General features: G+C 47.0%; 54 protein-coding genes (1 of these 54 running past the window's edge). 15 read left to right on the forward strand and 39 right to left on the reverse strand.

Going from position 1 to position 57,671, the window contains the following annotated elements:
• Positions 1 to 85 precede the first annotated feature (85 nt).
• From LI241_RS08485 to LI241_RS08520, 8 genes are all read left to right on the forward strand, one after another.
• Positions 86 to 1,048, forward strand: coding sequence for a hypothetical protein (locus LI241_RS08485; RefSeq protein ID WP_017144590.1), 963 nt, complete (start codon positions 86 to 88; stop codon positions 1,046 to 1,048).
• Positions 1,049 to 1,059: 11 nt separating this feature from the next.
• Positions 1,060 to 2,367: a nickel-dependent lactate racemase gene (gene larA / locus LI241_RS08490; protein ID WP_008689449.1), complete on the forward strand. Its 1,308-nt coding sequence runs from the start codon at positions 1,060 to 1,062 to the stop codon at positions 2,365 to 2,367.
• A gap of 14 nt (positions 2,368 to 2,381) precedes the next feature.
• Positions 2,382 to 3,725 carry a 6-phospho-alpha-glucosidase gene (locus LI241_RS08495; RefSeq protein ID WP_008689447.1) on the forward strand — a complete coding sequence of 448 codons (1,344 nt, stop codon included), beginning with the start codon at positions 2,382 to 2,384 and terminating at the stop codon, positions 3,723 to 3,725.
• A 54-nt stretch (positions 3,726 to 3,779) separates the two neighbouring features.
• Entirely contained in the window at positions 3,780 to 4,283 is a 504-nt protein-coding gene (locus LI241_RS08500; protein WP_008689444.1) for an ATP:cob(I)alamin adenosyltransferase, read from the forward strand.
• On the forward strand, positions 4,264 to 4,767 hold the full coding sequence (locus LI241_RS08505) for a hypothetical protein (protein WP_008689441.1): 504 nt from the start codon (positions 4,264 to 4,266) through the stop codon (positions 4,765 to 4,767). Before LI241_RS08500 ends, LI241_RS08505 begins: the two co-directional genes overlap by 20 nt.
• The gene (locus LI241_RS08510) at positions 4,760 to 5,191 is read left to right on the forward strand and encodes a DUF4430 domain-containing protein (protein ID WP_008689439.1); all 432 of its coding nucleotides are present in this window, start codon (positions 4,760 to 4,762) and stop codon (positions 5,189 to 5,191) included. Before LI241_RS08505 ends, LI241_RS08510 begins: the two co-directional genes overlap by 8 nt.
• Positions 5,192 to 5,224: 33 nt before the next feature.
• The gene (locus tag LI241_RS08515) at positions 5,225 to 6,370 is read left to right on the forward strand and encodes a glycerate kinase (RefSeq protein ID WP_227151142.1); all 1,146 of its coding nucleotides are present in this window, start codon (positions 5,225 to 5,227) and stop codon (positions 6,368 to 6,370) included.
• 250 nt (positions 6,371 to 6,620) lie between these two features.
• On the forward strand, positions 6,621 to 8,612 hold the full coding sequence (locus LI241_RS08520) for a S9 family peptidase (protein WP_008689434.1): 1,992 nt from the start codon (positions 6,621 to 6,623) through the stop codon (positions 8,610 to 8,612).
• 346 nt (positions 8,613 to 8,958) lie between these two features.
• Here LI241_RS08520 and LI241_RS08525 read toward each other — a convergent pair whose 3' ends face one another.
• Entirely contained in the window at positions 8,959 to 10,377 is a 1,419-nt protein-coding gene (locus LI241_RS08525; RefSeq protein WP_008689433.1) for a glutamate synthase-related protein, read from the reverse strand.
• Between the two features lie 326 nt (positions 10,378 to 10,703).
• Here LI241_RS08525 and LI241_RS08535 point away from each other — a divergent pair, with 326 nt between their 5' ends.
• Together LI241_RS08535 and LI241_RS08540 are read left to right on the forward strand one after the other, a co-directional pair.
• A complete protein-coding gene (locus LI241_RS08535) occupies positions 10,704 to 11,873 on the forward strand; it encodes an aminotransferase class I/II-fold pyridoxal phosphate-dependent enzyme (RefSeq protein ID WP_008689429.1) in 1,170 nt (389 codons plus the stop codon).
• The gene (locus LI241_RS08540; protein WP_008689427.1) at positions 11,870 to 12,469 is read left to right on the forward strand and encodes a Type 1 glutamine amidotransferase-like domain-containing protein; all 600 of its coding nucleotides are present in this window, start codon (positions 11,870 to 11,872) and stop codon (positions 12,467 to 12,469) included. Before LI241_RS08535 ends, LI241_RS08540 begins: the two co-directional genes overlap by 4 nt.
• Before the next feature lie 484 nt (positions 12,470 to 12,953).
• Here LI241_RS08540 and LI241_RS08545 read toward each other — a convergent pair whose 3' ends face one another.
• Positions 12,954 to 14,075 carry a MerR family transcriptional regulator gene (locus tag LI241_RS08545; RefSeq protein ID WP_008689426.1) on the reverse strand — a complete coding sequence of 374 codons (1,122 nt, stop codon included), beginning with the start codon at positions 14,073 to 14,075 and terminating at the stop codon, positions 12,954 to 12,956.
• A gap of 230 nt (positions 14,076 to 14,305) precedes the next feature.
• On the opposite strand from LI241_RS08545, the gene LI241_RS08550 reads away from it, so the two are divergent.
• On the forward strand, positions 14,306 to 15,637 hold the full coding sequence (locus LI241_RS08550; RefSeq protein WP_008689425.1) for an NCS2 family permease: 1,332 nt from the start codon (positions 14,306 to 14,308) through the stop codon (positions 15,635 to 15,637).
• A 294-nt stretch (positions 15,638 to 15,931) separates the two neighbouring features.
• Positions 15,932 to 17,473 carry a glutamine-hydrolyzing GMP synthase gene (gene guaA / locus LI241_RS08555; RefSeq protein ID WP_008689424.1) on the forward strand — a complete coding sequence of 514 codons (1,542 nt, stop codon included), beginning with the start codon at positions 15,932 to 15,934 and terminating at the stop codon, positions 17,471 to 17,473.
• A 292-nt stretch (positions 17,474 to 17,765) separates the two neighbouring features.
• On the opposite strand, the gene LI241_RS08560 is transcribed toward guaA, so the two are convergent.
• Positions 17,766 to 18,296 carry a helix-turn-helix domain-containing protein gene (locus tag LI241_RS08560; RefSeq protein ID WP_009247529.1) on the reverse strand — a complete coding sequence of 177 codons (531 nt, stop codon included), beginning with the start codon at positions 18,294 to 18,296 and terminating at the stop codon, positions 17,766 to 17,768.
• 448 nt (positions 18,297 to 18,744) lie between these two features.
• On the opposite strand from LI241_RS08560, the gene LI241_RS08565 reads away from it, so the two are divergent.
• Positions 18,745 to 18,933, forward strand: a complete 189-nt coding sequence (locus tag LI241_RS08565; protein WP_009247528.1) for a transcriptional regulator — start codon at positions 18,745 to 18,747, stop codon at positions 18,931 to 18,933.
• On the forward strand, positions 18,934 to 19,995 hold the full coding sequence (locus LI241_RS08570) for a site-specific integrase (RefSeq protein ID WP_227151146.1): 1,062 nt from the start codon (positions 18,934 to 18,936) through the stop codon (positions 19,993 to 19,995).
• Here the strand turns inward: LI241_RS08570 and LI241_RS08575 are convergent.
• The 28 genes from LI241_RS08575 to LI241_RS08710 form a co-directional block, all read right to left on the reverse strand.
• A complete protein-coding gene (locus tag LI241_RS08575) occupies positions 19,949 to 21,490 on the reverse strand; it encodes a recombinase family protein (RefSeq protein ID WP_009250005.1) in 1,542 nt (513 codons plus the stop codon). The two genes, LI241_RS08570 and LI241_RS08575, sit on opposite strands and share 47 nt — an antisense overlap.
• Entirely contained in the window at positions 21,475 to 23,127 is a 1,653-nt protein-coding gene (locus tag LI241_RS08580) for a recombinase family protein (protein WP_227151148.1), read from the reverse strand. Before LI241_RS08580 ends, LI241_RS08575 begins: the two co-directional genes overlap by 16 nt.
• Complete coding sequence (locus tag LI241_RS08585; protein WP_009250003.1) at positions 23,128 to 24,756, reverse strand: recombinase family protein; 1,629 nt, start codon at positions 24,754 to 24,756, stop codon at positions 23,128 to 23,130.
• A 139-nt stretch (positions 24,757 to 24,895) separates the two neighbouring features.
• The gene (locus LI241_RS08590; protein WP_009250002.1) at positions 24,896 to 25,108 is read right to left on the reverse strand and encodes a DUF6870 family protein; all 213 of its coding nucleotides are present in this window, start codon (positions 25,106 to 25,108) and stop codon (positions 24,896 to 24,898) included.
• A 596-nt stretch (positions 25,109 to 25,704) separates the two neighbouring features.
• Positions 25,705 to 26,127 (reverse strand): sigma factor-like helix-turn-helix DNA-binding protein, encoded by a 423-nt coding sequence (locus LI241_RS08595; protein ID WP_009250001.1) that lies wholly within the window; start codon positions 26,125 to 26,127, stop codon positions 25,705 to 25,707.
• Positions 26,128 to 26,588: 461 nt separating this feature from the next.
• Positions 26,589 to 27,011: a winged helix-turn-helix domain-containing protein gene (locus LI241_RS08600; RefSeq protein WP_016359801.1), complete on the reverse strand. Its 423-nt coding sequence runs from the start codon at positions 27,009 to 27,011 to the stop codon at positions 26,589 to 26,591.
• 80 nt (positions 27,012 to 27,091) lie between these two features.
• Positions 27,092 to 27,475, reverse strand: coding sequence for a metal-dependent transcriptional regulator (locus tag LI241_RS08605; RefSeq protein WP_009249999.1), 384 nt, complete (start codon positions 27,473 to 27,475; stop codon positions 27,092 to 27,094).
• 11 nt (positions 27,476 to 27,486) lie between these two features.
• Positions 27,487 to 29,235, reverse strand: coding sequence for an ABC transporter ATP-binding protein (locus LI241_RS08610; protein ID WP_009249998.1), 1,749 nt, complete (start codon positions 29,233 to 29,235; stop codon positions 27,487 to 27,489).
• On the reverse strand, positions 29,236 to 31,020 hold the full coding sequence (locus LI241_RS08615) for an ABC transporter ATP-binding protein (protein WP_009249997.1): 1,785 nt from the start codon (positions 31,018 to 31,020) through the stop codon (positions 29,236 to 29,238).
• A gap of 126 nt (positions 31,021 to 31,146) precedes the next feature.
• Positions 31,147 to 32,613, reverse strand: coding sequence for an ABC transporter ATP-binding protein (locus tag LI241_RS08620; protein ID WP_009249996.1), 1,467 nt, complete (start codon positions 32,611 to 32,613; stop codon positions 31,147 to 31,149).
• The gene (locus LI241_RS08625) at positions 32,610 to 33,362 is read right to left on the reverse strand and encodes an energy-coupling factor transporter transmembrane component T (RefSeq protein WP_009249995.1); all 753 of its coding nucleotides are present in this window, start codon (positions 33,360 to 33,362) and stop codon (positions 32,610 to 32,612) included. Before LI241_RS08625 ends, LI241_RS08620 begins: the two co-directional genes overlap by 4 nt.
• Positions 33,362 to 33,961: an MptD family putative ECF transporter S component gene (locus tag LI241_RS08630; RefSeq protein ID WP_009249994.1), complete on the reverse strand. Its 600-nt coding sequence runs from the start codon at positions 33,959 to 33,961 to the stop codon at positions 33,362 to 33,364. Before LI241_RS08630 ends, LI241_RS08625 begins: the two co-directional genes overlap by 1 nt.
• Positions 33,962 to 34,107: 146 nt before the next feature.
• Positions 34,108 to 35,073 (reverse strand): AraC family transcriptional regulator, encoded by a 966-nt coding sequence (locus tag LI241_RS08635; RefSeq protein WP_009249993.1) that lies wholly within the window; start codon positions 35,071 to 35,073, stop codon positions 34,108 to 34,110.
• A gap of 299 nt (positions 35,074 to 35,372) precedes the next feature.
• The gene (locus tag LI241_RS08640) at positions 35,373 to 36,782 is read right to left on the reverse strand and encodes a relaxase/mobilization nuclease domain-containing protein (RefSeq protein WP_044983844.1); all 1,410 of its coding nucleotides are present in this window, start codon (positions 36,780 to 36,782) and stop codon (positions 35,373 to 35,375) included.
• A gap of 84 nt (positions 36,783 to 36,866) precedes the next feature.
• Complete coding sequence (locus LI241_RS08645; protein ID WP_009249991.1) at positions 36,867 to 37,823, reverse strand: nucleotidyl transferase AbiEii/AbiGii toxin family protein; 957 nt, start codon at positions 37,821 to 37,823, stop codon at positions 36,867 to 36,869.
• Positions 37,810 to 38,574, reverse strand: coding sequence for a type IV toxin-antitoxin system AbiEi family antitoxin (locus LI241_RS08650; RefSeq protein ID WP_009249990.1), 765 nt, complete (start codon positions 38,572 to 38,574; stop codon positions 37,810 to 37,812). The genes LI241_RS08645 and LI241_RS08650 overlap by 14 nt, the downstream gene beginning before the upstream one ends.
• A 141-nt stretch (positions 38,575 to 38,715) precedes the next feature.
• Positions 38,716 to 39,225, reverse strand: a complete 510-nt coding sequence (locus LI241_RS08655; RefSeq protein ID WP_009249989.1) for a DUF3849 domain-containing protein — start codon at positions 39,223 to 39,225, stop codon at positions 38,716 to 38,718.
• 91 nt (positions 39,226 to 39,316) lie between these two features.
• Entirely contained in the window at positions 39,317 to 39,607 is a 291-nt protein-coding gene (locus LI241_RS08660) for a CD1845 family protein (protein ID WP_009249988.1), read from the reverse strand.
• A gap of 91 nt (positions 39,608 to 39,698) precedes the next feature.
• Complete coding sequence (gene mobC, locus LI241_RS08665; RefSeq protein ID WP_009249987.1) at positions 39,699 to 40,043, reverse strand: plasmid mobilization relaxosome protein MobC; 345 nt, start codon at positions 40,041 to 40,043, stop codon at positions 39,699 to 39,701.
• Positions 40,040 to 40,738 carry a hypothetical protein gene (locus LI241_RS08670; protein WP_009249986.1) on the reverse strand — a complete coding sequence of 233 codons (699 nt, stop codon included), beginning with the start codon at positions 40,736 to 40,738 and terminating at the stop codon, positions 40,040 to 40,042. The genes mobC and LI241_RS08670 overlap by 4 nt, the downstream gene beginning before the upstream one ends.
• A 2-nt stretch (positions 40,739 to 40,740) precedes the next feature.
• Entirely contained in the window at positions 40,741 to 41,673 is a 933-nt protein-coding gene (locus LI241_RS08675; protein ID WP_009249985.1) for a DUF4316 domain-containing protein, read from the reverse strand.
• A 12-nt stretch (positions 41,674 to 41,685) separates the two neighbouring features.
• Positions 41,686 to 42,318, reverse strand: coding sequence for a hypothetical protein (locus LI241_RS08680; protein WP_009249984.1), 633 nt, complete (start codon positions 42,316 to 42,318; stop codon positions 41,686 to 41,688).
• 11 nt (positions 42,319 to 42,329) lie between these two features.
• Entirely contained in the window at positions 42,330 to 42,854 is a 525-nt protein-coding gene (locus tag LI241_RS08685; RefSeq protein WP_009249983.1) for a hypothetical protein, read from the reverse strand.
• A gap of 158 nt (positions 42,855 to 43,012) precedes the next feature.
• Positions 43,013 to 43,390: a cysteine-rich VLP protein gene (locus LI241_RS08690; RefSeq protein WP_009249982.1), complete on the reverse strand. Its 378-nt coding sequence runs from the start codon at positions 43,388 to 43,390 to the stop codon at positions 43,013 to 43,015.
• Positions 43,387 to 45,495 (reverse strand): DNA topoisomerase 3, encoded by a 2,109-nt coding sequence (locus tag LI241_RS08695; protein WP_009249981.1) that lies wholly within the window; start codon positions 45,493 to 45,495, stop codon positions 43,387 to 43,389. Before LI241_RS08695 ends, LI241_RS08690 begins: the two co-directional genes overlap by 4 nt.
• Before the next feature lie 51 nt (positions 45,496 to 45,546).
• Positions 45,547 to 46,572 (reverse strand): DUF5688 family protein, encoded by a 1,026-nt coding sequence (locus LI241_RS08700; protein ID WP_009249980.1) that lies wholly within the window; start codon positions 46,570 to 46,572, stop codon positions 45,547 to 45,549.
• Positions 46,569 to 46,703: a DUF3789 domain-containing protein gene (locus tag LI241_RS08705; protein ID WP_009249979.1), complete on the reverse strand. Its 135-nt coding sequence runs from the start codon at positions 46,701 to 46,703 to the stop codon at positions 46,569 to 46,571. Before LI241_RS08705 ends, LI241_RS08700 begins: the two co-directional genes overlap by 4 nt.
• Before the next feature lie 75 nt (positions 46,704 to 46,778).
• Complete coding sequence (locus LI241_RS08710; RefSeq protein ID WP_330621745.1) at positions 46,779 to 47,327, reverse strand: SLOG family protein; 549 nt, start codon at positions 47,325 to 47,327, stop codon at positions 46,779 to 46,781.
• 90 nt (positions 47,328 to 47,417) lie between these two features.
• On the opposite strand from LI241_RS08710, the gene LI241_RS08715 reads away from it, so the two are divergent.
• Positions 47,418 to 47,732 carry a helix-turn-helix domain-containing protein gene (locus LI241_RS08715; protein WP_009249977.1) on the forward strand — a complete coding sequence of 105 codons (315 nt, stop codon included), beginning with the start codon at positions 47,418 to 47,420 and terminating at the stop codon, positions 47,730 to 47,732.
• Positions 47,733 to 47,877: 145 nt separating this feature from the next.
• Here LI241_RS08715 and LI241_RS08720 read toward each other — a convergent pair whose 3' ends face one another.
• The 8 genes in view from LI241_RS08720 to LI241_RS08755 are tightly spaced (at most 57 nt apart) and all read right to left on the reverse strand, a layout consistent with a single transcriptional unit that may run on beyond the window.
• On the reverse strand, positions 47,878 to 48,291 hold the full coding sequence (locus tag LI241_RS08720; protein WP_009249976.1) for a dUTP diphosphatase: 414 nt from the start codon (positions 48,289 to 48,291) through the stop codon (positions 47,878 to 47,880).
• Entirely contained in the window at positions 48,281 to 49,030 is a 750-nt protein-coding gene (locus LI241_RS08725; RefSeq protein ID WP_227151154.1) for an FAD-dependent thymidylate synthase, read from the reverse strand. The genes LI241_RS08720 and LI241_RS08725 overlap by 11 nt, the downstream gene beginning before the upstream one ends.
• A gap of 10 nt (positions 49,031 to 49,040) precedes the next feature.
• On the reverse strand, positions 49,041 to 49,466 hold the full coding sequence (locus LI241_RS08730; protein ID WP_009249974.1) for a hypothetical protein: 426 nt from the start codon (positions 49,464 to 49,466) through the stop codon (positions 49,041 to 49,043).
• A complete protein-coding gene (locus tag LI241_RS08735; RefSeq protein ID WP_009249973.1) occupies positions 49,427 to 49,909 on the reverse strand; it encodes a hypothetical protein in 483 nt (160 codons plus the stop codon). Before LI241_RS08735 ends, LI241_RS08730 begins: the two co-directional genes overlap by 40 nt.
• Before the next feature lie 57 nt (positions 49,910 to 49,966).
• Complete coding sequence (srtB, locus tag LI241_RS08740) at positions 49,967 to 54,883, reverse strand: class B sortase (protein WP_044983842.1); 4,917 nt, start codon at positions 54,881 to 54,883, stop codon at positions 49,967 to 49,969.
• Positions 54,884 to 54,932: 49 nt separating this feature from the next.
• Positions 54,933 to 56,102 carry a DUF4366 domain-containing protein gene (locus LI241_RS08745; protein WP_009249971.1) on the reverse strand — a complete coding sequence of 390 codons (1,170 nt, stop codon included), beginning with the start codon at positions 56,100 to 56,102 and terminating at the stop codon, positions 54,933 to 54,935.
• Positions 56,092 to 56,337 (reverse strand): DUF4315 family protein, encoded by a 246-nt coding sequence (locus tag LI241_RS08750; RefSeq protein ID WP_009249970.1) that lies wholly within the window; start codon positions 56,335 to 56,337, stop codon positions 56,092 to 56,094. The genes LI241_RS08745 and LI241_RS08750 overlap by 11 nt, the downstream gene beginning before the upstream one ends.
• An 18-nt stretch (positions 56,338 to 56,355) precedes the next feature.
• Positions 56,356 to 57,671, reverse strand: the end of a protein-coding gene (locus tag LI241_RS08755) for a CD1108 family mobile element protein (RefSeq protein ID WP_009249969.1). Its footprint extends 1,465 nt past the window's final position; the window shows 1,316 of its 2,781 coding nt (coding positions 1,466–2,781); the start codon falls outside the window, past its right edge — the gene reads right to left on this strand; it ends in the stop codon at positions 56,356 to 56,358.

Here is a 57,671-nt window from a genome sequence, read left to right on the forward strand (position 1 = left end):
GTTTTGAATGAAAAAGAAGCGTTGGAACTTTTATCCATAACGAATTTATCTACATTACATTCAAAGATATGGGAGGTGCGTGAGAATGATTCGACAAATACTGAAAAAAGCAACAAACAATGAGGTTTTGAATGAAAAAGAAGCGTTGGAACTTTTATCCATAACGAATTTATCTACATCTTATTTTGAACTTTTATCAACAGCACATGCAATTTCGAAAGCACATTATCAAAGCAAGGGATATGTATTTCTGCAAATTGGTTTGAATGCTGCACCTTGTTCCGGAAATTGTAAATTTTGTTCAATGCGGATGGATGGATTTCATGATGACATGCAAATGGAACTATCAAAAGAAGAAGTCATTGAAAAGGTAGTATCCTTACCTTTTCATAAACTTGATTCTTTATTTTTAATGACAACGGCAGACTATCCTTTTCAGCGTTTTCTTGATATCGGAAAAGCTGTGAAGTGTTTGCTGCCATCACATATCAAATTGATAGCGAATATCAAAGATTTTACTTTAACACAGGCTCAAGCATTAAAGGATGCAGGATTTTACGGTGCTTATCATATAGTCAGACTTCGTGAAGGAATTGATACGGCAATACCAGTGAAAAAACGAATTCAAACATTGGATGCAATCAAATCCGTCGGTTTAGAATTATATTATTGTATTGAACCAATAGGACCGGAACACACCTATGAGGAAATAGTAAAAGAAATGTTACGTGCCAGAGAATATGATGTCAAGGTGATGGCGGTAATGGCGCGTGTGAACACTTCAGATTGTGCGTTGAAGAAGTATGGAGAAATTGATGATTTTGAGCTTGCTAAAATTGCGGCAGTTACCAGATTGGTATGTAATCCATCAATTTCCATGAATATGCATGAACCAAGATCTCTCGGAATTCTTGCCGGTGTTAATCAATTGTATGCAGAGTGTGGAAGTAATCCAAGAGATGAGTGCAATGAAACAGAATATCACAGAGGCTGGAATATTGATCAAGCATGTAATCTTTTATTGCAAGGAGGCTATCACCTTAATTGAAAGGAGCACCTATGAAATTATCATTGCCTTATGGAAAAGGATATAAAAAACTCAATATCGAAAATGCATGTGTTAAGCAGATACTATCTGCCCAAATGAGGGTGAAACCTACAATGACAGAAGCGGCTATAGTGGAAACAGCTTTACAAAATCCAATCGGTTCCAGCAGATTGGATAAGTTGGCGGAGCATAAAGAAAAGATTGTGATCATAGCATCGGATCATACACGACCAGTGCCAAGCCGCATCTTGATGCCACTCATACTTAAAAAGATACGAAAAGGCAATCCACATGCGCAAATCACGATATTAATTGCGACTGGTTTACATAGAGAAACAAAACGTGAAGAATTGATTGCGAAGTTTGGTGAAGAAATTGTTGAGAAAGAAACAATCATCATACATGACTGTGATGATCAAAAACACATGCGTTTTCTTGGTATATTACCATCAAAAGGTGAGCTATGGATCAATGCGATAGCCGCAGATGCGGATTTATTGCTCGCGGAAGGCTTTATTGAGCCGCATTTCTTTGCCGGTTTTTCAGGAGGAAGGAAAAGTGTATTGCCTGGGGTAGCTTCAAGGGCAAGTGTTATGTATAATCATAATTCTTTCTTCATTTCCAGCGAGTATGCCAGATGTGGCATTTTAAAAGACAACCCTCTTCATAAAGATATGTTATATGCTGCACGTAAGGCACGTTTGGCATTTATCGTGAATGTTGTTCTAGATGAGCAGAAAAAGATTATTCATGCGGTTGCCGGCGATGTGCAGAAAGCACATGCAAACGGTGTGGCATTTGTAAGGAAGTATAATCAGGTATATGCACAGCCAACAGATCTTGTCATTGTAACAAATGGCGGTTATCCACTCGATCAAAATCTTTATCAGGCAGTCAAAGGACTAAGTGCTGCCGAAAGAGCCGTGAAAGAAGGTGGGGTAATCCTTTTATTAGCAGAAGCCATTGATGGGCATGGGGGCGAAATGTTTTATCACATGTTTGAAGAAGAACGTGATTTAGCGACCTTAATGGAGAAAATCTTGGCGATAAAGGCGGAAGATACTGTACCTGATCAATGGCAAGTTCAGGTGTTGGTGCGTGTATTATTAAAAGCTCGTGTAATATTAGTATCCTCGTTAGACGATAAAACCGTACGCAATTTTCATATGGTACCGGCACATAGCTTAGATGAGGCAATGAATCTGGCAAAAGCAATGTTACCGAACGAAACGTTTAGCATTAACGTCATTCCTGATGGCGTTTCCGTGATCATATCACCAAAAGAAATTGTTAATAGCAGAACAAAAGTTTCTGCGTAAGGAGGAAGATAAAAATGAAACAATCATCAGCAATTTGTATAGCAGGAGGGGGCAGTACGTATACGCCCGGTATTGTATTAATGTTATTAGATAATTTAGATCGCTTTCCGATTTCACGCATAACGCTATATGATAATAATGAAGAACGGCAAGCGAAACTTGCGCAAGCATGTGCGATCATGATGAAAGAGAAAGCACCTGATATCGTATTTAATTGGACAAGTGATCCCCAAACCGCTTTTACCGGAATTGATTTCGTAATGGCCCATATTCGGGTAGGTCTATATGAAATGCGGGAAAAGGATGAAAAAATTCCTTTGAAATACGGCGTAGTCGGTCAAGAGACATGTGGTCCCGGAGGAATTGCTTATGGCATGCGTTCGATTGGACCAGTCATTGAAATAGCAGATTACATGGAAAAGTATTCACCAAATGCCTGGCTCTTGAATTACTCAAATCCGGCATCCATTGTCGCTGAAGCTACAAGACGTTTACGTCCGGGAAAACATATTATCAATATATGTGATATGCCGGTTGCTTTAGAGACGATGATGGCTGCTGCACTTAGTGAACGTACAGGAAAAACATATACCAGAAAAGATTTTGAAGTTCGCTATTATGGTTTAAATCATTTTGGATGGTGGACAGATATCCATACAAAAGATGGAAAAGATGTGATGCCGATTTTGAAAGACTACATCAAAGAAAACGGTTTTGCGACAAATGCGAAGGATTTTCAGCATAAAGATGCTAGCTGGAAAGAAACATATCAGAAAGCAAAAGATATTTATGCCTTAGATCCTACCACGATTCCATCGACATATTTAAAATATTATCTGTTCCCGGATGAAGTTGTTGCACATAGCAATCCAGCTTATACAAGAGCAAATGAAGTCATGGAAGGAAGAGAAAAGGAAGTTTTCGGAATCGCAGAGCGCATTATAGCTAAGGGAACAGCCAAAGAGGATACGTTTGCCGTTGGTGTTCATGCAAGCTTTATTGTCGATTTAGCTTGTGCCATTCGTTATAACACCAAAGAACGAATGCTGCTAATTGTTGAAAATAATGGTGCGATAGCGAATCTGGATGATACGGCAATGGTTGAAATACCGTGCTTAGTTGGATCTTCAGGAGCGGAAGCATTAACGGTAGGTAAAATTCCATCCTTTCAATTAGGGTTGATCAATGAACAATTATATGTGGAAAAACTTGTTGTAGAAGCTTGGATCGAGGGTAGCTATGGAAAATTGTGGCAGGCGCTTACACTTAGTAAAACGGTGCCAAGTGCATCTGTAGCAAAGAAAATTCTTGATGAGTTAATGGAGGCGAACAAAGAGTATTGGCCAACATTATCCTAAACCAGAGTATTGTTTCAAACAATTACAAGAAGTACATCAAGAGGAGGAATGTGCATGCAGATGAAATATTGCGCATACAGCTATTTAGATGAATCATCATCATTATGTGATTATGAAGTAGCGACCGATAAGTTGGCATCTTTAACAGCGCTATGTGCCCATTATGTCAAAGTAATTGATAGCGATGATCTTCAACTGCTGACATCTATGATCTATCACGCGAATGGATCTATTCGCGGAAATTGTGCAATTACGCAAGAAGATATGCAACAATTGGAGAGATTATATGAAAAGTACTATGTTGAAATGAAGTGCTTTGTATTGCCCGGCGGAAGTCTTCAAGCATGCTGGCTGCATACCCTTCGAACAGAAACAAAGGTCGTCATACGCTGTTTAAATGCTGTTAAACAAGAAGGAATCCCGGTAAATCCTATCTTATGGGACTTTATGAATTTTTTATCAAATATCATTTTTATGATGTGTTTATATGAGAATCAGCAAGCGGATACGGAAGAAATAGTATTTGAAAGTAAATCTTATGCATGCACGAAATCTTAGTTGTATAGCGGTTATGGCTGCATTGGAACTGCTGATTTTTACTTCCTTTTCCTACATCCTATATTTAGAATGTATCACGTTTACACTTGTTGTATTTGCCTTGATCTTCCCACGTAAACAAGCGGTATTGGCAGCATTTGTATTTACGACACTAAACATGATGATACAGGGAGTGACTCCTTGGTCATTCATGTATCTGTTGTTATATCCATTATACAGCTTAGTGATCAGTGTATTTGCTAAGTGTTTAAAGAGGCATTTTCTGCTTGCGGCATTCTTATGCGGACTATTTTCTTTTCTCACTGGACAATTTCTGCAATTGCCATTTATGTTATTTTCGAAGCATCTTGCGCTTGCTTATTTCATCGTTGGACTCAAGGCTTCAACAATCCAGTTCATTTTATCTTTTTGTTTATATTTGGTGTGTGCCAGACCGGTTTTATCGGTATTAGAGCGAATCGAAAGGAGGTTTTTATATGAATAAGATGTGGAAAGTATTCCTTATTATTTGTTTCCTATGCGTAAGCGGATGTATGAAAAAAGATGAAAAGATTGTGAAATCTGATCAAAAAGAACGAGAAATCACTCTGCATATTCAAGTCATTCATGAAGTGGAAAAGAAAGAATTAATGAACAAAGATATCACGGTAAAGGGCAATATTCATACATTAGAGGATTTTTTACAACATGCGGATGAATTAGCTGTAGAAACAACAAAAGGACAGTATGGTACAACCTTAATGGGAATGCTGGGAGTAAGAACAGAAGATTTTAAAAAGGGTCCTTGGTGGCTATATGATTCAGATAATAATACCTCTTGCAAGGAAAAGGGGCAGTGTGATGCAATTGACATTTTACAAGTGAATGATCAAGATCAATTTACGTTCCACTTCACTTCTTCCTTTTAAGATCATTAGAAAAAGGTCGGGTGATGATTAACAATGAAGATTGTAATAGCAATAGATTCTTTTAAAGGCGCTACATCTTCTATCCAGGCAGGAACTGCCATAGAAAAAGGTATTAAGAAATATCATGCCGATAACACAGTGGTGATTCCGGTAGGAGATGGAGGGGAGAATAGTTTACAGGCGTTAGCTCATGCACTTTCAGATTATGAATGGATTTGGTATTCATGTAAAAATGCTTTTTTTGAAGATAGTAAAGTAACAGTATTGAGTTTTTATGACAATGGTAAAAAAACTTGTGCAATTGAAACAGCGGCCATTTTCGGATTGCATGATAAAAAGGTATCACGTGATACAGTGAAGCAAACATCTACATTTGGATTAGGCACTTTATTAAAGCAGCTGCAAATGGATGATTATAAAAAAATTATAATTTTTATAGGTGGCACAATTACAACCGATGGTGGTTTAGGAATGCTTCAGGGATTAGGTGTCCAGTTGCATGATAAGGATCATCGCGAACTTGGTTTAAACGAAAATCCCTTGCTAAAGATTAAAACGCTTGATCAAAACAGTCTGGATACTGTTTTAAAACAATTTGCGGATGTAGAAATAGCAGTAGGATGCGATGTGGATGCTCCTTTATATGGCGAAAAAGGTGCGGCTGTTATGTTCGCAAGACAAAAGGGAGCACAAGATGATCAGATTGTTTTCTTAGATAATCAATTACAATTGGTTGCGAAATTACTAAAACGTGATCTGAAACAGCCTTATTATGGTGCTGGTGGAGGTATTGCAGCAGCTTTATCACTATTTGCGACAAGCGTAAGTTCTGGATTCACGCTTTTGAATACTTATTTACATATTGAAGACAGCATGAAAGATATGGACTTAGTAATTACCGGAGAAGGTCGAATGGATGAGCAAAGCTTACAAGGAAAACTGCCGGTCTGTATAGCGTCCATCGCAAAGCAGATGCAGGTACCGGTAATTGCAGTCTGTGGACAGAAAAAAGGAGAAGTCTCATCTTTTGATACATATTTTAACGGTGTTTTCTCTATTCAACCCGGCGTAGTTACGCTTCCTGACGCAATAACGAATACCGAAAAAAATTTAGAAGAATTCAGTTATCAATTGATGCGTAGCCTGCATGCAATACATCCCTTGCGGTTATTAAAATAAAGCTTAAAAAGCTTCTAGTAAAAGATTGTGTTTTACGAGAAGCTTTTTTTAGGTTGAGGAGCTTTGATGGCTTACGTAAGAAGGGTAGGATGAAAAAAATGTTACCATAAAAACACCTTCTTTTTCCTACTTACAAATACGTCTGGGAAAGATAACTTCGTTAGCTTTTCACTGTATTATCAAGGCATCTTCTGATTGTCTTCCTGGAATTAAAAGCTTATAATGATACTATGTAACAGGAGGAGCTTGTATGAAAGAAACATTACAGTTAAGGGATTTTTTGAAGTATCGATTTGTATCCAATGTAACCTATGCACAAGATGGTGAACATGCGGCTTATGTCATAGCAACTTGTGATGAAAAACATAATACGTATCAACAACGTTTGTATGTATGGGATGGAAAAACACACAAACAGCTTACCAATGGTGGTAAGGAAAGCATGTATCTTTGGGAAGATAAAGATACCCTGTTGTTTTCCTCTTTGCGTGATAAACAAGATCAAGAAGCTGTGGAAAATGGAGAAGAACGTACGGTCTTTTATCGTATTTCTTTACATGGAGGAGAAGCAATTAAAGCATTTACAATACCGCTAGTTGTAACCGGCATCCAGAAAGTAAGTGATGGCTGTTATGCCTGTACGGTAGATTACGATCTGAATTACTCATATTGCTATTCATTGGGTGAGGAAGAAAAAGTCAAGGCATTAAAAGAAAAGAAAGACATGGAGGATTATGAGATCTTAGATGAGCTTCCTTTTTATGGGAATGGTTTAGGTTATACTAATAAAAAACGAAATAGCTTATTTCTATATGAAGAAAATAGTGACACATTGACACGCATCAGCACGGATATCATGGATGTAATGGATGTGAAATGGGATAAGGAAAAGCAGCTGCTATATTATACTGGTGAAGTCAACATCCAGCACAAACAGACAGGTCGTCAAGGTATTTATGTTTATGATAGGAAGGCCGGCACATCAAAGTGTATCCTTGAACAAGGGGAATATATGATTTCCGGCATTGAACCATGGGGAGAAGAGCTATTGGTGATTGCCAGTGATGGCAGACGTTATGGCATCAATGAAAACGCACAATTCTATTTCTTAAAGAAGCGTAAGCTGGAATTGTTTGCGGCAAATGAAGATTCCTTATGGGGAAGTGTTGGCAGTGACTGTCGCCTCGGTGGTGGCAAGAATTCTTGTTTATATCAAGATAAGTATTACTTTATTACGACCAGAAGGCATGAAGCACATATCTATGCACTGGATAAGCAGGGTGATATCCAAGCGGTTTTAGAACTTAGCGGCAGTGTGGATGCTTTTGATATCAGTGATAAAGGTCTTATCTTTATCGGTATGCAAGAGGACTTACTGCAAGAGTTATACCAAATGGATATAACGAATAAAACCTACCAACGCATTTCTGATTACAATATGTGGGTGCATGAAACAAAGACTATTTGTCCATTAGAAGAATGTAACTTCACATCGGATGATATCACCTTGTATGGATGGGTAATGAAACCTGTAGGCTATGAAGAGGGAAAACAGTATCCGGCAATCTTGGATATTCATGGTGGACCAAGAACGGTTTATGGTACCGTGTTCTATCATGAGATGCAGGTGTGGGCAAATCAAGGCTACTTTGTATTCTTTATAAATCCACGTGGCAGTGATGGCAGAGGCAATGGCTTTGCGGATATCAATGGGAAATATGGAACGATTGATTATGAAGATCTCATGAAGTTTACGGATGTTGTCTTAGAACGTTATCCGGCAATCGATCAACAACGTGTTGGGGTAACCGGTGGCAGCTATGGTGGTTTCATGACCAATTGGATCATTGGCCATACCAATCGCTTTAAGGCAGCAGCAAGTCAGCGTTCGATTGCGAATTGGATCAGCTTTGCGCATACCTCTGATATCGGGGAATTTTTCACCAAAGATCAGCAGCAAGCAGATACTTGGGAAAGCGTAGAAGAGTTGTGGTGGCATTCTCCTTTGAAGTATGCCAATCAGGTGACAACACCAACACTGTTTATTCATAGCAATGAGGATTATCGCTGCCCATACAGTGAAGGTTTGCAAATGTATAGTGCGCTTGTGGAGCATGGCGTAGAAGCCAGACTTTGTATGTTTAAAGGAGAGAATCATGAGCTAAGCCGCAGTGGAAAACCAAGACATCGTGTGAAACGTTTAGAAGAAATTACCAATTGGATGCAACAGCATCTTAAATAAAAAAGTTGCATAAAAATCCTATACGAATGGATAGGATGAAGCTGCCTTTCATTGCTTGTAAACAAAGCATGAATGCCTTAGTAAAGAAACTTTAAAAGTTGACTAGGATATGTATGAACATAAGATGGTTAATGTGGTGAATAGAGCAAATGGGCACTATGTTTTATGGATCATCGATATGAGATATAAAAGCAAGATAATGTAATGTGAAGAAAAAGATGATAGGGTACGAAAAAAAGGTTCTTGCTTCATCATGGTTTGCGGATGATGAAGAAGGACCTTAAAAGGATGTCTATCATTTTTTTTGAATCTCACAGTGAGGCAATTCTTATGCTGATGTCAATGGTTATTCATGAAAACCGCAATGGGCAATGCCGGTATAGCGTGCAATCTCTTCACTGGTTGTACAAAGATCAGCTAGGGTTACATCGTGAATATTATCATGACCACTGACACGGGCAAAGGATTTTAATTCTTCTTTCAATGTATCCAGATAACAAGCTAAGCGCTTTGCGCCTTTTTCTATATCAAAACGTTTGCGCAATGCGGGATCTTGCGTGGCAATACCCATCGGACACTTACCGTTATGACAGATACGATATTGTTGGCAGCCAATCGCCATCATCGCTGCACTGGCAATTGCTATGGCATCGGCTCCCATCGCTAAAGCCTTCATCATTTCTCCGGATGTACGAAAGCCTCCGGTCATGATCAATTCCTGTGGCATGTCATGCGCATCCATATAGGCTCTTGCTCTTGCCAGGGCATAGACAGTTGGTACGGTAGCATTGTCTTTTAAATACTTAGGAGATGCACCGGTTGCTCCACCTCTTCCATCAATCGTAATAAAATCTGGCGCCGCATACTGAATCCAAGACAAATCATCTTCAATACGTCCAGCGGCAATCTTAATGCCAATCGGTCTGCCTTCACTACGGCTGCGTAACTCATCTACTAATGCTTTGAGAGCTTGTTTTGAGGTAATTTCTTCAAAACGAGAAGGAGAGATAATATCGTGTCCTAATGGTTTTTGGCGAATTGTAGCGATTTCTTCTGTTACCTTTTCTTTAGGCAAATGGCCACCCATACCCGGCTTGCTGCCTTGCCCGATCTTAATTTCAATCGCATCCGCAGCCTTTAGGTTTTCATCCGTTACACTGTATTTATTAGGCACATATTCAAAGATATATTTATACGCATGGTCAAGTTCTTGCGGAAGAATGCCGCCTTCTCCTGAACATTGTGCGGTTTGCACAGCAGCACTTCCCATAGCTAAGGCTGTTTTGGCTTCTTTTGATAAAGCCCCAAAGCTCATATGAGAAACTAAGACAGCATGTTCTAAAACCATAGGTTTCTTTGCATTTTTACCTAGGATGGTCGTTGTGCTGACTTCAGCTTTATCAGGCAGAGGAGGATGAGCCAATTGTCCACCTAGCAGCAAGATATCATCAAAACCTACCACGTATTTTCTTGTCCGCATGGCCTCAATGCGACTGCCTTTTCCTTGTGCCATTTCATGAATCAGTTCCATGTTGCTTTCTAAATCATCACGTGTTCTGGCATGTTCTTGAATAGCGAGCGAGCCACCTTCATCACCAGTCACTTTATCTTCATCATTTGCTGCATCATCCTCTACTTTCTTAAAACAGCCGTAGGGTGCTGTACATAAGGGGCATGCCCAATCAGCGGGAAGCTTGCTCCAAGGAGTTCCTTCTTTTGCTTCATCATAGACATAGCCGCAAATCTCACAAATATATTTACTCATAGTATATTTCCTTTCTGTAAACGCTTACTTTATATGCTTATTGTACTCTTTAACTTATGAAAGCGCAAATGATATCCTCTATATCTATTTTCTCTTGCAGAAAATAAAATCGTTTCCATAGTCCATGTTGTTTTTAACTATGCAAGATAGCGATATCAATGAAAAGGATGTGTTGAAACTTTGGGTGATAGATGCATCCTGCATACAAAAAGCAGAAGCGTAAACTTAATGGCAGAAGATGCGTAATTCTTTTTCCATAAGCGAAATAGTTATTGCCGTTATGCATATTTTCCTCTATAATGAGGGCAAATGAAAGAAGGGATCACATGCAGTTTTCAAAACGAATGGAGCGCTTAGAAACATCAGTGTTTTCCACATTAGATGAAGAAAAACAGCGTTATCTGAAACAAGGGAAAGAAGTATATGACTTTACGATCGGCAGCCCTAATATAGCGCCATCAAAGGAAATCATTCAGGCTTTGATCGATGCCGCCAAACAACCGCAAAGCTACATGTATGCACTGCATGATATTGATGAGTTACGTCAAACAGTCAAGAAATGGTATCAGACACGCTATGAAGTAGAATTGGATGCAGATACGGAAATCCTGTCGCTGCAAGGATCACAGGAAGGCTTGGCTCATATTGCCTTAGCTATTTGTGATGAAGGGGATATTGTGTTGATTCCAAGTCCTAGCTATCCTGTCTTTGCCAATGGACCGAAAATTGCCGGAGCAGAAATTTATGAAATGCCCATGCGCGAGGAACATGAGTATCTGATTCAATTTGATGAAATACCTAAGGATATTGCCCGCAAGGCGAAAATGATGATTATTTCTTATCCGAATAATCCAACAGGAGCTACGGCGCCGGATGCTTTTTATGAAGAGCTGATTCGTTTTGCGAAGGCGAATGATATTATCGTTCTTCATGATACAGCCTATAGTAATCTGGTCTTTGATGGGGAAGAAGGAAGAAGCTTTTTATATTATGAAGGGGCAAAGGATATTGGTATAGAATTTAACTCTTTCTCAAAGACGTATGGCATGGCCGGTGCTCGTATCGGTATTTGTGTCGGTAACAAAGAAATTGTCGGCATGCTTAGAAAATTGAAAAGTAATATCGACTATGGGATGTTTCTGCCAATCCAAAAGGCAGCTATCACGGCATTGACACAAGATCAAAGTGTTGTCGAAGAAACAAGGGAACAATATCAAAAACGAAGAGATATGCTTGTAGAAGGCTTTCATAAAGCTGGCTGGGAAGTTGCTTCCCCTAAAGGAACCATGTTTATGTGGGCGGCAATACCAAAGACCTATGCGAATAGTGAACAATTTGCGATTGCCTTGCTCCAAAAGACGGGTGTTTTGGTAACACCGGGCAGTGCTTTTGGAACATATGGAGAAGGTTTTGTGCGTATTGCGCTTGTGCAAAGCGAAGAGGTCATCGAAAAAGCTTTGCAGGCAGTGCAGAAATCGGGCTTCTTTACATCATGAAAACCTTATTGGCAATTGGTGGAGGCAGTTTTCAAAAAGCGGAAACTCGCCATTTAGATTTATACGCAATCGCACGAGTGAACAAGACGCATCCTAAAGTGCTCTTTCTTCCGGCTGCTTCTCATGATGATCAGGGTTATGCCAAACGATTTAAACAATATTATCGCAGTTTGGGTTGTGAAGTAGAAGCTTTGCGTTTATGGCATACAAAACTGGATAAAGAAACACTTGCCCAAAAAGTCCTTGCTGCGGATATTGTCTATCTTGGTGGCGGCGATACACAGATGTTGATGGAAGCCTTACAGCTGCATGAGTTAGTTAGTGTATTACAGCAGGCATATGAAGCAGGTATCGTCATTTGTGGATACAGTGCAGGAGCAAATGTATTATTTTCCTATGGCTATAGTGCCTGTGCGGATGGTTTGCGGTTTATAAAAGGCTGTGAATTGGTAAAAGGCTTATTTTGTCCGCATTATCAAGAAGAAGAACGCAAAAGTTTTCAACAAGCCAGTGAACAATATCCTACGTATGCTACCTATGGTTGTGAAGATCAGCATGCTTATTGTGTGGAAGATGATAACGTGCGTTATATGTGATAAGATATTGCGCTCTGTTTTTCTATATCCTATGATGATCGAAAACAACACCAGGTAACATCGGTGAAGACAGGCTAAGGGAATAAGCAAAGAAACATTGAGAGAAGCATTGGAATTGATTTTTCATTATTACGAAAATAAGAAAAGGCTCCTACCATGAATGGACACCTGTATCATGCAGATGGTACTATTCAAGTAGCGGAGTCTTTTTTTGTAATAAAGGATAAGGATGAATAAGTAATGTATGAATACTATAAAGGAGAAGAATGAATAAGTAATGTATGAATACTATAAAGGATAAGGATGAATAAGTAATGTATGAATACTATAAAGGATAAGAATAAATATGCAATGCAGGAATGCTATAAAGGATAAGAAAAAATATGTAATGCATAAATACTATAAAGTATAAGAATGAATAAACAATGCATAACTACTGTAAAGGGAAAGTTTTAACAAGGATCGTGACAACATGTCAAATTCATCAGGAAGATGCCATCACGTAGCTAAGAAACTCCATCTTTTCCTGTTCATAATGGGTTTCAATGCGATACTTGCTTGTTTCAACAAAACAAGTTGTTGAAGTTTCGCAATATGGTTTTAAGGGCTCTACTTTTGAAAACATGCCGCCTGCATTTTGATAGGATTGATAAAAAAGCTGGAATTGTTCAATAGTAAAGGTTAATTGAGCACCATCGGGAAGCCGGTTTACATGAGAATCCGGATAGAAGGTAAAACTGTTAGGTACCATGTCCTTTAAAGAAGTATCCTTTTCAGAGTCACAAGTAATTACAAGATAGCTATTGCCTTTCTTTAGATATAAACGTTTCTCCATGTCATTTTTCTTTAACGATGCATATGAAGTGGTTGGTGATATCTTTTTCCCCTGTTCATCCTCAATGTAGAAGTCAACGTCTAAATATTTTTGTACAGTATCATGATCATCAAATGTCGCATCGGCAATCGTAAAACTGATTTTTGCAGCAATCGGATTTTTTATATGCTGTTTATGGTCAATATAGCGATAGCCTAGAAAACAAAGTAGAAGAAGAGGAAGCAGGATCATACCTTTTCCAAGAGAATTCCAATCCTTCATATATTGTTGCGATTTTTTAGCGCTATGCTGTAGCGATTTGCGGACATACGCTTCTCTTCTTGCCACTACCGGATCTATCTTAGGAAAAGGCTGTGCATCTTGAGCCAAGTCATAAAAGGTAGCAGTGGATTGTGTTTTTGTCGCTATTTGGGTCAAAAAGTCATCGCAAAGCTCTTCTGTGAGCGTGTTTCCCCCAGTAATTGTGGTTTCCAATTGCATACAGATTTTCTTCATAGTAACTACCTGTTCTCCAGCTTCTATAAGGGAAGCTTTGCGTTGCTCTAACAATGGGGCAAACGCTGTTTCATCTTGTAAGATCTGATGAATTTCCTCTAGTGAAAAATCTAATTTACGAAGTAAGATTATTTTCTTTAACACAATAAGATCTGCTTCCTCATATTCGCGGTAATTGGATGCATTACGTTTAGGCTGCAGCAAACCTTGCTGTTCATAAAAACGAATGTTTTTCTTACTAATGCCACAACGCTCTTCTACTTCACGAATCAACATAAGTTCCACCTCTTTCTAGTGTTATTATAAACGTTCCATAAACTGGAATGTCAATCAAAATCACTAGAATTTATAAATATGCTGGAAATTAATGGAAGGTAAGCTTACAAAAGGAGGAAACCTTGTCATGTGAATATAATTTTTATATAATAGAGAAGTTCTTGAAATAAGGATTCAAGTAAAAGATGTTTTACAACTTTTCAATGAACAAAAGAAAGAGAGAGGAACTTATGTTTGAAAAAGTATTTAAATTAAAAGAGAAACATACCAATGTGAAAACTGAGGTTATCGCAGGTTTGACAACGTTTCTGGCTATGGCCTATATCCTAGGCGTGAATCCATTAGTATTAAAGGATGCCGGCATGGATGTATCCAGCGTCTTCTTGGCAACTGCCATTTCTGCCGGTTTTGCGTCAATCTTAATGGGGTTATTGGCTAACTATCCGGTATCCTTAGCAGCCGGTATGGGTGTCAATGCATTGTTTGCTTATACGATTTGCGGACAGATGGGCATGAGCTGGCAGGCAGCTTTGGCAGCCGTTTTTGTTTCCGGTGTTATCTTTGTGGTAATTTCTGTTACCGGTATCCGTAAAGCCATCATTAATGCCATTCCAAAACAGTTAAAACTGGCTATCGGTGCGGGAATCGGTTTCTTTATTGCTTTTGTTGGTTTAAAAAATGCCGGTATTATTGCCGGTAGTGAAGCTACCTTTGTGACTTTAGGAAACTTCTCCACACCTTCCGTCTTATTAGCGATCTTTGGTATCTTGCTTACAATTGCCTTTGTAGTAAAGAAAGTGCCGGCAGCTGTTTTTGTTGGTATGGTCATCACGGCAATTGTTGGTATCATCTGTGGTGCTTGTGGTATCGAAGGTATGCCGGCTTTACCATCTAGCATATTAGAAACCAATCTGAAACTGGATGGCTTTGGTGCTTTTGCTTCCGGCTTTGGTGAATTATTTGCCGATCCATTCCAGGCATTCATCGCACTGTTTTCCTTCCTGTTTGTCGATTTCTTTGATACTGCCGGTACGTTAGTAGCTGTTGGTAATCGCGTAGGACTAATCAATGAGGATGGGGAATTAGAACATGCAGAACAGGCTTTATTGGCAGATGCTGTAGGTACAGTAGCAGGTGCTGTTTTAGGAACTTCTACCGTTACTTCTTTTGTGGAATCAATATCTGGTGTAGAAGTTGGCGGAAGAACCGGATTAACTTCTTGTACAACCGGGGTTTTATTCTTCATCTCTATTCTGTTTGCGCCTATTATCTTATCCGCTGTTACCAATGCGGTCACTGCACCGGCTTTAGTTGTAGTCGGTATTATGATGGCACAGCAGTTAAAAGGGATTGATTGGGATGATATGGTATTTGCCACTGCTGGCTTTGTGACGGTCATTGCTATGATCTTAACTTATTCCATCTCCAATGGAATCGCCTTTGGCTTTATCGCTTATGCTGTTGCAATGCTAGCAAATGGAAAAGCAAAAGAAGTGCATCCAACCGTTTGGGGATTGATTTGTATCTTCGTTTTATACTTTGCTTTACCTTATTTCATGTAGTGATGTAGTTATCTTAGTAATGAAGTCGTTTTATATATAGTATAAAAAGTTTTTCTTCCTTATAAATAGGTGTTGATAATGATGATTATGAAATAGGATGTATAAGGTACATGCTGATAAGAGGCAGAGCCCCCTTCATCAACAACCTATCTTTGATCATTAAGGAAGAAAAGTGAAAACTTAGAAAATTTTAGGAAAAATATTTTAAAATTAGGCGATTAATGCTATTATAGTAAACGTAAAAAACCGGTACTACAGGTAACAGTATCGGTTTCTTAATTCAAGGAGGATGTTATGGCTGATAAGATTATCGTACTGGACTTTGGAAGTCAGTATAACCAGCTCATTGCACGTCGTATCCGTGAGTTTGGGGTTTACTCTGAACTGCACCCACATACGATGACGCTGGATGAAATCAAGGCTTTAGGTGATGTCAAAGGTATCATCTTCAGTGGTGGACCTAACAGTGTTTATGACAAAGATGCATTTACGTGTGATCCTGCCATTTTTGAAGCAGGTATTCCGGTATTGGGAATCTGTTATGGCATGCAGATGACACATCATATGAATGGTGGAAGTGTGAAGGCATGTGAAGCCAAGGAATATGGAAGAACGGAAATTACGGTAGAGAATGATTCTTTATTGTTTAAGAATCTTCCAAAGAAACAGATTGTATGGATGAGTCATGGTGATCAGGTAGATCAGATGGCAGATGGCTTTGTGCGTGATGCGTATAGTGAAACGTGTACGTATGCAGCTACAAGCAATCAGGAAAAGCAGATTTATACGCTGCAGTTTCATCCGGAAGTGCGCCATACAGAATATGGCAATGACATTTTGCGCAACTTTGTATTTGAGGTATGTCATGCGGAAAGTAATTGGTCCATGCATAACTTTATTGATATGCAAGTGGAACAGATTCGTAAGACGGTTGGCAAAGATAAGGTATTGCTGGGACTAAGCGGCGGCGTGGATTCTTCTGTTGTGGCAGCTTTGTTACATAAAGCAATTGGTGATCAGTTGATTTGTATGTTTATTGATCATGGATTGTTAAGAAAAGGTGAAGCGGAGAGCGTGATGGAAACGTTTGGTCGTGAGATGAATGTGCATTTGGTGAAGATTGATGCGAAGGAGCGTTTCTTATCAAAACTGGCTGGTGTAAGTGATCCGGAGAAGAAGCGTAAGATCATTGGTAATGAGTTTGTGTATACCTTTGATGAAGAGGTCAAGAAAATCAGTGCCGGTGAGGATATCAAATGGCTGGCGCAGGGCACGTTGTATACGGATGTAATTGAATCTGGTACAAAGACGGCGCAGACGATCAAGAGCCATCATAATGTTGGTGGATTGCCTGAGGATATGCAATTTCAGCTGATTGAACCGTTGAATACGTTGTTTAAGGATGAGGTTCGCGCGTTGGGTAGTGAGCTTGGCTTGCCGGATGAGATGGTGTGGCGACAGCCATTCCCAGGACCTGGTTTAGGTATTCGTATCTTGGGTGAGATTACGGAGGAGAAGCTGCAAATTGTGCGTGATTCAGATTATATCTTGCGTGAGGAAATTCGTAAAGCGGGTCTGCAAAGAGAAATCTGGCAGTACTTTACGGCTTTGACAAATATGCGTTCAGTTGGTGTCATGGGGGATCAGAGAACGTACGATTATGCGGTGGCGATTCGTGCGGTGACTTCCATTGATGGCATGACGGGGGATTGGGCGAAGATACCGTTTGAGGTGTTGGATGTGATATCGACACGTATCGTAAATGAGGTGCAGCATGTGAATCGAGTGCTGTATGATGTGACAAGCAAACCGCCTGCAACGATAGAGTTTGAATAAATCGAGTTGCTTAAAAAAGCCAGTGTTTATGCGGGTTTCAGCGATTTCGATTAGTCTTTTGATAACAAATTGATAACAGTCATAGCAAGTGCCATTATTCTTGTTATCCAGTGGTTTATGGGTAACGGAACAATTAACAGGTGGCTTGCAGACTAAAGTTCGGAGCTTGGCTCTGAACAAATTCCATATTATAAACTAAGCCCTTAGCTGTGGTTAATAACCATAGTTAAGGGCTTTTTTGTCGTTGCCAAAGCATCTGTAGGGAGCTGCCAGTGGCAGGTCCTGTAGGTGCTTATTTATCTTTCAAGTGGTCTTTGAATGCTTCCACGAGAGCGTCACTTAATTCCTGTGATGGAACTTTTGCCCAACGCTGTGTGGTGTCGAACTCTGGATAATGGTAACGCCAGTTATCGTATTCTTCTCTGTTGATTTCTTCGGAAGATAGCTTGTCTGCCTGTTCTTTCCAAGCATACAGCATTTTGAGGAGTTCATATGCTTCTCTGCCTTTGTCCTTGTTGACCTTTAAGCATACCTCTCCGTCTGCTTCACTGACAGTAAGACCGTAAATATCTTCAAGGGTAAACAGAGTGTGCATAAGACCGATATAGCTGTCTATGTCAGGAACATCAAGAGCCTGTGGAGAAACATCAAGCACCTGTGCCAATGCATTTGTAAGGTCTGCTTTCGGTTTGCGTGTACCAGTTTCGTACTGTGCCAAACGCACATCAGCACTCTTTTCTGGAAAACCGATTGCTGTACCGAGATACTTTTGTGTCATACCACGCATTAGTCTGAAAAAATGTATTCTTTCGCTGATAGCCATAATGATACGCTCCTTTTATATTTAGTGAAATAAGTATAGCAGAAATGTTTAGTGGAAGTCAAGAAAAACCGAAACAAAAATGTTTAATATTTTCTTTGCAACCACTTGACAATAGCAAATATGTTTAGTAAAATAAATTACGAATTAAACAAATATGCTTAATGCGACAACTGAATGACCGTCCGAAAAGCCAAACCGCCAAGACCTCGTCGGAGCAAGTTCCGTATCGTTCGCTTGTGTGCAAGCACAAAAGCTCATTCGCTGCACTGCTCCTCCTCTTCCCCAAAAGTCTCCGACTTTTCGGGAACCCCTATACGAGCGAGCGCCTGATGTACTGCGGTGCATTGGGACAGCACAGCGCCTGCCGACAAGCAGGAGTGCCTGTTGGAACTTTAACACGGAGAAAGCGGCAAGCAAAAAATTATTTTAAGAAAGGAAGAAAAAGGATATGGAAAACAGATTTATCCGAGCCGAAGATGTGGCTCAGGAACTAAACGTATCAAAACCTTATGCATATAAACTCATCAGACAATTAAATGAGGAATTGAAAGCAAAGGGCTTTATTACGATTGCAGGGCGTGTAAATCGCCAGTATTTTTACGAAAGGCTCTACGGAGCAGGAAAGGGGGAAATGTAAATGCCGGTATTTAAGAATGAAGATAACGGTACTTGGTATGTGATGGCAAGGTATGTGAACTGGAAAGGGGAACGCAAGCAGAAATGCAAGCGTGGCTTTGCTACCAAACGAGAAGCACAGGAATGGGAAAGAATGTTCAAATTGCAGACTTCTTCAGACCTTGATATGAGTTTTGAAGCCTTTACGGAGCTTTATATCAATGATGTGAAGAACCGTTTGAAGGAAAACACGTGGCTTACCAAAGAGCATATCATACGCACAAAGATACTTCCGTATTTCGGGAAACTGAAAATCAGCGAGATTTCCACAAAGGAGATTATTACTTGGCAGAATGAAATGCTTGCCTATCGTGATGAGAAGAAAAAGCCTTATTCACAGACGTATCTGAAAACGCTGCACAATCAGTTGTCCGCCATTTTCAATCACGCTGTCCGCTACTATGAACTGCGTTCCAATCCTGCGGCAAAGGTGGGAAATATGGGACGTGAGGAACACAAGGAAATGCTGTTCTGGACAAAGGAAGAATACAAGAAATTCTCTTTTGAGATGATGGACAAGCCTGTTTCCTTTTATGCGTTTGAAATGCTTTACTGGTGCGGTATCCGAGAGGGCGAGCTGTTAGCTTTGACTCCGGCAGATTTCAACTTTGATAAGGAAACAGTCACAATCAATAAATCCTATCAGCGTTTGAAAGGGCAGGATGTGATTACTTCTCCGAAAACGAAAAAGAGCAACCGCACGATTAAAATGCCGAAGTTTCTGTGTGAGGAAATGAAAGAATATCTCGGTATGCTTTACGGATTGAAGAAGAAAGACCGTATCTTTACGGTGACGAAAAGCTATCTTCATCACGAGATGGACAGAGGGGCAAAGGCGGCAGGCGTGAAGCGTATCCGCATTCACGATCTCCGTCACCCGTATGTCAAGCCCACGACAAAAAAATTTGCATCTTTTTTGAAGTTTTTTCGGGCAGCTGCAATAGCTGCCCGTAGCTGTTCCATACGGTATTCATGGCTCATGCTTCCTTTCCAGATTTCTCCGTTCCTAAAAAGTCCTGCGTAACATATTCTATCTCAATCCGATCCCCAGGAAAAACATATACCCTGTTGATAAGCCGGTCTATCAGCGATTGCGTCAGGACATCGGTGCTGCCTACTTCCTGAACAATTTCCCGCTGTTTCAGCCTCGCCTCATAATCACTCTGTATCTGTTTGGTCTGCGCTGTGATAGCGGCATGGACATTCTTGGCCTGTACCAGTTCCGCGTCATATACTGCTTTCTGTGACCGGTAGGTTTCCAGATCGATCTCGCCAAGCGCATACCGTTCATAAAGCTGCCGTTTGCTGTCCTGTATAGCCCGCAACTTATCTTCATGCTCGGCCTGCTGGACCGTCTGTAAATCCAGCTTATCTTTACTGCCGTCGATTCCCAACGCCGGACACATCTGCGCCCGGATCGTCTCAAAGACTACCTGCTCCAGATCAGCCATCTTTACCCGCACGCCATGACAGGGAAAACTTTCTGACACTTCGGAATGACGGCAATAAAACCATGCTCCATTTCTGAGTGACATAGCATGATCGCAGCATCCACAAAACACCTTTCCCCGAAGCAGATAGTCACGCCTTTTTTTATTGGGGAGGGAAAAACGCTTAATAGAAGTATTGGCCTGCTCAAACAATTCCTTGCTGACAATCGCGGAATGATGGTCGGGGATTTTGAACCACTCGCTTTCATCTTTGAGCTTCATGCAGCGGCTGCCGATTTCCTGCACCTTGCGTTTGCCGATTATGTAGGTGCCGATATACCGCTGATCCTCCAGCATCCGCAGGACTGTTGAACTGCTCCATACGCCGTGTGTCCTTGACACATTATAATGGTCTTTTCCGTTATCCCTCCGATACTCTCCAGGCGTGGGAATATGGAGGGCGTACAACTTGCGGGTGATCTCTGCTGCGGTATTGCCTTCAGCCGCCCATTCAAATATCAGACGGACATTTCCCGCAACATTTTCGTCCGGCTCCATACGCCCGTCTGCGCTTTTGCGGTAGCCGTAAGGACAGATAACGCTCTGGTACTCGCCCCGGCGCATCTTCGCATATTTGGCGCTTTTTGTTTTCATGGACATATCACGGCTGTAGCACTCGCTGATAAGATACTTAAAGGCAACATCAATCCCTCCGGTATCTCCTTTGAAATTGACGGTGTCAAAATCGTCGCTGACAGAGATAAACCGGGTGTGATAGAGCGGAAACACCCGCTCGATGAAATAACCGGTCTCAATGCTGTTGCGTCCAAACCGGGATAGGTCTTTGACAATGATACAGTCGATACTTCCTGCCTGCACCATCGTCAAAAGCTCCTGCACTGCGGGACGTTCAAAATTCGTACCCGTATGGCCATTATCGACAAACTCCAAAACCTCGCCATTATCCCATTCCGGCAGCGACATGGCTTTTTCCCGCAGGATAAGGCGCTGGTTCGGAATACTCAAACTTTCTGTCTTAATATCCTCCACGGATAACCGAATATAAAGGGCAATTACATATTTGCGCATGACTCCACTTCCTTTCCCTGAAATTCACTCTTAAAGCGGAAGGTCACATGAATATCCCGTTTGTGGTCTATCTCGATCCGCTCAATCAGCCGGTCAATCAGTTCTGCCGTAAGCAGGTGATCCTTTGCCAGTGACTTTGCATCCTTTTCCATAGTCCGGTAGCGTACAAACTGTTCGTCGAGAGCATCCATATCCCTTTCAAGCTCGGTGATCTCACCGGACAGTGTATTGATGGATTCCTCATAATCCGCTTTCAGTTCAAAGTATTCCTCGCTTGTCAAAACACCCTGTACAAAGTTCTCATATAGGCCGCGGATCAACCGGCGTTTCTTTTCAATTTCCTGCCGTTTGGATGACATCTGGCCCCTGAGTTTATCCTTTTCCTGTTTTTGCCTTGCCTCCAACTGAAAGAGGGGGAGAGACATTCCCAGGGCAACCGTCAGCTCTTTCTCCAAAACAGATGTGACCGTAGCGATCAGCTCCGTTTCCTGTATCATCACACCCTTGCAGCTATCTTTTTCTACCCGGCTGTTGGTAAGGCAATGAAACCAGTAAATATCCGGCCCTTTTTTGCGCTCCGCCCGCTGCCGGTGGAGACTCCTGCCGCAATCCGCACAGAATACCTTTCCCTTAAAGATATTGGGGGTATATGGTTTTTTTGGCACAGCCTTGCTTTGCTCGCAGACCTGTTTCCGATAGTCCTGTACCGCCTCAAAAACCACATGGCTGATAATAGGCTCATGGGTATGCCTTGCAACGATCAGATTATCGTCTCCGGCCTGTACCTGCTGGTGGTCTACAATTTTGGTCTTGCCCTGTACCAGATCACCGGTATAAACCTCACTTTCCAGTATCTTCATTACAGTACGGGTCTGCCATTTCCCGCTCCCGATCAGCCCAGGGCTGGTAATTTCACCGGTAGTCTTTTTATAATGGCTTGGGGCAGGAATCCCCATTTCATTCAGATTACGCACAATACGGTTTAACGCTACACGCTCATAAGCCCACTGGAAAATCTGCTGCACAACAGGAGCGGCGGCCTCGTCAATCAGCAGTTTATGACAGTTCTCCGGGTCTTTCCGGTAGCCGTATGGAGCCCGTGCGCCAATATAGTCACCGTCTTTCATGGCCTGCCTTGCCTGGGCCTTGATCTTCCGGCCAATATCCAGCGAATAGGCTTCATTTATCATGTTTTTCAGCGGAAGCATAATGCCTCCGTGAAGATTGCCGGGGTCTGCCGTATCAAACTGATCTGTAACCGCAATAAAACGGACATTGTGCGTGTAGAAATACTGTTCGATATAATAGCCGGTATCAATGGAATTACGCCCCAGGCGGGATAGGTCCTTAACAATCACACAGTTGATATAGCCTGCCTCAATATCCGAAAGCATCTGTTGAAAGCCCGGACGATGGAAATTCGTGCCCGTCATGCCGTTGTCGATATAGGTATCATAGACGACAAAATCCGGTTTATCAGCAAGAAAATCATTCAGGACCAGCTTTTGGTTTTCCACCGAACATCCCCGTTTCTTGTTATCCTCCACGGAAAGCCGGATATACAGTGCTACATGAACATATAAAGATGGTACTGGCTCAGCCGTGATTACTGTTTCTTTTCTGCTCTTTCTTGCCATTTAACCCACCTTCCTTTCCGCGGCCTGTTCTACGATCTGCTCTGCCAGGGCAACCGCTTTTTTGTATTCGTCCTGATAATTAAATTCAATATGCAGCTCGTCCTTGCTAATCACGCGAATACTGCGGATAAGCTGCATGACTGCGCGGCGGTCAATTTCCTCCATCGTGGAAAACTGCATGAAGTGATTGATCCAGCGGTTCCGCTCGCTGCGGTTTTCCAATACATCTGTCAGCCGTTCCTCCCATTCCGCAACTGCCTTTTGCAGCAATTCAATGTCCGCATTGTATTTCCGCTTGTAGGATAGATATTCTTCTTTGGTAAGAATCCCGCTCACCAGATTTTCATAGAGCTTCGTCTTGAAACCCTCAATCTGTGCCAACTGTTTTTCATTGGCTCTGATCTGTCCGGCGTATTCCTGGGCCAGTTCCCGGTTGATCCGTTCCTGACTGATACTGGACAACAGCGAATCCAGAGAAGCCACATTTTCAATATGGCCCTTTAAGCTGTCCTGCACACACTCGATCAAGTCGTCCTCTTTCAGCATCACAGAGGAAGCGCAGCCATTCTTTTTGCCCGTAGGGCAATAGTAGTAGTGGTATTCCTTGTCTTTGTAGCGGTTTGTCTTACGGGTCATGCGGCAGCCGCAGCATCCACAGATCAAAATACCGGAGAACAGATATACCTTATCCGATTTAGGAGAGGTCCGGGTGTCAATCCGGCGAAGTCGCTGAATCAGGTCAAAATCGTGTTTCTGGATAATCGCCTCATGGGTGCCCTCTACACGAATCCACTCGGATGAAGGCTTATCCTCACGCTCCTTCAATTTGAAGTGGGGCGTTGTCTGTTTTCCCTGCACCAGTGTCCCGGTATAGGTTTCGTCCTTCAAAATGCGGATGATGGTAGTGGCAGACCATTTACAATCCTTACGGTCCGTATAGCCGCCTTTGGCATGGGGCATCCCGTGATTCCTCTTATAAGCCAGCGGAGAGAGAATACCCATGCGGTTCAGTTCATCAGCAATATGGGAAGCACTGAATCCTTCCAGACGCTTTCTGAAAATATCCCGTACCACACCCGCTGCATACTCGTCAACTTCCAAACTCTTATGCTTGTCGCCAGTTTTTACATAACCGTAAATAGTAAAAGCTCCAACAAAATCACCGCTGCGTCGTTTCACATCCAGGGCACTCCGGGTCTTTACGGAAATATCCCGGCAGTATGCCTCGTTCATAATGTTTTTTACCGATACGGTGAGATCATCTGCAGCGTCATTTTCCGTGTCTACATTGTCATTGATGGCGATAAAACGGACGCCGTAGGCCGGAAATACCCGACGCATATAACGGCCCGTCTCTATGTACTCACGCCCCAGGCGGGAAAGGTCTTTTACAATGACACAGTTAGCCTCGCCCTGTTCGATCATCCGCATCATTTCCTGAAATGCTGGACGGTCAAAGAGGACACCGCTGTAACCGTCGTCAATCTTTTCTGCCACAACCTCAATCTCCGGGTGCCGGGCAATGAAATCATCAATGAGCCGCCGCTGATTGGCAACGCTGTCACTTTCCACCGACTTGTCATCCGTATAGGAAAGACGGATATACTTAATAGCTTTATAAACCTGCATAAAAAAACACTCCTTTCGTTGCGCAGAAAAATCCCCGCAATTCAAGAAGTGTGGTTATGCCGTATTCAATTCCTTTTCCGACTCTTATTGTACCACGCTCTTACGGGAAAGTCAGCCCTTTTCTGGAAGAAATTTTGCTTCACCGTAAAATACCCTTGATACATTCCTCCAGGGTGGCACCGCCAGGGGCAAAGCTGGCCCGGACGGTAAAACGTCCGCACTTAAAACGGTAAGGGTTTTTGATCTGGCGCACAAATTCAGTGATTCGTTCCTCGCGGGGAAGCTCCTTATCCACGGTGACATCCCGAATGTCTACCAATGAACCGCTTCCGCCAGCAGTAATATTCTCCATAATACCAACTCCTTCCTGAAATTACTGGTCTATCAAAACCACATGAATAAGCCGGACCCGCCCTATAAATAGAAACAGGTCCGGCCCATTGTATCTGATTTCGATTTTGCTTGCCGTATTTGCCACGCCCCCCGGCAGCTCTGTCTACACAAAGCGGGGTTGCCATAGGCTGCGGCCAGCTTTACCGCATCATAGCCCCGCAGATGCCGCCGCTTTGCCAGAGCAAGCGCACACCGCAGGGACTTCCCTTCAAGTCCGTGAGAGATTGTGAAAAAGTACCATTATGATCTGCGCCGTCGTCGCGCCCGGCCTGCCACAGCCGGGTCAATGGATTGCGTGGATCGCTCGGACAGCCGGATTCATCACCTCCCTGGCTGCCTGTCTTTGCGCCGCTCCATTTGCCGCTCGGAACACAGAATGACGTACCCATAGCAACGTATATTCGGTTGTCAAAGTGCAACGAGGGCACGGCCATTATGACATTTTATAGTTGGGGTGGACCAGAGCATGTGCTGTATGGCCGCACCCATTGGACTTGTCTGCCGAATATGTCCCTCTATTATTCATTTCATTTTCGGGGGCAAAGTTGCCGTCTGTCAGGAAAGTTCTTTCAAAAACTTTTCCAAACTTCGCAGGCCGGCATTGATAGAGCGAGTAATTCGGCTCTTATGGGTGCCCTCCGCTTTTGCAATATCCGATTTGCTCATGCCAAGAAAATAGTGCGCATAAATCCGATTCCGCTGTTTCTCCGGCAAAGAGGCAAGTGCCTGATACAGCCTGGCATTTTCTTCTTTCCGTTCCAAAATATCCGCAGGTGTCAGGACAATTACCAGAGCGTCACGCTCGACATTGGCATCATAGTCCAGCGAAAAATATGCTTTGTGCCGGTATGTACGCAAAATATAAGCCGCCTCATTCAGCTTATACTCATGGAGCAAATCAGCCACTTCGTCCGGCACTTCCACAATGGTATCAGTTGTATAAAACGGGTAATAATCCCGCAGATTGATCTTTTTCATTAGATTATCCTCCAATTTCAATTTTTGAGTTGATAGGCAAAATCGAAATCAGAGGGCGGGGAGCGACAGCCAGGAGTTCCGCCTACAAGAAAAAAATCAGATAGGCTTGTCCGCCTTTCAGATATGAAAAAAGCGCGTACCTGTTTTATTTCAGGAACGCGCTCATAGGAATATTTTGTTGAGTATTGGGGAAAAGGATAAAAATATGTCGATACAAAAAGCGCCGCAGCGTTTTGAGCTGCGGCACTAAAAGATTTTCGGCTATATCGTTGTCGGTTTCTGTAGAAATATTGGACCTTCCAAATGTGCATGTCTGCCCCCATACCTGGGGGAGCACAAACAGATTAGAACGGTATTGCTTTTATACTTCCCCCAATCTGTTACTTTGGGGACATTATATAGGGTATAGTAATCAGCCTCCGTTCACCTTTTTCTCAGAAGTTAATCAAGATGTTGTAATTTCACTTCTTTTGCTGCGTTGTGTCAAATTTATATCCAACACCGCGCACACTGATAATATAATCTGGAATGTCCGGGGATATTTTGAGTTTTTGCCGCAGCCGACTCATTATGTTATGAATCGCAGTTAGTTCGTTCTCAACATATTCCTCACTCCATACATGGTAGGCTATGGTTTCAAAGGTCATTACTCGTCTTCGATTCATAAGCAATAAGTAAAGGGCATTAAACTCTCTGACCGACAAATCTACCTTTTTCCCTTGGACAGCGACCTCTCTTTCTTCCAGACAAAAATACAGATCACCTTCCCGAATTTCTGTTAAAGGTTGAGACGTATCTATCCGTGCGCCAAAAGAATCCGGGTTAGTACATGGGATGGCCGAAAAGCCCTGCTGTTGTTCTGTTTCAAGGACAAACTGTATCATTTCGCGTTTCTGCTCAACATCAAGCAAAACAAAAAGTTTCTCACCAATCTGCCGGCCATTCTCCGATAAATCAAGTACCGCTAGTTTCCCATGTCATCACCTTCCTTCCTTAAAGCGTCTTTCAATTTCTGAAAGGATTCCTCGCTGATTGCGTGTTCTATCCGGCAGGCGTCTTGCTCTGCCGTTTCCTGATCGACACCGGCAGCGACAAGCTGCTCCGTAAAGAATCGGTGCCGTTCATAAATTTTCTCGGCAATCTCCCGGCCTATGTCTGTCAGATGGAGAAAACCATCTTTATCCACGGTCAGAAAGCCACCGTCCCGCAGGACACCTACTGCATGGCTGATACTCGGTTTGCTAAAGCCCATGTGTCGGGCAAGATCAACAGAGCGTACCATGCCGGATTTCTTTTGCAGCATTAGTATGGCCTCTAAGTAGTCCTCGCCTGACGCATGAAGTTTCATCCGTTCCTCCCTTATGTAAGGCTCCATCCAGCAGATTTTTTTCGGATATTGACAAATTCCTGATAAATTCCGGCTTTTGCCATAAGCTCATCATGGGTTCCCTGTTCGCTAATCTGTCCATTAGAGATTACCAAAATCTGATCTGCCTGCCGGATGGTATTCAGCCGATGTGCAATTACAAGTAATGTCTTACCCTTGACCAGCTCATTGATTGCCTCCTGAATGTAACTTTCATTATCAGTATCGACACTGGCTGTTGCTTCGTCTAAAATTACAATCGGGGCATCTTTCAGAATACAGCGGGCAATAGAAATACGCTGTTTCTCGCCGCCGGACAAAGTAGCGCCGCCCTCGCCAACAACAGTCTGAAATCCATCCGGCAGAGCCATGATAAAGTCATAACACCGAGCTTTCTTAGCTGCCTCATAGACTTCCTGTTCAGTGGCGTCAGGTTTGCCCATGCTGATATTGTTATAAATTGTGTCTTGGAATAAGTACACGCGCTGGAATACCATGCTGATTTGTTCCATCAACTCAGCCAGCGGCACATCCCGAATATCCGTCCCGCGAACCGTTACCGTTCCAGATTTCACATCCCACAGCCGCGCCAGAAGGTTCGCAATCGTGGATTTGCCACCGCCAGACGGTCCCACAAGTGCGGTCATGGTATTCTTCTGCATAGAGAAGCTGATGTTGTGCAGGACTTCCTTGTCCTGATAGGCGAAGGCCACATCGCTAAATTGTACTTCTGGCTGATCCGGCTGTGCCTGTGACAGAATATGTTGATTTCCGTTATCGGGAAGTTCGGGCTCGTCCAAAACAGCTTCAATGCGGTCTAATGCGGCATTCATCACGGTCAGTCGGGTTGCTTCTCCATAAAGAGCTTTCAGAGGCCCAAAGAGATCAAAGACAAACAGCAGCACGCCCAAAAGATAAGCCAGGGAGAGTACGCCTTCCTGATGTAAAAAAACGGATAAACCGAAGATAGCGGCAATACCCACGCCATAGAGAATGTTTAAGCCAGTGGTCCACGGTGTCATTTTCTGCTCAAACTTCGTATTGACATCCCTTGATTTTTTGAAGTTTTCCGTTAATTCGTCAGATTTTTCTCCGAGCAGATTGTAACTTTTGATAACCCCAATTCCTTCAGCAAAAGACAAGACCGCATCCGTCAAATTCTCGCTTTGGTTTTGACGCCCGACAGCCTCCTTGAAGGAAACCTTATTCATATATTTTGCAACCAGCGATGCCAGCAAGGTAATGATTACCGCAATCAGCCCAAGTCTCCAATCCAGTACGAACATAAAAACAGCTAAAACCAAAGTAGACAGCATATAGCTCATCATGTTGCCAATGGTACTCATAGAAACTTCCTCAATGAAAACCATATCCGTACTGAGAACAGAGCTGATTTTGCCAATATTCCCCGATGTAAAGTAACCCATCGGCATTTTTCTTAAATGATTTCCCAACTCCATCCGTTTATCAGCAAAGATCATAAATCCAGCGGCACTTTGCAGACGGTCGCTCAAATAGTGAACCACTGTCTGAACCACTACAACAGCTAATAATCCAAGTCCGACAAACAGACAGGTCTTTCCAGTCAGCGTATTATCAGCAAACCCGGCAAAGACAATAAACGCCATGAAGATCGGCATTTTGGAGAGAATGGACTCGACAAATGCACATAGAAATGCAGCCTGAATACGGCTTTTATACCTCCCGGAGAGGTTCAGGATTCTTGAAATCAATGCAAACATTTATCTTCCCTCCTTTGCAGTAGATACTTTCCACTCGGCGCTGTCCTGAGCCGCTTTCCACAACTTTTGGTATTCTGGGCAAGCTTGAATCAGCTCCTGATGTTTTCCGGTTGCCACCATCTTTCCGTGATCCATAACGCATATTTGATCTGCGTTCATTATAGCGGGAAGTTTGTGAGCGATAACTACCAAGGTTTTTCCCTTCACCAGCTCCGCAATAGCAGCCTCCATTTTTTCCTCATTTTCTGGATCAGCATAGGCCGTGGCCTCGTCAAGCACTACAATCGGGGCATCCTTCAATATTGCTCGCGCCAGGGAAATTCGCTGGCGCTGCCCCCCGGAAAGCATTTTCCCCGCATCGCCCGCCATGGAGTGAATACCTTGCGGCAGCTTTTCCAGAAACTCCATACACTGGGCTTTCTTCGCCGCCTCCATTACTTCCTCATCGGTAGCATCCAAACGTCCAAGACGGATATTTTCCAGCAGGGAGGTGTTAAACAGGTACTGATCCTGAGCCACATAGGAAATGCGGCTGTTCAATGCCTCCAGGCTCATATCACAAAGTTTCTGCCCGCCAATGGAAATGCTCCCTTTCTGCGGGTCATAGTAGTGGATCAACAGTTTTGCAAGGGTGCTCTTGCCAGAACCGGATTCACCAACCAGGGCAGTTTTTTGTCCTGCTTTTGCCACAAGGGTAATATCGTGGAGGACTTCGTTTTCCGCTATTATCGGTTTCCCATCTGGGCCAGGCTGTGTCGTTTGATACGCAAAGGAAACATGATCGTAAGAAATGTTAAAATCCTGTCCGTGGAAATCATCCTCAGCAGCTTGCAGCGGTGCCGCATTTAACATCTGTTCAAGTGCCGTAATCTTATAATTCAGATTCGGAATCGTCTCCATAAAGCCCAGTGCTTTCAGGAGAGGAATCCCAATGCTGAGGGAAAGGCAGAGGACTAAAATCAAATCAGGTAAAGTGCTTATGCCACAGAGAACAAACCATGCCCCAAGAGGCAAAGTCAGAATAACAGTGCAGGGCAGCAGACTTCCGTATATCGCCATCCAGGGCCAGGCGGCCTTATACCATGCCAAGGTATAATCCCGATAGTCCGTTACATCCTTGCGGAAGTTCTCGTAAGATTCACTCTCCCGGTTGAAAACCTTGACAACCTCCATACCATTGATGTACTCAATGATCGTGTTGTTCATTTTCTGTGCAGACTGATAGTAGGGACCCATGCGCTTCATTCCAACAGAGTACATAATGACCATGGAGAGCAGGCTGATCGGGATAGAGGCCAAAGACATAAGAGCCAGTTTCCAGTCCGCACAAAACATAGCAACATAAATCACCAGCGGGATCAGCAAATTTGCGATACCCTCCGGGACTGAATGAGCAAGGAGCAATTCCAAGCTGTCCACATCATCGACAAACAGCTTTTTGATTGTCCCTGTCCCTTTTTCCTCCACAATGCCAAGGGGAAGTTTCTCAAACTTCTCTTGCAGAGATACCCGCAGCCGGAACAATGTGTTATATGCTGCTTTATGAGAAATTGATAATCCCCATCCATATAAAACCGCCTGCAAAACAAGACAGATCAAAACCCCTATAACACGCAATAAAACAAATTCTGTCTCAACAGAATCGCCCATAACCAATGGCGAAATGACCTGATAGGCCAGCACAAAAGGCAGGACGCCCATAAGAACGCTGACCAGTACGACAACCGTGGCCACATACATATTTTTCTTATATGGCCCTGCGTACTCAAAGATTTTTTTGAACATAAGCCCTCCTTATATTGAGCCGTACTGTCTGTGCTTCAAAAACAAGAGGCCGCCAAAGTAAAGCGGCCTCTTATCATTATCTTTCTGTCCAGTCAAGGCGGCCCTGACATTCATAATTTCTAAAATTCACTGGCGGATTCGGAAAAAATCCAAAACCTTTTTACTGCCGGATTCGTCCAATGGATAGCTTTCTTTTATTTGCCCTTTTTCCATATGGACTACATACGAACATCCCGCCATCACCAACTCCGGATCATGCGTAATAACAAGAAGCGTTTTGCCCTGATCCGCGAGTGACTTCAAACTCCGCGCAACTTCCCACATATGTTTGAGATCAAGCCCGCTGGTTGGTTCGTCAAACACAATGATCTCCCGGTTACTCACAATGGCAGATGCGATCGCTACCCGCTGTTTTTGCCCGCCGGAAAGAGAAAGCGGGTGCCTGTCTTTATATTCCAGCAGATCAAACTGTTTAAGGATTTCATCTGCAACAGTTTCATCCTCGTTGTCCATGCTCAGAAGCACTTCATCCATCACGCTTTCGGTAAATAGCTGATGGCTGGTATCCTGCATTACCATGTAGCAATGTTTGAGCCGGGCTTTCCAATCAAGGGTTTTCCCGTCAACCTGCAAAAGGCCACACTTCTTTTCCAGTCCGCAAATACAGCGGGCCAAAGTAGATTTTCCAGCGCCATTCAGGCCGATAATGGCAATCGTTTCTCCAACAGGCAGTTCAGCACTCGGAATATGGAGGCTTTCCGGTTCCCGCTTTTTATACGCAAAGCAGAAATTTTGAAATTCCATCAGTTTAGCTGTATGCGCCTGATACTGATTCGCGGGTTTCAACTTCGAGAGAGAAAACGGCCGCAGCCCCATTTCTTTTCGAGTGCTATCCGATAAACTGTCAAATTCAGCAGGCGTGTATTCCCGTTCAATCTCCCCATCTTTTACATACAGCACACGATCTGCAAGATCGTGAAGGTAGTAAAGGCGGTGTTCTGCAATCAGAATTGTTTTGCCCTGCTTTTTCCAGAGGCTCAAGACCTGCCGCAGGTCATCAATAGCAGCCATATCCAGATTAGAAGATGGTTCGTCAAGGACCATAATTCCCGGTAGCAATACACTTGATGAAGCACAGGCTATTTTTTGCTTTTCGCCCCCGGACAGAGCAAACACGCTTCGCCCCATCAAATCTTCAATATGATAATCGGAAACTGTACGGTCAATCCTTTTCAGGATATCTTCCTGGGGATAGCCTAAATTTTCACAGGCAAAGGCTAATTCACTATCCGTATCCACGTTGAAAAACTGACTTTTGGGATTCTGGAATACAGATCCCACCATAGCAGCCAAGTCATAAAGCGGCGTATCTGATACGCTTTTTCCGTCCAGAAGGACATCACCCTCTAAATTGCCCTCGTAATAATGAGGCACCAGCCCGTTTACCAAACGGGTAATCGTTGTTTTCCCACAGCCGGATTCTCCCGTGAGTAAAACAAATTCCCCTGTGTTTATGGTGAGATTGACATTTCTAATCCCTCCGCCGCTGGATTCTTCACCATAAGAAAAAGAAACATTTTGAAAATCTATCATGGCAAAATCCCTCCTGCGGAAATTATCGGGGAAGCAATCGCCCAAAATACTACAAAGCAGCAGAACAAAATCAGCACCACATCAGCGAAATTGAATTTAAGCTGACAAATATTTGTCCGTTTAACGGGAGCGCCAAGGCCACGGGTAATCGCAGAAGCGGAAAGTTCCTCCCCAATTTTCACGGAACAGGTAATCATTGGAATCAACTTATACTCCAGTATTTTTGAAGATTTTTTCCCACCGAGTTTAATCCCCCGCATTTTCATGGCATCACTGATTGCTTCCGACTCTTGAAAGACAGTTGGAAAAAAGCGGAACATGACAGTTAAGGGGATTGTCACTTCTTTAGGCATGTGGATTCTTTCCATGCCCGAAATCAATTCACTAACCGTTGTTGTTTTGACTGCATACGCAGCGATTGCAACGCTGGGAAGGATACGGCAGAAAAATCCTGTTGTAAACAGCACGAGAAAATTCAATATTCCTGTAAGGTGTGGTAAAACATAAACTTGAACAGCGTAAAAAACAGAGAACACAGCAATATAGCTTACGGCTTTTACAAATTGTTTTGAAGTAAGCAACAACAGTGCCGGAACCGCACAAAGAACAAGGCGGATCAGCCCCATAGCCTCTCCGCCTGTTCCTCCCATGACAAAAATACTTATGATGAAGATGAGCAACAGCTTTGTACGCGGATCAAGCCGCAACCCTTGTTCTGTTTTTTTGCTGAGCAGAATTTCCCGCGCCATTACGCAATACCTGCACGCTGGAAGTGCTTTTTACAAATTGCTTTGCCAAGCAGACCGCCGACAAGTCCGAACACAAAGCAGGCAACCAGCAGAACAGGAGCAATCCACATCGGCATATAGCTATTAAGCGTAGCAGCATATTCCGCACCATAGCCTTCAGTCAGCATAACCATATAGCTTTCGCGGTTCAGGAAAATGGGAGCAAAGTTGCCAAACACCCAAATGCTGAACACGCCGCAGGATAGAACGCTGCTCTTTGCGCTTTTATATCCGCCGTTTTTCAAAATTACATCAGCAATCAGACCGCCAACCAGCCCTGTTACCATCGTAAGATAGCCGTTACCAAAGAACACCATGACCAGGCCGATCAGGAAACCCATGATTGCGGTCATCCCGAATTTTTTAGCCTTTGTAACATACAGCATATAGGGGATGCCACCAATCAAAGGGCACAGCACCGCCATCAGCGGAATAAAAATGGGGATGAAGCCAAGCATCGCCACCAGCATGACAATAACAACATAGATAACCGTGTAAATGCCAATCGTGATTAAGTCCTTTCCCTCAAGTCGGGAAGCACTTTTTTTCTTTGCATCCATAAACAATATCCTCCTATCCTTGTACGGAAAAATAAAATGTGGCGTAGTTAGCATAATCTAACCACACCACATATTGTAACTGTTACCGACAATGAATCCAACCCAAACCCGATTTCATTCTACCCAAAAACGGTATTTTTTTAGGTTTAGCCAATCGTATTTTCATCTTTATAGTTCTTAGGTATTACTCCATATTTCTTTTTGAACGCAGCCGCAAAATTGCTTGGTTTTGAATATCCAACCAGCGTTGCGATCTGGCTTACATTCAAGTCGCTTTCCAAAAGCAGCCCTGCCGCTTTTTCCAGTCTTTGATCTATGATGTATGCGTGAACCGATGTCCCAAATAAAGAATTAAATCCCTTTGTCAGCTTGGAAACACTGATATTGACCTTTTTCGCCAGTTTCTCACAACTCGGTGCAAAAGCAAGCTGGCTGTCGATAATCCGCTTTGCCTCGGTAATTGAGTCCCTGTCACTTTTAGAAATGCTGATATAACTCGATGAAAGAATACTGAGTTCCAATACTTCACTCAAATACACGGACAGCAATTCAAAGACCTTGCTTTCCAGAAATAAATACCCTAAACCGCCCCGGTATTGCGTAAAATCTTTTAACTCCGCAAAAATATGTTCCATATACGGGGTGATACTCACTTTTGAAATGCCAGTCAATAATTTTTTCTCATAAGCATCTATCTCACTATCTTCAAAGTAGTCACTCAAAATTTTATGAAAATAGGGCATGGGAATTTTTATATTTTTGAAAAGAAAGTTTGTCTTTCCGGAATAACACAGATATTCCATCTTACCATGTCCTCGATAAATACAGGATTCGCCTTTCTGTATGCTGACACATTGACGTGCATCTGCAATATTCCACGATACGCCATCATTAAAGCAAAATAAAAGTTGAATATAATCTTCGCAGCTTACACCCTGCACATTCATATCTGAAAAATAATTCATTTTCCAGTCTGATACAACAGCTCCTTGCTTTGTAACAACCTGTGAAATCTGACCTGTTCCCATATCAGCCGGAATATCTATTGTCACTGTCTGCGGAGAGTTGGAGAGCAGATCATGGTACAGCTTTGTCATGTATTGATTTGTCATTGTGCGCCCTCCTTTTGGTTAGTTTTAGCTAATCACAGTCTACACCACTTGCCTTGAAAAGTCAATTTATCTCTGTGGAATATGCAAAGATTAGAGAACAAAACTGGTTATCAGTAATTCACGATACTACCGGCAAGCAATGCAATCTTCCGTAAGATTGCGTATTTTAGAGGATTTCCCGTTGCCGTGAAACCCTCTAAAATGCTTGTTGGTGACATATCCCCAAACCCCTGAGATCGTCACCTGCGGTGACGGCTGCGCGTTCCTTCGGAACGCTGAAAACTGGGAGCAACATAAAACTATTGTCGGGATTTTTGCTTGTCTTTCTGCTGCTCCTGAGACGCAGGAATGTCCAGCAGATAGTCCACATTGGCCTTGATATTGTGAAGCTCCTTCATATCAGACCGGGCCTGCTTATAGGCGGCATAGGCTTTCCGTTTCTGTTCCAGCAGACCGGCGTATTCCTCTCGGAGCGATTTGACGGAGGGCAGTTTTGTGATTCCTATGCTGTCAAAATATTTCTTCGCCGCCTGGTGTAATAGAATATCCGCCTCATGCTCCGCCCGGAACTTTTTACTATAACCAGCCTTGCGGTATTCCACATAGACCGCCCGCGTCTTGGCATAGTTCACGATCTGTTTCTGCAATTCTCCATTGGCGGTCATCTGCGATTCCAGTTCCTTGATCTTTGCCGACAGTGCATTAAAGCTGATGGTAGCCGCAGCAGCTTTTTCCAGCAAATCTTCATAGCTCATATCTCCATGCTCTTTCAGGTAGATCACCGCCTGGGAGAGCTGTTTTAAGTTAAATACCTTCGCCCAGCGTTCATAGCCCGGTCCCTTGCCGGCCCGGACCGCTGCCTCAATATCCACCAGCAGCCCAGCCTTTGGAACGGGCTTTTGCGAAAAAGTACGGCGGGGTTTTGCCGTGCGGGTGCCCTCGATCCGTTCCTGTATCGCCTGCTCGGTATAGTCGCCTTTCAGCGTATTGCACCGGGTATAGTTTTTCTGCCCCGGCCCCCGGAGCCGGAGGTTCTTGCGTTCCCGGTTGACTTCGATTCCGGCAGCCTCCAGCTTCTTCAGGAAGTCCTCAAAGTCTTTCGGCCTTTCTTCCAGGGCCGCGTCGATTGCCCGGCGTAGCTGCTCCTGGAAGGAGGGCTGTTTCGTATTTCCCAGCCATGTGCCATAGTGGTCCCTGCTGGGTTTTGGATTTTCCACGATAGACAGACCGTGCTCCAGACACAGCTTGTCATTCATGCGCCGGATCGCCCAGGTAGAGCCCCAGAAGTTGCGGAATTTCCGGGTGCAGTCAAGGGCGGTGGAATTGATGATGATGTGATTATGAACATGGTGCTTATCCACATGGGTACACACCACAAAGGCATGATTGCCCTTTGTCAGTTTCAGTGCGAGCTCCCGCCCGATCTGGTTCGCTTCTTCCGGCGTGACTTCGCCGGGCTTGAAGGCTTGCCGGAGGTGGTAGGCGATCACATCATCCGCGCCCCGGTCCCGCCCGGTCAGGTTCAAATACTGCCGCTTGGAAAGAAGGAACTCCGCATCCGCGATTCGGGTATCACACTCATAGCCATAAATGAATTTTCCAAAATCCGTTTTCCGCGGATTCTCCACATAGTCAATGATGTCCGCAATGGCCGTAGACACATCCCGCCCTTTTCCCACATGCAGCGGCATTAGTCTTGTGGTTGCTATCAGGATCACCCCCTTGCCAAAATGAAAGAGCTGCCCGGAAGGACAGCCCTTGGTATGTATTCGTTATAGTGCCGGTGTATCTTTTTACTTTGGCATCCGCCCGCCGCATTTCCATAGTGCCATCGGGTGATGTTCAACACGCGAGAGAATATCAGCATCGTCAAACAAAAGGCCCGGCTGATAGTTTCCCTCTGCAAAAGCCTGCCAGAAGGACAGCTCCGTATCTTCCGGTTTTAGAATCGCGGCTAAATAATCCTTTACCTGTTTCTGCGCACAGGCCAGGTCAAAGCGTTCTCCACGGCGCAGCACCGGTGTAAGGTCCGTCCTGATTTTCCGTGCGGATATGCTGCCGATACCATTGAGGTCAAAGTATTCCGGCACGGTTTCCGAAGCAATCGCCGCGTAGAACATGATACACTTTCTGAAAAGCGGTTCCTGCGTCTCGTCAAACAATCCATACTTTTGCATATTGAACATATCATATAAATCCCGCGGGGCCGCCCGGTTTAAGAGGGCGACCGTCTTTGCGGAGAAGATTTCCAGAGGATCAACGTTTAATACTGTAAGCTCCTGATCGTTCCATGGCAAATAAACCGGTCTGCGGGAAACAGGCAGCACATGGCAGCGGAGCATATAGTTGATCTCAATTTTCAGGTTGTCTTTCATTCCTCCGGCATTCACATACTCGTACACGAAGGAATCCAGCGCGTGGTATTGCTTTGATTTCAAACTCAGCGTATAGCCGGAAGCCGCCATGTATTTTTGTATGTGTTCATTGATCTGCTCCCGCTCCGCTAGCATAGCTTCCCTTGATACATCCTTTGAGAAATCCAGGTCTATATCAACCGACAGGCGGGGCAGATCAAAAATCGTCAGATTGATCGCCGTGCCGCCTTTCAGGGCAAGGCTGTCCGCAAGCAACCCATCGCTTTCCATAAAAGAAAGAACATCCGCGAGGCGGCAGACTTTCTCAAAGGTGTCACGGACAAAGCCGAGTTCTTTGGCCTGCCTGCCAAGCGTAATACGGTCAAAGCGCATCATAATCAGTTACCCCCTTATTTATGATCGTTTTCAAATCTTTTGGAGCAAACAGTTTCCATCTGTTATGAAGGACAAAATCGCCCTGCTTTTCAAAGAGATAGGTTTTACTGGCAGAAGACCGTTTTTCACATTCCACAAAAAACGGTTCCGGTAAAGACAGTTCCTCTTTCCATGCTTCAAGAATAAATCCGGCCTTTTGATATAGCTGCGCCCGGCCATACAGTTCCAGCGCGTCAAGCAGTTTGCTGTAATCAAGCGAAGGAATCAGGAGAAGGCAGCGCAACAATTCTTCCAGGCCTCCGATTTTTTCAAAATCCGCTATACTGTCTATCACGGTCCGCTCTAAAGAAGTCACGCGGATGCCGGTGTCTGTTTTTATGATGTCCGTATTTCCCCGGCAGGCCATCGGACAGTAATTTACGCCGTCATAAGAGAACGGGCGGACGCGCTTTTGGGTGGTGAAGTACACATCATAAAAAACCTGGTTCGCATATCCGTAGTATTCAAAGGCGCTGTGGTGGGACACACAGGCATCGTCTGTCACGCGGGAAGCTATCTGGTAGCGGTTCGGGATCGCCTGTCCGGTTTCCATGCTGATGACCGCATATAGATTGCGGCGCACACGCTCGATATATCCTTTTTGCAGATAACTCTTTATCTGCCATACAGCGGAACTTTCTGATCCGGCGAGCTGCACCATATCATCATGTGTAAAACAGCGCAAAGCGGCAAGCTCTTTGTATCGTTCCATTGCACAGCCTCCTTTTTTGTTTTCATTATAACGCAAAGCAAGAGAAAATACAATGGTTTTGAACGGATTTAGAAATAATCGTTTTTTGAACTGCACGAAGCAATAGGGAAAGTATCTGTTTTGTGCGAATTTGAAAATGTATTAACGTTCCGGCTCTTTCCGTTTTGTTGGTGCATGTACGGCTGCCGTCCGCTCTGTACTCTGTTTTATGCCTTCGCGGATCGAGACTTTCTTCCCATGTTCCTTTGTATAATCGAGCCGGGCCTGCGTAAGAAAGAGATCGACAAGTCCGGGGTGGCTACGATCCACCACAAAGTAAACATTCCGATCTTGGCCGAAGCCGTCCGGGTTCTCGTAGACCGGAATGGTTTTCGCCCAGGCTTTGTTATCGCGGGAAATACGCCCATCCCAATCCTTTTGCCGGACCGTGCCCGCAAGCACATAAAACATCCGGTCATAACCGAATTGTTCCAAAACCTGATGTACTGCCTCCGTTCCGAGGCGGTTATCCCGGTAGTGATCGGCAATGGCCTGTTCGATTGCCTCCTTACAGGCGATATTTGCCTTATAGGAAGCACGGTATTGTTCCAGTTCTCCATGCTCACGCACATAGGAAGCCGGATAGATATATAGCTGTGTTGTGTCTTTCATGTGATCCCTCCAAATAGAAAAAGCTGCCTTGTGAGACAGCCCCGAATAGTGAAAAAGAGGGCGGGACACCGAAAATGCCCCGCCCATAAGTTTATCCAAATACAAAATCTTTGAGTGCGTGGTTTGCGCCGCCGATCATCCCGACCAGCCAGGCCGCCGCCATTGGCAGACCGTAGGGGCTTATCAGAAACGCGATCACCAGCCATGCAAGCCCGGCCCACACTCCGGCAGTAAAGAACAGCACCAGCGACGCCAGAAATACAATGCCTGATAAAATCCCCAGCACCGCGCCGGATGCGATCACCAGGAACTTGCACACCAGATAAAGAAGCCCCGTAACCAGGACAAAGGGAAACGCCAACAGTTTGAATATCAGACGCATAGGTCAAGCCTCCTTCCACGGGAAAATATCATGTCCCTCTGCCAAAATTCTACCGTGCCGGTTCCCGGAAAGCAACGGCTATTTTCTCCGTTTACGAAATGTTTGCAAATCCCCGGAGCAGCTTATCCATACCATTCCACAGGTCATCCAGCCGGGTACGCAGATCTTCCACATCCGCAGCATAAACGCTGCCGGTTTCATTGGCACGCCGGGTGTACTGGTTTAAGTTGTTGGAGCAGATACGAAGGAGGCGTATCATTTCCTGAATGTCGCCCATATCCAGGTGAATGATGTAACCGTCCACCGCCATTTTGCGGAGATAAGCGGAAAGGTTGGTGATCCCCAGCTCTGCCATGCGCTCTTTTATCAAAGCAGCCTCCGCCTCGGTCAGAACAAACTCCACACGGACAGACCGCTTATCCCGTCCGCCCTTCATCGGTCCAGCCCGCCTTTATGGGGTGCGCCTCTACCGGGAGCAGCGACGGCGGCCTGGGCCTCTTTGAGCCTGCCGCGCATGGACGCCTTTTTTAATTTTTCCATGTATTCCTGAACATTGCCCGGCTTTGCATGGTAATCCCGTTTCAGCCGTTCCCGGCGCAGGATCACCGCCAGCTCCCGCTCGCTTTCCGGCGCGTACTGCATGGATTTTGGCGTGCCGTGCTCCGGCATAAGCTCATTGATCTGCCGTCTCCGGGACTGATAGGGCAAGGTAAACTGTACGCCGTCCTCGAATGTCACCGTTACCCGGTCAATGGGACAGGACAGTGATTTCACCCGCTCCACATGGGAAGGGTAATCCAGAGGGTAGATGGTGCCGGTCACTTTTCCATCCTGCAAACCATCCAATGTAAGGGCATAAGCTAAAATCGGGTCATTCGTCTGCTCATGGTAGAACATCCACACTTTATTTTCATTGCTTTCCTGTAGATACACCTCCCGCTCGCTCAAACAATAGGTGCCGCAGGGCCGTGACATCCAGAGAAGGCGCCGCTCCTCCGGTTCTCCTGATAAGGCCACCTTTTGGATCAGTTCTTTATCCACGTCAAAATCTTCTTTATAATGCTGTGTATGCAGTTCTACGACCTGCCCCAGAAAGTCCAGTATGTCTACGCCTTCAAATTTGGTCCCCATACTCAAAGCCCCCTTTCCGGGACAGGCGGTGTGATCTGCCTTGCCTCATGCTCCGGGCGCTCGGATTTCAGGCGGTCCAGGACAGAGGGCTTTTCTTCCGGCAAGGTCTCCGGGGCAAGCTCCCGGATTTCCTCGTGGGTCTGGCCGTCCGTCAGGTCCGGCTTCACCGGGGGCTCGTTGTTCAGCCTGCCGTCCAGCATATTATAATTGCCGGTCTGTCCTTCCTCGTAAAGCTCCGCGTTTCGCAGATAGCTTTCAGGCGGCTGGAAGGGCTGCCCGGCGAACAGGATTTCCCGCTGTGCTTCAAACTGCCGGAGAACGCCGTTTTGTAGCCGGGCAAACTCCGCATACTGATCCGATGTAAGCCCACGCTCCAGCATTTCCGCCTGAGAATGGGCCCAGCCCTCACCGTAGAGGAAATAATACATATCCGCCCGGTCTGTGACAAAGCATAGGGAGCCGTCGCCGTTATCGTAATAGGAGGTAAGCCCGTCCTGATAGTGATAGTGTTCCTCGCGGCCCAGATAGACCCGGTTGTCTGCCGCAAGCATGGCGACCATGCCGGCATAATTGCTGTGTACCGCGGAACGGATTTCCACCAAAGGGTCCGGATCTTTGGAAAGCTGCCTGCCGGGAATCTCATTCAGTTTTTCCATCGCCGCGTTTCGGGGCGTCTGTTCCTCATGGGCGCGGGCAGCTCTGTCCGGCTGTGTTCCGTCCTTTCGGACAGCACCCGGTTCCGGTTCCTTTTCCTTTACAAAATAGTGGACGTTGGCAGTCGTGCGGCTGTTACACTCCTTCGCGTAAGCCTCGGCTGTCTCCTGGGAGGCAAATTCAAGGGGCCTGCCGGCCTCCTTGCACCAGCTTTCCGCCCGCCCAAAGATTGAAGCGGCGCTGCGCACCGCCCATACACCGTAAGTCTTTTCTTTTTCCATCGGCACCTCCTGTTATCGTTCCTGCTGCTTTTCCGGTTTTAGCCGGGCAGACGGTTCCGCTGTTTTCGTTTCTTTAAGCTGCTGCCGGAGGGAGGGCCTTTGTTCCGGCTCCGTATCTGTGATATTCACATACTCGCCGATGATACAAAGCGCCTCGCCATAGCTGCCGGAAGCAAATACCCGGTCCTTCATTTCCTTTGCCTGGTCTGTAAGCCCATGCTCCCGCAAAGTGCGCTCAGCGATCCCCACCAGGTTAAAAATATTGCCGTCCTGCCCGATCAGCGCGCAGTCCGGCTTTTCCGGCTCCGGCGCCGGTTCCCCGATAAACCCGCCCAGACGGTTGGGGACAAAATCAGAGAGCCATGTGCCACCGAAAGTCTCATGGGTCTGCAAACGCCACATGGCAAGTTTCCCAATCTCCAGGTCCACACCCTCAAAGGGATAGAGCAGACAGGGAGAATCATTATACTCAAAAGCAAAAATATCCTGGAACTTCGCGCCGTTTTTCAGAATACCGGCCTCGGTGAACATTTCATTGATCCCGTCAAGCCATTCCTGCAGCTCGCCGCCGCAGCCCTGCAAAATCAGGCCGCCTTTTCCCTCCATACGGCGAAGGTCCTCTGTTTCAATATGGTTGATACTCAAAAAATCGCCTCCTATCGTTGTTGTTGGTTTTCTTTCCTGTGCCGGACAGCTTTGCCCTCCGGCGTTTTCCTTAGCTGCTGCCGGAGGGAGGGCTTTTGTTCCTCTTTCTGTAAATCCGTAAGGATCGCAGATAAGGGCTGTTCCCACCGGCTCCCGAAGCCCCGTACCACCGTTCCGGCCAGAGCACCGTTTTCCCTGAACATTTCCAGCGTGTCAAAAGCCCGGTCAAAAAGAGAAATGTTTCCGGAATCTACACATGGGGCAAAGTGGATCACCCCTTTGGGATAGTTCCTGCCGGTCCCGATCCAGCCCCGCACAAAATCGTCAAAATCTTTTGTGATTCCCGCATCTGCCAGCTCCACGGCATGGCTGGCATTTACAAGACTTGTTTCCTGATACTGGCGGCCCAGGACCAGCACGCCGGTCTTTGGATTGAACAGGAAGCGCCGGTTGCCGATCTGCTGCATGTCAATGGCCTGCGTCCTGGTATCGATCCGCATGATCTCCGGCACAATCGGTATTTTTTCTATAAGCATCCCTCCAAACTGTCATAAAAATAGAGCACTAAAATGCGCCCTTTGTCCGCAACTTAGCCCCATTTCAGAGGCCGGGAGTATTCTAATATAGGCGCCCCGTAAACAGGGCCTTAAAACCCTTGAAAACACTGGCCTGATTGGGCTAAGTTGCGGACACATCACCCTCTGTTTTGCCGCCTGCGCCGTTTCCGTTCCCGCTCGGATTTCCGTCTGGCAAAGCTACGGCAAAAATCCGAACAATACGCCTGGCTTGTGACCGGAAGGTAAGCCTTTCCGCAGACCGGGCATATCTTCTGCCTGAGAGAAGTATCTTCACCGGTCAGGGCAGATTCCAGCTTTGGCTCCGTAGGCAGCACCGCCGCCCGGAAATAACGGCAGAACGCGCCGGTCCACCATTTATTCAGCATGTAGCAGGGACAGTCCAGGGGGAGGCAGAGCTTATCCTGGCAGTCATAGTTGGCGCACAAACTCGTCACCAGCCTTCGGATTGCCGCCCGCTCGGATCGTGTCAGTTCTCTTTCCGGTGGGGCGCTCATTTGCGCCCACCTTTCCTCGCCGGAAATTCCAGCTTGAAATTCACATACTTGCCGCCCGTATCATCCAGCACCACAACCGCGTCATAGGTCCGGCCCGTTTTTTCACTGTAAAGCCCGGACATAGAAACGCGGCCCTCTTTCAGAAGGGCCGCCGCAACGGTTTTTGTCAGGGTTTTCTTCTTACCTGTAAAGAATTTGTTATCTTTCCAGAGGGCAAAGGAGCAGTCTCGCTTTTCACAGAAAAATCCCTTTTTGCCCTCATACACAGTGCCGCCGCAGCGGGGACAGGTGCCGACAGCCTCGCGCCGGGTTCCTTTTGCGTAAGGGAACAGGCCGGCAAACCGTTCCTCCGGTGCGGTATGTTCTTTGACAAGCCCCCTGTTCATATCGGCGATCCCTTCCATGAAAGCCTCCGCACTGATCTCGCCGCGCTCCACCTGTTTTAGTCTGGATTCCCATTCCGCGGTAAGCAGCGGGGATTTAATATTATCCGGCAGGACCGTAATCAGGTTGGTTCCCTTTTCCGTGGGAATGAGCTGTTTTTTCTTTCTCTGCACAAAGCCGGTTGTTACCAGCTTTTCCAGTGTAGCCGCACGGGTAGCCGGGGTGCCTAAACCCTTGCGCTCTGCATCCTCCGGTGCGTCTGCCGCGCCTGCCGTTTCCATAGCTGCCAACAGGGAATCCTCCGTATAGTGCTTTGGCGGGGAGGTCTTGCCTTCCCGGACGCCTGCTGCCACCGGTTCAAAGGTCTGGCCCTGGGTAAGCTCCGGCAAGGCCGCGTCTGCGGGGTCCTCCTTTTCCAGTTCCGCCTGTTTCAGCCCCATGCGGTAGAGCCGTTCAATTTCCTTCCAACCTGCCTGCAAGACGGTCTTTCCTTTCGCTGTGAAGGAATGGCCTGCACAATCCAGTACCACCGTGACCGCCTCAAAGCGGTGCGTCTGGCCGGTGGCGCAAAGGAGCCTCATGGCGATCAGCGCCAAAACATCCCGTTCCCCGGAAGGGAGAGCAGACAGGTCCGTCCGGGCGATCTCCACGGTGGGAATAATGGCATGGTGGTCGGTGACTTTACTGCCATCCGTTACCCGGTCAATATCCGGTTCTTCCAGGCATCCTTTCCCGAAAGGCATGTTGTCCCGCAGCCACAGGATCAGGGAGGCGGCGGTTGCCTGCATATCCTCGGTCAAATACTGGCTGTCGGTACGGGGATAGGTCGCCAGCTTTTTCTCATAGAGGGATTGCAGGTAGTCAAGGGTCTGCTGGGCGGTGTAGCCGTAGATACGGTTACATTCCCGCTGCAAGGTCGTCAGATCATAGAGGCGGGGAGGCTGTACGGTCTTTACCTGCTTTTCCACTGAAAGGACAGAAGCCGTCTGCCCGTCACATTCCCTGCGGATTGTCTCTGCTGCCTGTTTTTCCGCCAGCTTATCACCGGAAGCAGTAAGACCGCCGCAAGTGATCTCTGGGACATAGAAGGGCCTGCTGGTAAATGCCTGAATCTCTGCCTCACGCTGCACCAAAAGCGCCAGCGTTGGGGACATGACGCGCCCGACATTCAGGGTGACGCCGTACAAGACAGAAAACAGCCTGGTCGCATTGATCCCAACCAGCCAGTCCGCACCGGCCCGGCAAACCGCGGCCTCATAGAGACGGTCATAATCCTTACCGGGGCGCAGGTGTTCAAAACCGTCCCGGATCGCCGCGTCCTCCATACTGGAAATCCAGAGGCGTTCCATCGGTTTCCTGCACCCGGCATACTCATAGACCAGACGGAAGATCAGCTCACCCTCGCGTCCGGCGTCAGTGGCGCACACCACGGAATCCACCCGTTTGTCCTTCATCAGCCGGCACAGGAGGTCAAGCTGTTTCTTCTTGTCCTTCGGCACCTCATATTTCCATTCGTCCGGCAGGATCGGCAGATCGCCATAGCGCCATCTGGCATACTGTTCCCCGTAGGCTTCAGGCTGTGCCAGCTCCAGAAGGTGGCCGACGCACCAGCTCACCAGGTAGCCGCCGCCTTCCAGATAGCCGTCCTTTTTCTCATCTGCGCCCAATACCGCCGCCAAAGCCATAGCGACAGAGGGCTTTTCTGCAATCACTAATTTCACTTGTCATCCTCCATTTCTTTGAATATAGAAAAGGCAGCCGCATAGCTGCCCTTATAAACTCGGTTCCTGTTTTGCCGCTGTTTTTTCCTTTGGTGCTTTTTCTGCCTGTTCTTTTACCTGCGCCTTATTTTCTGCCAGCCGTTCCAGGAGCCCCTTTTCCTGTTTCCGGCCAAGAGTTTTTGCCGCCCGGTCATAATACTGTACCTTATCGGAAAGAAGGTCAGCCGGAGCCACCTGGGTCGCATTAACTTCCTTAACCATGCTTTCCAGTTCCTTTGCCTGCATATCGCCATTATCCGGTACGATCAGCACCTCATGTATAGACGAGGGGAGAACATAGAAATTCTTTCCAAGCAGCTCACCGATTTTATCCAGAACCCCGTCCCGCGCAAGAATCCCGGAACCGTTTACTTTGCTGGCATTTGTCAGAACATACATTGGCATAGTAGCTGCATCCAACGGTTCTGTGCACTCAAACAGATTTTCAGGTTTTGACGAGAACATGATTTCGTCCATCATATCTTCCATACTGTAAAAACAGACCGGGCTTCTTTCTGTTTCTGCCGCAACTGCATCCTGATGAAGCTGCTCTTTAGTAACACCCCACAATTCCATCATACGATCTGTAACAACAGCAGAGGCAACACCCTCTTTGCTCTCCATGACCTGAATCCGGTAGACCGCAGCCAACTCTCCGCACGGGGTAAACGGTTTATCTTTCAAATACTCCCGGTTTTGTTCAGGATCGCATAGACGGATAGCAAGCATGGGCTTTACTTGTCTGTAATCCATTAAGTCCGATACTTCAAAGGGAACCCTGGTATCTTGTTCCGTCCTGATCTGTACGATTTCCCGTATGATTTCATCCATTGGCCGCCCCTGCGCAAGCTGCTTGGCATAGGGTTCCAAATAGATTGTCGGGACAGTAATTTCTCCGTCGTTTCGGATCATAAGGCCGGTAAGCCTCCGGTCATTTCCTTTTGTCACTTCTTCCAGAGTGATATGAGCCTCCTGATACTCCGGCGGTAAATACTCCCGGATATGGTTTTTGATATATTCCGCAATTTCAGTATTCATCTATTATTCCTCCGTTCCATATTTTCGTAACCTTCATCCGCCATTTTTCCTGCCTGCATCAGACAGAGCAGCACAACGCCGGCTACCGTACCGGCTGTAAATGCGATAAGGTGTGTTATGATACTCCACATAAAAATGCCTCCTTTCGGGCAAAAGAAAACGCCCACTGTCCAAGTGAGCGCTGTGCCAAGTTGTCTTATTCTGTTTTACTTTTTCGGGAAATAGATTTCTCCCACGGGTATTTCCCGCAGTTCTTTTTTCATTTGATGTGCGAAGCGGATCGTCCTTACGGTTCCGCCTTTTTCCCGCCCGTCATACACCGCGATTACCCGGTCAGAGTGTTCCACCATATAGCGGTTGCGGTGGGAATAGACGCTGGGCTGGTATTCCTCCTGTATCACAACCACATCACGGCAAGCCTCCAGCATTTCATAGGTCCGCCTCTTTGCCCTGAGACTGTCCAGCCGTTTCTGATATGGGATTACGGCAATCAATTCCAATGAAGGATCATCTTTCTGCTTTTCCATAACTATTTCCACAAAATACTGATCCACGCCCTCCGCGACCCCACTCATGAAGCAGGTAAAGCCGTCCGCAACCGATTTTTCAATTTCACGCAGCAGGGCAGCCTTTACATAGTTGATCTGATTCTGCGGTAAATCCCTGTGTCCCGTGACACAGCATGTTTTCTTTTTCATCTGGCACCTCCGATAATAGATTAAAACTACCGCCTTGCTATAGTGTAGTAGGTTTATTTTAGCAAGTCAACGCAAATACCCTTTTTCATCTACCGAATATTTACCTCCTGTAAGGTACAATCTATTATGCAGAAGGAGGTGACTATGATGTATGAAGATTTTGTCCCGGAACGGCTGGCAAAGCTAAGGGCGCTAAAGGGAGTATCTGCCCGTGACATGTCTTTGTCGCTGGGTCAGGCGAACAATTACATCAATAACATTGAGAATAAGAAGTCACTTCCCGCCATGCAGTCCTTTTTCTACATCTGCGAATATCTCGGCGTAACACCCCAGGAATTCTTTGATGAAGGAAATGCCTGCCCGCAGACACTACAGGAATTTATGACTGAGGCCAAAAAACTGGACTCAAAATCAATGGAATATATTCTCGGCATTATGAAAGAACTCAATAGCAAACGGTAGAGCGGCCAGCAGTTGGCCGCTTTTCTTAATATTGTATCCGGTAATGTCCTGATAATGTCCCATCCCTATACCGGCGATAATCCCTGTTTTGTCCTAAAATGAGCCGCCTTTTGTCTGGCGGCTCATTTTCCTGCTGCACTCTTTATCATTTCCCTGTACTGCCAAAGGCGCCGGTGCCCCGCTGCTCCCCAAGCTCTGTCACAAAATCCGCGATCACCACCGGCGTAATGACGAGCTGGCCGATCCTTGAACCTTTGGGAATGTGCCGCGTCTGGCTGCTCACATTGCTAAGAATTGCATGGATTTCCCCACGGTAGCCGGAATCTACAGGCGGCAGCTCGCAGACCAGCCCTTTGACAGCCATGCTGCTGCGGGGGAACACATATCCGGCAAACCCATCCGGCACCTCGATCCCAAATCCCAGGGGAATTTTCGTAATCTCGCCGGGCTGTAGGGTGCAGTCATAGGGCATATACACATCCGCGCCGGCATCGTTCCCATGTGGCCGGTAGGGTCTCTGATCCTCCGGCACGCCAAAATCGATCAGCTTAATCTTCATGGGCGCCGCCTTCCATAAGCAGCGGGTAATCCGCCGCCAAAATCCCGCCGGGCGTCATGCTGCCCGCGATCTTTCTTTTGCAGCTCATTTTCCCCTCCAGACATTGATCTCTCTGGCAGAAAGGGCCGGTAAGATCGGGAGCAAAGAGTACCTGGCTCAATGAAAAAAGCTCCTGCCAGATTTTCAGGAGCACGATCCGGGTCTCGTCCGTATTGCGCCGGCATACCCGCTGGCCGATGATATGTTTCCACTGGTAAGGTGTTGCGCTGATAATCAGCACATTCCTAAGGCCCTGGGGCGTGACATAGCCCGCCGCGTCGTGCCCGATCCCTGCCGCGCACAGTTCTTCGTAACAATCCATATCGGATTTACAGCTTTCCAGATACATTTCCTGAATTGCCTTCGGCGCAGTCAAAATCTCATAGGGTACAGCAAAATCCGCCTGTCCCGCATAGTTGCTGTACTGTAAGGACGCACTCATAAACTTTACCTCGTTCTGGTGCCTGGTGATCTGCGCAAGGAAACGCCTGCTTGCGCCTACAATGGCAACGGTGATAACCGCGAATTTCTGGATCGTGGGGTGCGGGAGCTTGCTGATCGCCGTTACGGTATCATTGCTGAACGACTTTTCATAAAGCGCCGTCAGATCCTCCATTGTATTGATCTTATGCCCGCGCTGGGTAAGCCTGGCCGCAAACACCATGTTTTTCTCGGCCTCCGCCACCGCCTGGCAGTTCAAAACCTTTACTTCAATTCTGTTGATTGGTCTGTCCCTCCTTTACAATCGCTTTCAGTAAAAACAGATAGTTAAGACTGTCTGTGATCTTCTCGTCCCATGTGCCGGCGTCAAAGCTCATGCCGTCGGCAAAGCACATGTCATACAGGGAAACGATATGCTTTGCCAGCATCCCGGCAAGGGCACGCTCCGGTGTCGTGTGCTGTAAAGCAGCGGCAGCCTTGAAAGCCCCCAGCCGGTCCGTATCGCCCCCTGTGTATTCCTTTGTTTTCTTTTGCAGGATTTCCCTGCATAGAGCCACCTGACCGTCAAAAACGGCATTGACCTCTTTCTGCGTGATAAGGCATCCCTCCTTTGAAAATGGTTTTGTCCCGAATCCTGTATAGAATCCGTGACAGTTTACGCGCTTGGCAGATAAATCCAGTCGTGCATCAGGCACACGCTCGGCTCGTCCTCCCTGGGGACCAGCCGGTAGGTACATTCCCCGTACACGGTCCGCTTGTCCTCGATCTCCATTTCATAAGCCTTGTAAAAGCGGTATTCGATATTGGAGATAATACATTTAAGCGTCTGCAATGCCTCCCGCTGGGAAGTCACGATCAGGTCACGGTCCACGCTGCGCTGTAGGAACAGTAGCGACTTGTAAAGCTGTACCTCCGTGCGGTAGGGCCGGCAGTCCATCGTCTCCAGCCAGTGGCAGAAAGCTACCGGGCCGCTCAGGGCCAGTTCCCGCTCGGGGTGGTAATACTCGTAGCAGTCCAGGTTGGCCGTGTTCAGCAGGTACAGCATTTCCCTGATCTCATTTTCCGGCATGTCGTAAAACCTAAGAAGGGAGCGGTACAAATGCACATAGCCGGGTATTGAAACAATGGTATTCACCATAGAAAAAATCCTCCTTGTAAATGACTGGTGCGGGAGCACATGCCCCCGCACCGGTTTTCAGTCTGCTTCGTTGTTTACTTCCACCAGCTTTGCCATGACGATGAAGCGGCTCGCGCCTCCGGGCGTGCAGGTGGAAAGGGTCAGCACCTTATCGCTGCTTGTCACCGTGACGTCCGTTTCCACAACAGAACGCTCCGCCATAGCGGTAAGCCAGGTCGTATAAGCGCCGTCATCCTTCCAGCTAAGACGCCAGGGAGAGGTATCGCTGCCGGATTCGGAAGGCTTTGCCACAAACGCCGCGAAAACCTCACAGAGATAACCGCCCTCCGGGGTCACAAGGTACATCTGCTTATGGGTATCAAAGTAGCTCTGTTCGTCATACTCATTCAGGGCGGCGAACATGGAGCCGTCCCGCATGTTATGTCCGTAAATAATGGTGTTCCGGTCAGAAAAATCCGCCTTGTTCTCATAATCCGCGAACAGGCATCCCACCTTATTGTAGGTGCCGTCATACAGGTGGTGCAGGTAATACTCGTTGTCATCCGCCTGCGTTACCGGGTAGTTGATCACCGTATCGGGAAGGGTAAGCCACCCGATGATGTCCGGCCCGCTTTCCCGCAAAGATTCAAAATCCACCATAGGAAGAACCACGGAAGGGGCTGACCCAGCAGGTTCCGTTTCAATGGGTGCGGTCCCGGTCTCCATATCCTCCGGTGTTTCGGTCCGCTCCGGCAGCTCCACCAGTCCTGCGAGGTCATCATAAGCCCCGGCGCTTTCACTGTACTGGCAGAGGTCACGGACCATCAGGAAGCCGCTGCCTAACGCCAGTGCCGCGCAGAGGGAGAGGGCCGCAATGCCCGCAGCCTTTGTCTTAGGGGTCTGTCTGCTGTATTTCCCCTTCTTGAAATAGAGGGCAGCAAACATCCCACCGCCGATCAGAGCCAGCGCCAGAAGGCCGCCGTACAGGAAAATGAAATTGTCATCACCGGTCTGCGGTACTGCCTTATCAGGATTAGACGGTGTGGAAGGCTTGGACGGTGTTTTCGGATTATCAGGAGTTTCCGGTTTTTCTGGTTTCTCATTAAAGAACTGGACCGTTGCGGTCTGGTCCGCCTTGATCTCCACCGTGGCCGCGTCAGGAATGATATAATCCTTGCTTGCACGGTTGGAAAGCTCGGTTACGGTATAAATGCCGACGCGCAGCCCCTTGACCTCGATCACGCCGGATTTCGGTGTGGTGAAGGTCTCACAGTAAGAACCGTCTGCGCTCTTGACCTCAATGGCAAATCCGTCCTTGCGTCCGTCACTGGAATCTTTGGTGATTTTCAGGTTGCCGCGGTATGCCTCATTGGTAAATCCCCGGCCTGCCTCGCCGTTTTCGATCACAACGGTCTGGCCGTCCTCGGTGATCGCAAAGTAATAAGCCTTTTCGTCAGGCTGGTAGCCCTCCGGCGCTTTCTTTTCTTTTACGAAATAGCCCTTAGCCAGAAGATCCTCCGCCATGTGGAATCCGCCGTCTGTCTCTTTCAGGGCGCCGACCAGCGTATCTTCGGCATCCAGCTCCTTGTTGCCGTTGGCGTCCTCATACAGTTCAAACACCGCGCCGGAGAGGAAGCGCAGGAAAGTATTCTCCTTATCGCTCTCCACAGAGGAAGGTTCATCCACCGCCTCGGTCTTATGGAGCTGCACCCGTCCGCGGATCAGGGTATTATCCACGCGGAATTCGATTGTCTGGCCGTCCGCACCGATATAAATGTGGTGTTCCTCCGGGCTCACCGTATAGAGCGCGGGAGCGGAAATTTCCTTTACAATCCAGTGACCGTAAGGGATATTCTCAAAGGCAAAGCTGCCATCCTCACCGGTGGTTACGGTAAGCAGCGCGTTTTCCTCGGTAAATTCTTCGGTGTCAGGCTTAAACAGGCCCATCACCGCGCCGGCCAGCTTCACATCTTCGCCAACCTCCGTGCTCTCGCCATATTTCACACCGTCAATGCGTCCGCGGAGCAGGTCATTGGGAACAGCCTCGCCCTCATTTATCAGGATAGAGACAAGAGCAGCCTCCTGACCCGCATATTCAAAAACTACCGGGTATTTGGTATCGGAAAGCACATAGGCGCTGTTGGTGGTGCGCTCCTGCACATAATAGCTGCCAAACGGAAGGTCGGAATCAAAGCAAGCGTCATAGCCGCCCGCCTCATTTGCGGAAACGGAGACCACTTCCAGAAGCCCGCCTGCCGGGATCACGCTGCCATCCGCCGCCGTCAAGTCAGCGGAAGCATACAGACCAAAGGAAATGTCCTTGTATTCCTCATTCATGCCAAGCCCGAAAAGCTCGTCTGTTTCCAGAGCTTTGAACAGGGCAACATCCACTTTCTGGCGCTCGTCATACAACCCTACTGCGGTCTGCGTGACCTCCACGGTCTCGCCCGCGTAGGTCAGCTCCGCATATTCCGGGACAGCATTTACGACCATGCCAGCCGGCGCCTGCCGTTCTTCCAGACGGTAGCGGCCCAGGTACAGAAGTACGCTTGTGGCGGTTCCATCTTCCCCGGTGGTAAGGGTCTCTACAACTGTGTCCTTTGCTACTCGGAGGGTCCCGTCGCCGGTGTAAATATCCTCGTCAGCGATCACATCATAAACTGCGCCGGGAAGCCCGGCCACTTCATATACCGGCTGATACAGGCCGTCGTTTTCCTGGACGGAAGCGAACACCTCGCCGGTCTTTGTGATGGTGAGCTGGCCCTTCTGGGGCATGTTGTACTGTGTGACGGTCACAACCGCCTCGCTGCCGTCAATGGTGAACGGTACGGGCTCACTGGAAAGGACATAACCGTAAGGAGCCGCCACCTCATAAAGCTCATAATCCCCGGTATGCAGAGGTTCCGGCAGCATGAGCCAGCCTTCGTCCGAAACATAGAAGGTATCAAGGGTCTCCGGGTTTGGGTAGAAGATTTCCTGGGTGACAAATTCCCCGGTGGAAAGGTCCTTGATCTGGAAGCCCGTGCCGGTCATCGGGATAATGCTCCCGGTCTCGGCGTCGCATTTCTCCACCTTGAGCCTTGCGGTAATGGTGCGGTTATTCAGAATATAGCTGTAGGTCTGGCCGTCTGCGGAAATAAAGACGGTAAAATCAGGAATGAACGCCTTGCCTTCCTCACCGGCTGTCTGGTGGACCGTATAATGGCCGTAAGGCAGCATTTTGGAGGAAGTAAAGCCGTCGCTGTCCGTGGTGAGCAGGTCGCGCTCGCTTTCCTTCGCCGCATCATAGCTACCCGCCGCCTTCAAGTAGATTTCAAAGACGGCGCCGGCCTCCGGGTGCTCGATCACACCCTCATTCGGTTCTTCCGTATTTTCATCTTCGGACACATCCGGGTCCGGGTCGTCCGTATGCTTGACAAGCTGGATATTGCCATAGATCACGGTTTCCGTGACCTGGTTCTCCGTAGTGTTCAGCTCCACCTCGTACAGCGCCGGGGAAGCGCCCACCTCATAGACCGTATCATTCAGAAGATAACCGGTGCTGGGCTCGATTTCCCGTACCGTCCAGCTATCGCCGCAGACATAGTAACGGGTCATAAAGCTGCCGTCCGGCCCGGTGGTATAGGTATCTACCAGCTCGCCATTGTTATAAATCCCATAGGTCGCCCCGGCAAGGGTGGCGTCGCCCTGGGCGGTCCCGGTGTCCGCGTCGCTCTTTACCACATGCACGCGGAATTTCTTCAAAATATTGCTGAAATGGACGGAAGCAGTCTGGCCGCTCTCAATAGTGATGTACTGTGCGGAAGGGGTCACATAGCGGTCAACCGGGATTTCCGTCACCAGGTAAGTGCCGGGCAGGAATTTCTTTTCCACCTGGCCGTTATCCCCGGTAGTAACAGTCTCATTGACTTCATTTCCCAAAATATCCGTGCCGGAAATGCGGAAGGAAATGCCGGACACAATGCCGTCCTCACTGGTCTTGACGATCTTCGCGGTGCCGTAGGTCTCCGTTTTGATGTTCATAAAGAAGGAAACCGGGTCGCTGGCGCCGGTCATCATGGTCTGATAACCAGGGCGGCCCCAGATCAGCATGTCGTTGGCAACCGGAATGTCTTTTCTGAACTCAAAGCTCACCGGCTCCATAATCATGTTTTTGCTGGTGAAGGTGTACTGGTTGCCGTTCCTGCTCACGGTCACGCCGCTGCCGGAAAGCATTTGCAGGTCGATATTCAGGTTGTTGGTGTCGGTAACAGTCAGGGTATAGACCTTTCTGCTGGTGTCCCATTTCAGTTCCAGAACAGGGGCATCCCCCTTATTCGCCGCGGTAAAGGAAGGGACGGTGGAGTGGGACGCCACCTGTTCCAGAATCCAGTTGTATGCCTTTTCCGCAGGACGCCCGGCAACCACGCTGTAATACTGGTCCGCCGAAGCGTGGCCGTTGCTGTGCCGGCTGTAGGGGTCGCTGCGAAGCTGCTGCTGGTATTCCCAGAGGATGATCTGCGTCGCCATTTTATAATCGTCCTCATTGATTCCGGAAACAGGAAGGGAGGCGCCGGGTTTCCAGCCATAGATCGCAGTCAGGGTAATGCCGCGCCTGGCAGCGGACGGGAGCATATTCAGGTAATCGCTGTTGGTCCCGTTCTCCGAAGTATAGGTATTTTCGGAAGTGTTGTAGGGAATCCCGCTCTCCACGCAGTAGACCGAATGGGTCACGCCGTCCGAATCTGTCAGCATGTAGTGCCGGTAGGCGCTGCCGCCGGAGCCGGAACGTTTATCCGTGGTTCCGTCTGAATTGTAAGCAAGGAAATTGGTAGGCACCGGGGAATAATAATGCTGCCCGTCAGACCCTACATACTGGTCGCCCAGCCAGGAGCTTGCTTTCTGGCCCACGCCTGCCGCAAACGCCTGGGCGGGAAGCAGGCTAAAGACGCATACCGCGCAGAGTAAAAATGCCACGATCCTGTGCAGACCGCGGCGGTGTGTATTCGTTTTCATATTCACGATAGAAAGACCTCACTTTCATAAAATAGGTAAGGACGGCGCATTACTCGCCGTCCTCATGGGTGCTATCCTCAAAGTCATCCTCGGAGAGATATTCCGGTTCGCCGTAAGCCTCGTCCGGGTCAAAGCCCTCCCCGTAGCCGTCGTCCTCGTCAAATTCGTCCTCGTCCGCCGCCTGCTGTTTCGGGCGCACGATCTTCACATAATAGCCGACGCCTCCGACTGCAAGCAGGGCGACGATGATAAAGATGATCGTGCCGACGCTGCCGGTATCTTTCTTTGGCTGTTCCGATTCAGCCGGTTCCTCCGGCTCTGCCGGCTTTTCCTTTCCGATGCAGCCGTTTAAGTCATTTTTGCAGACCGGGCAGCCGGTATTGACTTTTCCGGCCTCGCATTTCTCCTTACAGGTGCAGACATCCGCAGCGGGGATCACGCTCACGCTGCCATCATTCTTTTCCGCAAGGGCCATCAGGTCCGCCTCGGTGACGCCATTCAGAAAGTAAACGTTGTTGTCGTCACGCTTGCCGTCAATGATAAGGTAGAACACATTCCCGGCCTCGGTGGTAATGGTGTAAAACTGTTTATCCCCATCCTCGCCGGTGGCGCTGTCCAGCACGGTCCCGGTCCCCTCCGGGGTGAAAGCGCCCTCCGGGACGGAGGAAGTGGTGGGCTCCGGTGTGCCGGAATTTCCTGTACTGCCGGAGCTGCCGTCCTGGGAGCTTGTGCCGCCCGAATCCGTTCCCGTATTGGAACTGCTGCTTTGGGTGCCCGTGCTGCCGGAAGAAGCTGCCTGGGTCTGTACCGGTTTTGTTGCCGGGGTGCTGCTCTGGCTCGGCTGCGTGGGGGCAGCCGGCTTTTCCGTGGACACCGGTTCCTTGTAATAGGGGTTGTCAAATTGCACGGCATCAGAACGGTTGCCGGCATAATCCACCGCGTAGACGCTCACTTTTTTATCTGTGCCGGCATAATCCTTCAGCGCGACAGAGGCTTTCCCGTCCACAAGGGAATTTACACGGGTCTTGTCGATATAGACCGCCTCCACGCCGGAATTGTCGTCGCTGCTTACGATCTTTACGGTTTCCCCATCCAGCACCGCCGTAAGCGTGGGCGGCGTGGTGTCCTTGCCCCCGGCGGCAAAAGCCGTCATGGGCAAGGTCATGGCGCCTATGAGAAAGACAAGCGCCACAAGGAGAGAGATTCGTTTAGTCCTCATGCACTTCCTCCTGTTCCTGCGGCGAAGACTCCTGTGCGGACGCCATCTGCCGCGTTTTTAAGAATTCGGCCAGTTCCTGGGGCGTCAGGTGGTAGCTGCGGGCCACCGCCACAAAGTCGGTGTTCTCCAGCTCCGTTTTCTGTTTCTCCAAATCCTGGAGCCTGGCCTGCTGCTCCGCGATCTTCGCCTTGGTCTTTTCAATGTCTTTTGCCAGTTTTTCAATTTTAGGGTTCAAGTTGTTACCTCCATTCTGTTAAGGCAGCCGCGCAAAGGTGTAAAAATGCTGCTGCCAGTAACTTGTATTGATATTTGCGTAAGAGATCGGGTCCCCGCAGTGGATCATCATTCCGTTACCCACATAGATTCCCACATGGCTTGCGCCGCTGGTGTTATAGGTCCCCTGGAAGAAAATCAGGTCGCCGGGTCTTGCGTCCGCACTCGATACAGGCGTACACACGCCTAAAAGCCCGTCCGCGGTAAGCCGCCCGAAGTTCCAGCCGGTATGGTTGACTACCCAGGAAACGAAGCCTGAACAGTCAAAGGAAGTGGAAGGGCTTGCGCCGCCCCACACATACGGATAGCCTAAGTATTTCTCCGCCTCCGCGATCATGGCCGCGAACTGTTCATCCGCAAGGGCCTCCGGCGGAATATCGTAATCAAAGTAGCTGCCGCCTCCGCCTGCGCCAATGGCTGGCAGCCCGGTACTGCCGGTGTCACCGGTATCTGCAAAATACAGCGGATTCAAATACTGCCCGTCCACCAATACCTCCAGGTGCAGGTGCGGCCCGGTGGAATTGCCGGTGCTGCCGACCTTCGCGATTACATCCCCGGCCTTTACTTCCTGGCCCACGGACACAAGAAGCTGTGAACAGTGGCCGTATTTCGTGGTAAGGGTATGCCCCTCGTAAGCCTCGCCTTCAATGGCGACACACAGGCCGTAGCCGCCCGCGTTTCCTGCCAGCGTAACCGTACCGTCATGGCCGGCTAAGATTTCCGTGCCCTGGGCCATGCCGATGTCAACGCCGGTATGGTAGTTCTTTTCCCCGCTGATGGGGTGTACCCGGTAGCCGTAGTAGCTGGTGACATAGGGCAGCCAGTTTATCCCAAAGACATTTTTCACATACTGCCGGTTGCCCTTGGTCTGCAATAGAATCTCACAGATTTCTTTCTGCTCGGTGCTCATGCGCTGCACCACCAGGTTTGCAAGAGGCGTGGCCGTGAGCTTTACATTCAGAATGTGCCACTCATACGGTACTTCTTCCTCGGTTTCCTCGCCGGTCTCCGGGTCAACATGGGTCTCTGTCCGGTAGCGGATTTCCGTTTCCTCCGTAAAGGTAAGGGAATACTGCTCATTAAAAAGCTGCCGCAGGACGCCCTCGATCTGCTCATAGGTGAAATTCTGATAGGCAGAAGTGAGATAGCCCATCAGGATATAGGGGTCATGCTCGATTGCGCCGATGTTATAGCGGTACTCGTCATAACCGGGCCGGTCTGTCTCCACACGGTCTATTTCCATTTGCAGGTCTGTTTCCCACTCGGTATAGATAAGCTCCGCGTTGTTGATGTCCT

The sequence above is a fragment of the Longicatena sp. 210702-DFI.1.196 genome (assembly GCF_020563125.1).
In the GTDB taxonomy this organism is placed as follows: domain Bacteria; phylum Bacillota_I; class Bacilli_A; order Erysipelotrichales; family Erysipelotrichaceae; genus Longicatena; species Longicatena caecimuris.

What these genes read in the sequence shown, in the direction of transcription:
- LI241_RS08585 (WP_009250003.1), bottom strand. Translation starts at nt 24,756, where the DNA reads ATGCAGGTTTATAAAGCTATTAAGTATATCCGTCTTTCCTATACGGAT.
- LI241_RS08705 (WP_009249979.1), bottom strand. Translation starts at nt 46,703, where the DNA reads ATGTGGAGTATCATAACACACCTTATCGCATTTACAGCCGGTACGGTA.
- LI241_RS08515 (WP_227151142.1), top strand. Translation starts at nt 5,225, where the DNA reads ATGAAGATTGTAATAGCAATAGATTCTTTTAAAGGCGCTACATCTTCT.
- LI241_RS08525 (WP_008689433.1), bottom strand. Translation starts at nt 10,377, where the DNA reads ATGAGTAAATATATTTGTGAGATTTGCGGCTATGTCTATGATGAAGCA.
- mobC (WP_009249987.1), bottom strand. Translation starts at nt 40,043, where the DNA reads ATGAAGGGCGGACGGGATAAGCGGTCTGTCCGTGTGGAGTTTGTTCTG.
- LI241_RS08580 (WP_227151148.1), bottom strand. Translation starts at nt 23,127, where the DNA reads ATGGCAAGAAAGAGCAGAAAAGAAACAGTAATCACGGCTGAGCCAGTA.
- LI241_RS08670 (WP_009249986.1), bottom strand. Translation starts at nt 40,738, where the DNA reads ATGGGGACCAAATTTGAAGGCGTAGACATACTGGACTTTCTGGGGCAG.
- LI241_RS08535 (WP_008689429.1), top strand. Translation starts at nt 10,704, where the DNA reads ATGCAGTTTTCAAAACGAATGGAGCGCTTAGAAACATCAGTGTTTTCC.
- LI241_RS08720 (WP_009249976.1), bottom strand. Translation starts at nt 48,291, where the DNA reads ATGAAGATTAAGCTGATCGATTTTGGCGTGCCGGAGGATCAGAGACCC.
- larA (WP_008689449.1), top strand. Translation starts at nt 1,060, where the DNA reads ATGAAATTATCATTGCCTTATGGAAAAGGATATAAAAAACTCAATATC.
- LI241_RS08635 (WP_009249993.1), bottom strand. Translation starts at nt 35,073, where the DNA reads ATGACAAATCAATACATGACAAAGCTGTACCATGATCTGCTCTCCAAC.
- LI241_RS08620 (WP_009249996.1), bottom strand. Translation starts at nt 32,613, where the DNA reads ATGATAGATTTTCAAAATGTTTCTTTTTCTTATGGTGAAGAATCCAGC.
- LI241_RS08700 (WP_009249980.1), bottom strand. Translation starts at nt 46,572, where the DNA reads ATGAATACTGAAATTGCGGAATATATCAAAAACCATATCCGGGAGTAT.
- LI241_RS08485 (WP_017144590.1), top strand. Translation starts at nt 86, where the DNA reads ATGATTCGACAAATACTGAAAAAAGCAACAAACAATGAGGTTTTGAAT.
- LI241_RS08650 (WP_009249990.1), bottom strand. Translation starts at nt 38,574, where the DNA reads ATGGAACGATACAAAGAGCTTGCCGCTTTGCGCTGTTTTACACATGAT.
- LI241_RS08615 (WP_009249997.1), bottom strand. Translation starts at nt 31,020, where the DNA reads ATGTTCAAAAAAATCTTTGAGTACGCAGGGCCATATAAGAAAAATATG.
- LI241_RS08545 (WP_008689426.1), bottom strand. Translation starts at nt 14,075, where the DNA reads ATGTTGATTCGTGAAGTAGAAGAGCGTTGTGGCATTAGTAAGAAAAAC.
- LI241_RS08630 (WP_009249994.1), bottom strand. Translation starts at nt 33,961, where the DNA reads ATGGATGCAAAGAAAAAAAGTGCTTCCCGACTTGAGGGAAAGGACTTA.
- LI241_RS08505 (WP_008689441.1), top strand. Translation starts at nt 4,264, where the DNA reads ATGCATGCACGAAATCTTAGTTGTATAGCGGTTATGGCTGCATTGGAA.
- LI241_RS08565 (WP_009247528.1), top strand. Translation starts at nt 18,745, where the DNA reads ATGGAAAACAGATTTATCCGAGCCGAAGATGTGGCTCAGGAACTAAAC.
- LI241_RS08495 (WP_008689447.1), top strand. Translation starts at nt 2,382, where the DNA reads ATGAAACAATCATCAGCAATTTGTATAGCAGGAGGGGGCAGTACGTAT.
- LI241_RS08735 (WP_009249973.1), bottom strand. Translation starts at nt 49,909, where the DNA reads ATGGTGAATACCATTGTTTCAATACCCGGCTATGTGCATTTGTACCGC.
- LI241_RS08500 (WP_008689444.1), top strand. Translation starts at nt 3,780, where the DNA reads ATGCAGATGAAATATTGCGCATACAGCTATTTAGATGAATCATCATCA.
- guaA (WP_008689424.1), top strand. Translation starts at nt 15,932, where the DNA reads ATGGCTGATAAGATTATCGTACTGGACTTTGGAAGTCAGTATAACCAG.
- srtB (WP_044983842.1), bottom strand. Translation starts at nt 54,883, where the DNA reads ATGAAAACGAATACACACCGCCGCGGTCTGCACAGGATCGTGGCATTT.
- LI241_RS08625 (WP_009249995.1), bottom strand. Translation starts at nt 33,362, where the DNA reads ATGGCGCGGGAAATTCTGCTCAGCAAAAAAACAGAACAAGGGTTGCGG.
- LI241_RS08575 (WP_009250005.1), bottom strand. Translation starts at nt 21,490, where the DNA reads ATGCGCAAATATGTAATTGCCCTTTATATTCGGTTATCCGTGGAGGAT.
- LI241_RS08570 (WP_227151146.1), top strand. Translation starts at nt 18,934, where the DNA reads ATGCCGGTATTTAAGAATGAAGATAACGGTACTTGGTATGTGATGGCA.
- LI241_RS08745 (WP_009249971.1), bottom strand. Translation starts at nt 56,102, where the DNA reads ATGAGGACTAAACGAATCTCTCTCCTTGTGGCGCTTGTCTTTCTCATA.
- LI241_RS08540 (WP_008689427.1), top strand. Translation starts at nt 11,870, where the DNA reads ATGAAAACCTTATTGGCAATTGGTGGAGGCAGTTTTCAAAAAGCGGAA.
- LI241_RS08590 (WP_009250002.1), bottom strand. Translation starts at nt 25,108, where the DNA reads ATGGAGAATATTACTGCTGGCGGAAGCGGTTCATTGGTAGACATTCGG.
- LI241_RS08645 (WP_009249991.1), bottom strand. Translation starts at nt 37,823, where the DNA reads ATGATGCGCTTTGACCGTATTACGCTTGGCAGGCAGGCCAAAGAACTC.
- LI241_RS08605 (WP_009249999.1), bottom strand. Translation starts at nt 27,475, where the DNA reads ATGAAACTTCATGCGTCAGGCGAGGACTACTTAGAGGCCATACTAATG.
- LI241_RS08610 (WP_009249998.1), bottom strand. Translation starts at nt 29,235, where the DNA reads ATGTTTGCATTGATTTCAAGAATCCTGAACCTCTCCGGGAGGTATAAA.
- LI241_RS08560 (WP_009247529.1), bottom strand. Translation starts at nt 18,296, where the DNA reads ATGGCTATCAGCGAAAGAATACATTTTTTCAGACTAATGCGTGGTATG.
- LI241_RS08510 (WP_008689439.1), top strand. Translation starts at nt 4,760, where the DNA reads ATGAATAAGATGTGGAAAGTATTCCTTATTATTTGTTTCCTATGCGTA.
- LI241_RS08715 (WP_009249977.1), top strand. Translation starts at nt 47,418, where the DNA reads ATGTATGAAGATTTTGTCCCGGAACGGCTGGCAAAGCTAAGGGCGCTA.
- LI241_RS08660 (WP_009249988.1), bottom strand. Translation starts at nt 39,607, where the DNA reads ATGCGTCTGATATTCAAACTGTTGGCGTTTCCCTTTGTCCTGGTTACG.
- LI241_RS08685 (WP_009249983.1), bottom strand. Translation starts at nt 42,854, where the DNA reads ATGCTTATAGAAAAAATACCGATTGTGCCGGAGATCATGCGGATCGAT.
- LI241_RS08675 (WP_009249985.1), bottom strand. Translation starts at nt 41,673, where the DNA reads ATGGAAAAAGAAAAGACTTACGGTGTATGGGCGGTGCGCAGCGCCGCT.
- LI241_RS08595 (WP_009250001.1), bottom strand. Translation starts at nt 26,127, where the DNA reads ATGAAAAAGATCAATCTGCGGGATTATTACCCGTTTTATACAACTGAT.
- LI241_RS08690 (WP_009249982.1), bottom strand. Translation starts at nt 43,390, where the DNA reads ATGAGCGCCCCACCGGAAAGAGAACTGACACGATCCGAGCGGGCGGCA.
- LI241_RS08520 (WP_008689434.1), top strand. Translation starts at nt 6,621, where the DNA reads ATGAAAGAAACATTACAGTTAAGGGATTTTTTGAAGTATCGATTTGTA.
- LI241_RS08550 (WP_008689425.1), top strand. Translation starts at nt 14,306, where the DNA reads ATGTTTGAAAAAGTATTTAAATTAAAAGAGAAACATACCAATGTGAAA.
- LI241_RS08600 (WP_016359801.1), bottom strand. Translation starts at nt 27,011, where the DNA reads ATGATACAGTTTGTCCTTGAAACAGAACAACAGCAGGGCTTTTCGGCC.
- LI241_RS08655 (WP_009249989.1), bottom strand. Translation starts at nt 39,225, where the DNA reads ATGAAAGACACAACACAGCTATATATCTATCCGGCTTCCTATGTGCGT.